Here is a 57545-nt window from a genome sequence, read left to right as displayed (position 1 = left end):
CGCCCTATACTAATATGAATCTGGATTTTTTGTATGAGGAGTATAATTACATAAAGGTGTTGACGCCATTTAAATTTATAAATAACAATATTGCTTCATGGGCTAGTGAAGAACAGAATGATAAGGAGGTTAAATGGAGTATTGTATATGAATATAATACAGAGGGAATGCCTACAAAAAAAACGGTGTTCGATGCCAATGATAAGGCTAAAATTTTAAGTATTCAAGATTTTAGCTATAAAACTATACGTATAAAAGCGAAGAATTTAGTGCCTTATTACAATGGAGATTTCTAATGTTAATACTTTTTGTTACTTAAGAATTCAATGCAGGTTTTTATTTGTAAGTGTTTATTTATAAGTTAGATATGTTTAATGCTTTTTGTTTGAAGAAGGGATGAAAAAGAGATTTTAGTAGGACAGAATCGACCGATATATGCAAGTGTTTATCTGAGAGATGTTAATTTTTATATAAACACTTGCATATTAAAATTATTATTAGAAAACTTTGTACCAACCCCTAAGGGTATACACAAGTGATGAAGAAAACAGTATTACATACTACTTTTAAAACGTACAGCATAGCTTCTGCTTCTGCTTCTGTTTTCTTGTTATCTACTTCGCGGGCATCGCGGTCGCGGGCTTAATTTTTTAAGCTTTCTTTTTCTTTGGGTATATTTTTACTCAATTCAATAAATCTATCAAATTTTAATGTATTTCAACGGGGTTGAAAGGGAAAATTCATATGTTTTTACCTGTTTTTCCATAGACTTAGTTGAATTCTAACTATCTGTTTTTGAGATGAATTCAAATCAGTTTATTGTAATGCCAGCGAATGAAACACACGTTGGTTATGCTGCGCAAATTTGTGATGAAATGGCACTTTCTGCTCAAGCTCGTGGTACAGGAATTGCTAAAAGAAAACCAGAATATGTAGCCAATAAAATGCTCGAAGGTAAGGCTGTTATTGCGTTGCATCGAGACGGCACTTGGGCTGGTTTTTGCTATATAGAAACGTGGAGCCATGGTGAATATGTAGCCAATTCAGGTTTGATAGTCAATCCAGTATTCAGAAATGAAGGCTTGGCAAAAGCAATTAAAAAACGAATTTTTGAACTCTCGAGAACACAATATCCTCAAGCGAAAATTTTTGGTTTAACAACGGGATTAGCGGTCATGAAAATCAATTCCGATTTAGGCTATGAGCCCGTTCCCTATTCTGAACTTACACAAGATGAATCGTTTTGGAAAGGCTGTGAAAGCTGTATTAATTTTTCAATTTTGCAAAGTAAAGAACGCAAAAACTGTTTATGCACGTCCATGCTTTGGGATCCCATCGAAAAAGAAAAAGAACTTCGAAATAAAATAGATCAAAAAACAAAAGCGAAAGAACGATTAAAAGAAATGCAAAAGAAATATTCTTTACTGAAAAGATTACAAATGAAAATCAAACAAACCGTAAAGAAAACGCATCTATTTTAAATTTAAACATGAACAAGATGAACAAAAAAGTAGTTTTAGCCTTTAGTGGTGGATTAGATACTAGTTTCTGTGTAATTTACCTCAAAGAGGAATTAGGATATGAAGTACATAGTGTAGTTGTAAATACAGGTGGTTTTTCCAAAGAAGAACTAAAAGATATTGAAAAAAAAGCATATCAATTGGGGGTTGCTTCACATACAACCTTAGATGAAACAACAAAGTATTATACGGATTGTGTCAAGTATTTGATTTTTGGCAATGTATTAAAAAATGCTACATATCCATTATCTGTAAGTGCAGAGCGCGTATGTCAAGCGACAGCTATTGCGAACTATGCAAAAAAAATCGGATCAACCGCAGTTGCACATGGAAGTACAGGAGCTGGAAATGACCAAGTGCGTTTTGATATGATTTTCAATATCCTAATTCCCAATATTGACATCATTACGCCAATTAGAGATTTACAATTAAGTCGAGAAGAAGAGATTGCTTATTTGCAACAGCATGGGGTTGAAATCAATGCTGAAAAAGCAAAATACTCAATTAATAAAGGTTTGTGGGGCACTTCAGTAGGAGGAAAGGAAACGTTAACTTCTAATCTATATTTACCTGAAGACGCCTGGCCAACTCCCTGTACTAAAACAACGCCAGAAATCATTGAAATAACTTTTGAACATGGCGAACCCGTTGCATTAAATGGTACAGGAATGGAGCCTACTGAAGTAATCCAACAACTACAAGCATTAGCACAACCCTTTGGTATCGGCAGAGATATCCATGTAGGCGATACAATTATTGGGATTAAAGGAAGAGTTGGTTTTGAAGCAGCTGCGCCACTTATTTTGGTAAAGGCTCATCATATACTTGAAAAACATACGCTTACGAAATGGCAATTGAGTTGGAAAGAACAGTTAGGGGCTTTCTATGGCAATTATCTGCATGAAGGCCAATTCCATGATCCAGTTATGCGAGATTTAGAAGCTTTTTTATCAAGTACACAAAAAACAGTAAGCGGTAAAGTTTTTGTAGAACTATATCCACATCGTTTTGTCATTCAAGGTATTGACTCAGATTTTGATTTAATGTCCAATGCATTCGGTAGTTATGGAGAAATGAACAAAGCGTGGACGGGAGATGATGTCAAAGGGTTTTCTAAAATTTTTGGCAACCAAGTGATGATTTGGCATAAAGTAAATAAACAAAAGGATTAGGTATGCAAAAGATTAAAGTTGGAATTGTTGGTGGTGCTGGGTATACAGGAGGTGAATTAATTCGTCTTTTGTTAGTTCATCCTGGGGTAGAACTTGTTTTTATTCACTCGAATAGCAACGCAAATAACCCCGTTTACAGTGTGCATACGGATTTATTTGGTGATACAGATCTAGTGTTCACTTCAAGTTTGGAAGACGTAATTGATGTAGTTTTTCTGTGTTTAGGGCATGGAGATTCTACCGTTTTTTTACAGAAAAATTCCTTCGGTAAGGAAGTGAAAATTATCGATTTAAGTCAAGATTTTAGATTAAAAACAACACAAAATCCCTTTGTATATGGATTGCCTGAATTAAATAGAGCGCAAATTAAACAGGCTAATTTTATTGCAAATCCAGGTTGTTTTGCAACAGCCATACAATTAGCTTTATTGCCTTTAGCTACAGAGCATTTGTTGCCTAAATCGATGTATATTAATGCAATAACAGGGTCAACAGGAGCAGGACAAGGTTTATCCGCTACGTCACATTTTAGTTGGAGAACCAATAATCTGTCTATTTACAAGGCTTTTACCCATCAACATTTAGGCGAAATTGGACAAAGCTTGTCGCAATTACAACCGAATGAAGAACCTAAAATTAAATTAATTCCAGAAAGAGGAGATTTTGCCAGAGGAATTTTTACTAGTGTCCTTTTTGAATCAACCATAAGTAAAAAAGAGCTGCAAAATTTATATTATCAGTTTTATGAAACGCATCCTTTTACGCATTTTAGCGAAAAGGGCATTCATTTAAAACAAGTAATAAACACCAATAAGTGCATATTATCAATTGAAAAACACCAGGATGATGTAGTTATAACAAGTGTGATTGATAACCTAGTAAAAGGAGCTTCAGGACAAGCGGTTCAAAACATGAATCTGATGTTTGGATTAGATGAAAAAACAGGCTTAAATCTGAAAGCATCTGCTTTTTAAAACCGATAAAATTATGATGAAATTATATGATGTATATCCTTTAAACCCGATTGAAATCGTAAAAGGACAGGGGAGTTATGTTTGGGATAAAAATGGACAATCGTATTTAGATTTCTATGGAGGACATGCTGTTATTTCGATAGGGCACACACATCCGCACTATGTTAAGCGTCTAAAGGAACAGCTCGATCAGATTGGTTTTTATTCGAATTCAATTGAAATTCCCTTACAACAACAAGTAGCTACTTTATTGGGAGAAGTATCAGGATTACAGGATTATCAACTGTTTTTGTGCAATTCAGGAGCTGAAGCCAATGAAAATGCCCTAAAAATAGCTTCTTTTCACAATGGAAGAAAAAAGATTATCGCTTTTTCTAAGGCCTTCCACGGAAGAACATCCTTAGCTGTTGCTGCAACGGATAATCCCAAAATTAGTGCACCAATAAATGAAATTAATCACCTTGTTTTTTTGCCTTTTAATGATGAAGAAGCTTTAGAACAAGCCTTTTTAGCGTATGGCAATGAAGTTGCCGCAGTGATTATCGAAGGTATTCAAGGCGTGGGGGGGATCCAAGTTGCAACAACATCCTTTTTACAAAAAATAAGAAAGTTGACAACAACCTATGGTGCTATTTTTATTGCAGATGAAATACAATGTGGATATGGTAGAACAGGCTCTTTCTATGCCGTAAATGACGCAGGAGTTGAAGCAGATATCTATACGATGGCCAAAGGGATGGGAAATGGTTTTCCTTTAGGTGCAATTGCCCTTTCACCCGTGTTTATACCTTGGCATGGACAGTTGGGAACCACATTCGGCGGAAATCACTTGGCATGTGCGGCTGCATTAGCCGTTTTAGAAATTATCCAACAAGATCAATTGTTGCTACAGGCAAAAGAAATTGGAAATTATTTATTGACAGAATTGAGTAAATTAAATCCTATTCAAGAAGTTAGAGGAAAAGGATTGATGATTGGCATTGATCTTGCTCCTGAGTTAAAAGAATTGCGTTCGGATCTGTTATTTAAGGATCACATCTTTACGGGTAATGCAAATCCGAATGTAATTCGTTTATTACCTGCTTTGACAATTACCAAACAAGAGGCGGATTTGTTTCTAGAAAAATTCACAAAAAGACTCCACCAATATTAAAATAAGTACCAATGAAACAGTTTTTTTCAGTACATGACCTACCCTCTCTATCTGAAGCTGTAAAAGCAGCTTTGGCTTGTAAGGCAAATCCCTTTCAAAATGAAGATTTAGGGAAATATAAAGTACTTGGCTTGGTTTTTTTGAATCCAAGCTTAAGAACAAGAATGAGTACCCAAAAGGCGGCAATGCAGTTGGGAATGCAAGTGATGATTATGAATATGACCTCAGATGGATGGGCATTGGAAACAAAAGATGGAGTAGTGATGGATGGACATACCGCAGAGCATATCAAAGAAGCGGCGGCTGTAATGGGAGAATATTGCGATATCTTAGGATTGCGTTGTTTTCCTGGCTTGAAGGATGCCACAGAAGATTATAGTGAAGAACTCTTTCATAAGTTTTCCCAATATTGTGGAAAACCAGTTGTTAGTTTAGAAAGCGCAACAAGACATCCTTTACAAAGTTTTACCGATTTAATTACAATTATAGAACACGGTGATTTTCAATATGATGAAGATAAAAAACAGTATGTGCCCCAAACTAAAAAACCCAAAGTGGTTTTAACTTGGGCGCCTCATGTAAAGGCTTTACCACAAGCGGTACCTAATTCTTTCGCAGAATGGATGATTCAAGCCGAGAAAGAGGGGTTACTTGATTTTGTTATTACACATCCAGAAGGCTATGCTTTAAAAGAAGAATTTACAACGGGCGCGTCTATAACGATGAATCAAGAGGAAGCATTGGCAGCGGCGGATTTTGTGTATGTAAAGAATTGGTCGAGCTATGAAGAGTATGGACAAATCACTTGTACTGATGCTTCATGGATGTTGACTTTGGATAAATTGAAGATTACCAATCAGGCAAAAGTAATGCACTGTTTACCTGTACGACGCGATTTAGTACTTGCTTCGGAAGTTTTAGATAGTCAACAGGCTATTGTAATTGAAGAAGCAGGAAATAGAGTTTGGGCCGCACAAGTTGTATTAGAAGAAATGCTAAAAAATAAGTAGAAATGCAAAAATTAACCTTAGTAAAAATTGGTGGTACTATTGTAGATGATGCTATAGCGTTGAAGGAATTTTTAGCGCTATACACTCAATTGGCATCGCCTAAAATCTTAGTGCATGGCGGAGGTAAAATAGCGACCGAATTGGCAAAAGACCTGGCAATTCCCACTGAAATGATACAAGGAAGACGAATTACTTCATCAGCGATGTTACCCGTTACAGTAATGGTTTATGCAGGGTTAATTAATAAACAAATTGTCGCTCAATTGCAACAGAAGAATTGTGATGCTATCGGGTTATCTGGTGCGGACGCCCAGCTTATTGTGAGCCATAAACGTCCCGTTCAAAATATCGATTATGGTTTTGTAGGTGATTTTGAACCCAAAGATGTGAATACAACTCGTTTAAGACAACTCATAGATTTAGGGCTATGTCCAGTGCTCTCTGCAATTACTGCAGATAATGAAGGACAATTATTGAATACAAATGCTGATACAATTGCTTCAAATCTAGCGGTTGCACTAGCTTCATTATATCAAGTAGAGTTAGTGTATTGTTTTGAAAAAAAGGGTGTTTTATATGATGTAAAGGATGAAAACACGGTGATTCCCACAATTAACCCAACCAATTTTAAAGCATTAAAAAAAGAGGGCGTTATTGCAGCGGGTATGTTGCCTAAAATTGAAAATGCATTAGCAGCGGTTGAACAGGAGGTAAGTAAAGTTTGTATCAAGCAAGCTGAAAGTCTTTTGGATGAAACGGCAGGAACAGTCATTCGTCTATAGAACTAAAACCATAAAAATGAAAAAAGAAGTAACAACACAGGCTATACGACTACTGGAAACATTAATTGCTACTCCTTCTTTTAGTAAAGAAGAGGATAAAACGGCAGATATAATAGCCCGTTTTTTAGTTCAACAGGGTGTTTCCATTCACCGAGAATTAAATAATGTTTGGGCTTTTAATAAACATTACAACCCAGATAAACCGACGATCTTGTTGAACTCTCATCATGATACCGTTCGTCCGAATAAAGATTATACGAGGGATCCTTTTTTACCAGAAATAATAGAGGGAAAACTTTATGGGTTAGGAAGCAATGATGCAGGAGGATGTTTAGTGTCTTTGATTGCAACCTTTTTATATTTTTATGAGCAAAAGTATTTAAAGTATAATTTCTGCATGGCTGCTACTGCTGAAGAAGAAATTTCTGGAACAGATGGGTTGGAGTATGTGATCCCTAAATTAGGGGATTTAGCCTTTGCTATTGTTGGTGAACCCACACAAATGCAATTGGCGATAGCAGAACGCGGCTTAATGGTGGTAGATTGCGTTGCTAAAGGTCGTTCCGGACATGCCGCACGTGAGGAGGGGGATAATGCTATTTTAAATGCAATTCCAGCTATTGAGTGGTTTACAACTTATAAATTTCCAAAGGTTTCAGAAGAATTTGGCCCCATCAAGATGAATGTTACAATGATTCAGGCAGGAACCCAACATAATGTTGTGCCTGCTACGTGTGAATTTGTTGTAGATATTCGTGTGACGGATGCCTATACCAATGAGGAAGTTTTGGAAATCATACAGCAACAAGTTGCTTGTGAAGTAAAACCACGTTCAACTCGTTTAAAACCTTCTTCTATTGCAAAAGAACATCCTATTGTTCAAGCAGGTATACTTTTAGGACGTACCACCTATGGATCTCCAACTACGAGCGACCAAGCCTTGCTAGATATCCCATCTTTAAAATGTGGCCCTGGTGATTCTGCTCGATCTCATTCAGCGGATGAATTCGTATATGTAAATGAAATAGAAGAAGGAATAGCCCTTTATATTGAAATGTTAAACCAAATCGTGAAGTAAAATGAAGTTATGGCAAAAAAATACAACAGTAAATCAGGAGGTAGATACTTTTACGGTTGGTCAAGATAGAGTACTAGATCTACATTTAGCTCCTTTTGATGTGTTAGGTTCCTTGGCGCATACACAAATGTTACAACAGATTGGTTTATTGACGCAAGATGAGCTAACAATAATTCAAAAAGAACTCAAAGTAATCTATCATGAAATAGTAAATGGAACGTTTTCTATTGAAGAAGGTGTAGAAGATATTCATTCCCAAGTAGAATTACTTCTAACACAAAGAATTGGAGAAGCAGGAAAAAAAATTCATGCTGGACGTTCAAGAAACGATCAGGTATTGGTCGATTTAAAACTGTATTTCCGTTATGAAATTGAAGAAATTGTTCATAAAGTGAAAACTGTTTTTGCAACATTTCAAAAATTAAGCAATCAACATAAGGAAGTATTGATGCCTGGTTACACACACTTACAGGTGGCGATGCCTTCTTCTTTTGGACTTTGGTTTGGGGCGTATGCAGAGAGTTTGGTAGATGATATGGAACTCTTGCTGGCAGCATGGAAAGTAGTGAATAAAAATCCACTAGGTTCTGCCGCTGGGTACGGATCGTCTTTTCCCTTAAATAGACAAATGACCACAGATCTATTAGGTTTTCAAAGCATGAATTACAATGTGGTTTATGCCCAAATGGGAAGAGGAAAAACAGAACGTATCTTAGCACAAGGATTGAGTGCAATTGCTGCAACTTTAGCAAAATGGGCTATGGATTGCTGTCTCTATATGAATCAAAATTATAGTTTTATTGCATTCCCAGCTCATTTAACTACAGGCTCAAGTATTATGCCTCATAAAAAAAATCCAGATGTGTTGGAGTTGGTCCGCTCCCGTTGTAATAAAATACAAGCTTTACCCAATGAAATTGCTATGATGACTACCAATTTACCGTCAGGCTATCATAGAGATTTGCAGTTACTCAAAGAAAATCTCTTTCCCGCTTTTACTTCATTGAAAGAGTGTTTAGATTTAACCCAACTGATGTTGGATAACATTCAGATTAATTCAGCAATCTTAAATGACTCAAAATATGATTATTTATTTAGTGTTGAGGTTGTTAATAAGCAGGTTTTAGAGGGAATTCCTTTTAGAGAGGCCTATAAAAACATTGGATTAGCTATTGAAGAAGGAACCTATCAACCGAGTAAAGAGGTGCTTCATTCCCATCAAGGAAGTCTTGGAAATTTAATGAACGAAGAAATAAAATTAGAATTTGAAGGGATTTATCAGTCTTTCAAATTTGATCAAATAAAGGATAAACTAGTACGTTTAGTGTTGTGATTGATTGTAAAAGGCTTATAATTTTTTTTATAAGCTTTTTTTGTTTAAATTTATGTTAAATATCGTAACGTATGAAAAATTTAAATTTAATTATAGCTGTCTTCTTAGGACTACTAACCCTTTCTTGTTCAAGTGATGAGGGAGGGATAAAAGGTGATCCCATTTTTTCAGCAGAGTATATCCCATTAAAGGATCTATCAGATTTGGGTAAAGGAACTTATTTTTATGCAGGTTTCAAGGCAGAAGGTAGGAAAGTAAGTTTATTAGCAGAGAATACAGATTCTTGCCAGAAAGATGATATTTTTGCTCCTGTTTTTAACGCAAATGGAGATTTAATATTTTTCCAATTTCACAGAAGTAATTCTGGATGTATAGGAGGATATACAGTTATTCTATTGACGAATAATCAATTGTTGGATACGGGCATTATGGAAACAAGCTTATATTCAGGAGGATCATATTCAGGAGAGGAAGAAAAACCCGGATTAGAAGAGGAAGAAAAACCCAGTTTTGAAAGGATAGTGAAATCTACGTTGGATGTGGTTAAATCACGGGAACGTTATGATGGTCCACTCGAGATAGGTTTTCAAGGTGGATATCTTCGTATTGAGGATCGCATGTCACATTATTCTCGTCCGAAACAAACGGATAAGGTATATTTGTATTTTAAAAGCAAAGAAAAGTAGTTTATGAACGAATATCTTGATTAAAAAAGTTTTAGTATAGTTGAGTAGTAATTAAAGCGATTAAGCACTTTTTTTAATTAGATTTGTTTAAAATTTTAATTAATGCAATGAAAAAATTAGTTGTAATAGTACTGTTTTTAATAAGTAGTTTGCTAGGTGCTTGTTCAAAAAGTGATTATGCAATGGATATTGCCCCGGTTTTCTCATTAACATACCTTCCTTTGAAAAGTTTAACAGATTTGGGAGTTGAACCTTATATTTATGCAGGGTTTATAGTAGAAGGAAGAAAGTCGAGTATGTTACCGCCTACTTCTACATCATGCAATAGAAATGATTTGATGAAATTAATTTTTGAAGCTAATGAGCTTGTCGGTATTCACTAATATAGAATGAATAGAGCCTGTGCTGGATTAGATATTGTTTCATTGAAGAAAAATACCTTAGTCAAAGAAGGGTATTGCGAACTAATTTATTAGGTTCAAATGATAGTCTAGACAAACTAAAAGTGGATGAAGAAGGTCGGATTAATCTGGAAATCGGCTTTCAAGGAGATTATTTGCGTATCGAAGACAGAATGTCTAACTATTCGCGCCATAAATATGATGAAAAAGTATATTTATATTTTACGAGACGAGATATTTAATAAAAAGGTAGAGGTTAGATGCTATTGAGAAATGCCCCAATAAGTAATCTAACTTATTGGGGCATTTTTTATTAAATATCATCGTAATCGATGTGAATTTCATCTGAGGTGACAATTGCTTGGCACGATAAAATTAAACCTTCAGCAATTTCATCCTCCGTTAAAATGCTATTGCGTTTCATTGTTGCAGAACCTTTGGTCACTCTGCACATACAAGAACTACAAATTCCACCTTGGCACGAATACGGTGCATCTATACCCGCTTCTAAAACACCATTTAGGAGTACTTCACTTCTTGACATCTCGAAAGTTGTTTTGTCATTGTCAACAACTACAGTGACTTTAGTACTTCCTCCTAGGGGTGCTACAGCTTCATTTCCCTCTGTACTAGGGGTAAATATTTCAAATAAAATTTGCTCTTTTTTTACTCCTTTTGATTGAAGTGTCTCGCTTACTATATCAATCATGGCTTCAGGGCCACATAAAAAATAGGTTGAAAAGATTTTATCTTGATGTTTATTGTTAACTACAAAATTTATGGCCGCTTTGTCAATACGTCCAAAGATAGAATCTTCTTCTTTCATTCTTGAATAAACAAAGTGAACATACAATTGTTCTGGATATTGCTCTTGAAGTTGATGTAACTGGGTGTGAAAAATAGTTTCTTCCCTTGTTTTATTTCCATAAACAAGAACAAACTTACTTTGAGGTTCTACTTCTAAAACCGTTTTTAAAATAGACATTACAGGTGTAATACCACTACCCGCAGCAAAAGCAGCATAGGTATTTGTTGCTTTAGGATTTGGTGTAAACATAAAACGTCCTTCAGGAGCTTCTACATTTAATTGATCCCCCACTTTCAACGTGTCATTGGCATACGTCGAGAATACACCTTGTTCTGCTTTTTTGACAACAATGCGAATTTCTCCACTTTGAGGGGTAGAACAGATAGAATAAGCACGTCTTATTTCTTTGCCTTTATGTTCATGACTAATATTGAGATATTGCCCAGCAACAAAGGTATAATCTTGTTGTAATGCAGCAGGAATATCAAATACGATCGATACGGCATTCGGAGTTTCTCTTCGAATCTCTTTGACCGTTAATGTGTTGAATCTTGACATCGTTTAGTTCTGTTTATTTTCGCAAAAATACAAAACCCATTGAGTAAAAGGAAGTTTTAAATCTCGGATTAACGAAAATTATCATACCTATAATTCATAGGTATCAAAAAAAGAGTATATTTGTATACCTAGGATTCTTATATATGGCAAAACAACAACAATTATACAAAGGAAGTCTCAATACAATTATTATGAAGCTATTGGCTGAAAATGATCGGATGTATGGCTATGAGATTACGCAAAAAGTAAAAGAAATAACAGCGGGAGAGATGAGCTTAACAGAAGGGGCTTTATATCCAGCGTTGCACAAATTAGAAGCGGATGGCTTTTTAGATGTCGAGATGGAACGTGTAGATGGTCGAGTGAGGAAATATTATAAATTGACAGAAAGTGGAGTAAAAGAAACTACGAACAAATTGGAGGAACTAGAAAGTTTTATTCGAAATATGCAAAATATTGTCAATTTGAAATTGACTTAAATGCCTTTTGTTGTCAACCTAAGCTGAAAGATGATGCACAAATTAACGCTAGAACAAATTCAAGACATAGAAAAGCGATTGCTGATTAAGTATGATTTAAAATATGAAGCGATGCGCAATGAGCTTTTAGATCATATCGCTTGTGAAATTGAAAATCGAATGGATGAAGAAGAAACGGATGAAGAAGCGACCATACTCGTATTTAGAAGATGGAATATAAAACTACTATCAAATAAAAAAGGCTTTTATAAAGGAATCCCTCATTTTATTGTCAATCAATTAAATGCAACATACCGAAAAGTTGAGTTCAAATCACTATGTCTATCGATTATTCTTGGTTTTGCTTTGATTCTAGGAGGTATGTATTTGAATATTGATAAAGCATTGTTATTGTTTTGTTTATTTATGCTCAATGGCGTTGGAATTGGATTAATGTTTTGGGAATTACGAGGTTTAAAAGACTACCGCTTGGACTTTTTTAAAAGCAAGGGATTAGTAGTCTTGCTTAAAGCAGGCATAGCTTTAGTGGGGGTATTTTTGTTTCATATTCTATGGGGCAAGGATACCAATACGTTTAGTCTAGATTTTTTAATCGTGTTTTATTTTTTAGTCAATACCCATTTGTTGTATCAATTTAGGAACTATAGTAAGTATCAGCAGTTTAGAATTACACAAGAATTGAAGGAGTAAGAGAATTGCATTTAAAAAAGAAAAAATGAATAGAATAACCACGAGCCAATTACGAGCGATAGAAAATTTATTGATAACGCAATATGATTTGCATTTTGACGGATTTCGCAATGAAAGTGTAGATCATATTGCTTGTGAAATAGAAGAAAGCATGAATAGGGGAATGGCTTATGAGGAGGCTTTGAAAAGTAGTATAGGGAATTGGCATTTTGAATTAAAACCTATCTTAGGAGAAAAAGGAATACCCACATTGGTTGTAAAACGACTGTATAAAAAAGATGGGATTACTTACTTCTTTTTGATTCTGTTGTTTTTTGTGAGCTGGTTTGGAGATAGATATAGCTTAATCGAAAGTGTACTTAATCCTTGGTTTAGCTTGGTTATCATTCTACTGGGTTTTCTTTTATCTGTGGGCATCCAGAAGCGATTTTTTAAACAAAAATGCTATGAAATGATGTTTTATATGCAAGGATTAAAGCATTTGATGCTTGTGAATATCATCACCCTGACTTTAGCTATGTTAAATCTAAAAGCAGAATTTGGAACATTTTTTTTCTTATCTCCCTATCACATTTTTATTTTGACATTGAATGTTTTAGTCTGGAATATCTTGTTTACCAGTAAAATAATCCAAAAATACAAGCTATCTAAGACGCAAGTAATTTAAAAGAAATAATGAATACGCTAACTAACCAACATATAGAAGACATCAAGTATTTTTTAACTTCACAATATCATATGGAGAGAGATGAAAATGTACGTGATGAGGTGCTAGATCATATCGCTTGTGAAATTGAAGAGAAAATGAATCAAGGAGTTTCTTATTCAGTAGCATTTAAACTGATACTTAGTAAATGGCACAAAAATTTACAGCCTTCTTCTTTTAATGGATATCAAAAAATACCGCGTTTTATTGCAAAACGCTTGATTCAAACAGATCTGCGCTTTCAAGTTGCGATAATTGTAGGGTTAATGGTCTTACTGTCAGTTGTTGGAGAATGGAGTATACTAGTAAAAACCAGTAGTTTCTTTCTTTTAATTGCTTCATGGAGTTTGAGTAGGTGGTATTTACATCAAGTAAAAGACCAGGGGAGTTATGCTGTTGTCTATTATAGAACGCAAATACAATATTTAGGATATTTAAATGGAGGTGCAATGCTATTAATACCCCTGCTCTTTGGTTGGCTGTGGAATACCCCTGCTTTGATTTATGGAGCAACCACTATATGGTTTTCTTCTTGTCTTTTGTTTGCATATAATACTTATTTCTCTTACCGATTATATCAGTTTAAAGAAACCATACAATCTAATTAAGTGATGAATAAACTAACAAAACATCAACTTCAACATATCGAACAATTCTTAATTGAACACTACCGCTTATTCTATATTGACATTCGCGCAGAAGTGTTAGATCATATTGCAGCTGATATAGAAGCAGAGCTGCTCAATTCTAAAGCGTATGAGGAGGCCTTTGTTTCAGTCATTGCAAAATGGGATCCGTTGTTAAAACCAGCTAAATCCATTTTTAGAGGCATACCCCATTTTATTGCCAAACAATGGATGAAAGAACGCTTCAATCGCGGAGGAAAGGCTTGTCTGTTTGGAATATTAACGACCCTATTATCTGCTAGCCTATTTCATCGCTTTGTGGATTTAGACGAAAATTTTTTAATCGGGTTGGGAATCTTAGGAATCATATTTATCAGTTGTGGAATCGTGTATTTACGTAATTACAGCTTAGTAAAAAAGGCACCTTTGTATACGGCAACAGGCACCTTTTTGCGTATCGAGTTTAAAAGACTTGTACTCGTACAAAGTACTTTTGTTGTCATGACATTACTCTCTCAACTGAAGATAATTCCAAATGAAGATTGGGTTTTTTATACTTATGTACTCCTGGGATGCGTGACGTTGTTTTATATGATTCATTGGCGAATGGACTACCAAAAAGAAAAACTATATCAAATAAAATGGAAAGCCGTTTAAGACGAGATACGATGGAACGAAAGATTATACCAGAAGAAATAGAACAATTACATTTATTTGTTCGCAAACATTATGTAGAATTTTACGATGTAGAACTCGAATTAGTAGATCATTTAGCGAATGATATTGAAGAACAATGGAGAGAAGATAGGCAGTTAACTTTTGAATTTGCTTTGAACAAAGCCTTCAAAAAATTTGGAATATTCGGTTTTAGTGATGTCGTAGAACAAAAGGTAAATAAGCTGAGTAATGCCTATTATAAGGAAAGTTTTAAGCGGATGAAATCTTTTTTTACCCCTCCAAAACTTGTGGTGTCCCTAGCTTTGTTTTTGGTTTTGTTTGTTGGGTTTAAGCAGGTAAAAGTAATAGCTCTCGCGCTCTCGGGAGATAATCTAAAACTTGTTGGCTTTTTATTTTTGATCTATCAATTTATTCAATTGTATATAAATAAGATCAAACAAAATAAATCCGGAGAGAAAAAATGGTTGTTGGATCGTGTTTTGTTTAATCTGGAGATATGGCCCTATTACCTACTGACTCTCTTTGTTCTAGGTTGGCTCATGCCCCGTTATTCCGTTAATCAAGCAAGAGCAGTATCAACCTTTCTTGCCGTATTATCTGCGTTATGGTTAACGTTGACAATCTTGTACGTGTATGTGTTAAAGGCAATTGTTGTACCCCATATTAAGCGTGAGTTACAAGAACAAAAAAATAGAATTTTAGCTATTTAATATGAAATAAAAGTGACTGGATCCAGTCATTTTTTTTATGCAATTGCATGAAAATTAACACCAATTTTTAAGAAGTTGTAACAGAAGCAAAAGATGAGCGTCTTATTCTATATCAACCAAAAAAATAGAGTATGAAATTAGTATTCACCTTGTTTCTGTTCTTTATATCGCTATTTGCTTTTGCACAAGTAAAGGGGACAATTAAAGATAAAGAAGGAAAACCAATTAGCTATGCAACAGTAATTTTAGAACAAACCCAACAAGGAGTCATCAGCAATGACAGGGGCGAGTATGAAATTAAACCAAGAGCTGAAGGTAGTTATACCGTGGCATTTCAATTTCTAGGCTATAAAACCGAGAGAAAAACAATTCAATATCAAGGAACACCAATGAATCTCACTATCGTTTTAGTGGAGGAAGAATTTCAATTGGATGATATTGTGATTAAAGTGGGTAAAAATCCAGCGGATGATATTATCCGTAGAGCTATCGCAAATAAAGAACAAAACACCAAAGGGATGGCTTCTTTTACTGCGGACTTCTATTCGAAGGGAATGATAAAAAGCTTAAAAATACCCAAGTTTGCAAAAGATAAAGTACTTGTTAACGGTGATAAAGTAGCCGGATTGGATTCTTTAGGACAAGGAATTCTTTACTTATCCGAAACCGTTTCTGAATTAAAGTACCAAAAACCGAATCAACTAAAAGAACATATTGTTGCCTCTAAAATAAGTGGTAACAATAACGGATATAGCTTTAATACGGCGGATGAATCGTTTTACGATTTTTACGAAAACTACCTAACGATGGCGGATTTCGGCATGCAACTCGTTTCTCCTATTGCACAACAGGCCTTTGCTTTTTATAAATTTAGTTTAGAAGCTACGTTTAAAGATAATGGAGTAGTAATTAATAAAATTAAAGTAACACCCAAGGTAAAGAATCAACCGGTTTTTTATGGAGATATTTATATTGTGGATCAAACAGCTGCAATTTATGGGGTTGATTTAACAGTTACGGGTGTAAGTTTACAACAACCCTTTCTTGAATCGATCACAATTAGTCAGAATTTCTTTTATAACGAAACCAATCAAACTTGGGTAAAGCGTTCTCAAACCTTGGATATGTTGATTAGTTTGCTTGGATTTAAAGGACAAGGAACCTTCTTAAGCGTATTTAATAACTATGATTTTATACCCAATTTTACCCGAGCAGATTTTGGAAAAGAGGTTTTGTCCTTTGCCAAAGATGTCAATAAGAAAGAAGAGGCGTATTGGAATAATCACCGATTATATCCTTTAACTGTAGAAGAACTAAAAGATTACCACGTCAAAGATAGTATCCGAGAAGTTAAAGATTCTCCACACTATAAAGATAGTATTCGCATGGTACATAATCGCTTTACATGGTTATCTCCAGTAACGGGGTATGCGTATAAAAACCCAAGTGAGCGCTTTACTTTTACGTATAATGGACTTATCGAGCTCGATAAAATAGGGTTCAATACCGTTCAAGGTTTTTTTATGGGCTCAAGCCTTTCGAGTACTTTTTATAGTAAAGATAAAAAATCATATACGCGCGCAAAGGCTGATTTTAATTACGGATTTGCTTCGGAGCGATTTAGAGCGTATGGAAGTCTAAGCCATCAGTTTAAAGATGCAAATAAATCGTTCCTTTATGTAAAAGGGGGGACTAAAATAGAGCAGTTCCACAAAGAGAATATTAGTGAGGTATTCAATTCATTGTTCTCGTTGCTTTTTAGAAAGAATTTTGCCAAATATTACAATCAAGAAGAAGCGTATATAGGATATAAAGGAAAATTTGTTGAAGAGGCGATTGCATTGACTACAGAATTGGGCTATGAACAGAGAAAACCCTTGTTTAACAACGCCAATGGGTCTTTTTATACAGGAAGCAGAGCCTATACCTCAAATGACCCTACGGATCCTCTAAATACGTTAAGCGCACCCCTTGAATTACACCATCTGTATAAATTCCGTATAGGAGCAAATATTCGTTTAGGGATGAAGTATATTTCCTATCCCGAAGAGCGTTATTATATGCAGAATTACAAATATCCAAAGCTTAGTATCGGATATGAAAAAGCATTTAGTGGAAATTTAAACCGTTATAATTATGATTTAATCACGGCAGGTATTGCTCAAGATATTTCGCTGAGTAATAAAGGCGAGTTTTCTTATAACATTAAAGGGGGACATTTCTTTAATGCGGAAGGCATTTCTTATGTAGACCGTAAACACTTTACAGGAAATCAAACCCATTTGAATATAGACAATGATCGCATGAGTTCATTTAACTTATTGCCTTATTATAGCTTAAGTACGAATAAATCGTATGTAGAAACCCATTTAGAATATAATTTTAAAGGATTTATCATGAATCGGTTGCCTTTGCTGAAATGGACGGGATGGAATGTTGTAGCAGGCTATCACAATGCGGCAACTTCGAATAACAAAGTGTATCACGAATTTACGGCGGGACTAACCAATATAGGAATTGGGAGCATGAAAGGATTCCGTGTAGATTATGTACGCGCTTATCAAGGAAGTACATTCTTTAAAGACGGAATTATGATTGGATTGAAAAAAGAGTTTTAGGATTCGTTTGATAGTAGGATTGGAAAGAGTTTAGTTTATTGTACAATCCGAAAAAAAAGCCCGATACACACTGTATCGGGCTTTTGTATAGCTAAAATGTTTAGAAACTTGATTTAAATTGCTCTAAGAAACGAACATCGTTTTCATAGAACATACGAATATCACTAATCTGATATAATAACATCGCGATACGCTCTATTCCCATACCAAAAGCAAATCCACTGTATTCATTTGCATCGATGTTACAGTTAGTAAGTACATTTGGATCAACCATACCACATCCCATAATTTCTAACCAACCGGTTCCCTTTGTAATTCTATAATCTATTTCTGTTTTTAATCCCCAGTAGATATCTACTTCTGCACTCGGTTCAGTGAATGGAAAATAAGACGGTCTTAGACGAATTTTAGATTTGCCAAACATCTCTTTCGTAAAATACAATAAGGTTTGTTTTAAATCTGCAAAAGACACATCTTTATCAATGTATAACCCTTCTACTTGGTGGAAAATACAGTGTGAACGAGAAGAAATATCCTCATTTCTGAATACACGACCTGGTGAAATAGTACGTAAAGGAGGTTTGTGGTCTTCCATATAGCGCGTTTGCACAGACGAAGTATGTGTACGCAATAAATGTTGTGGATTAGATTGAACAAAGAATGAATCCTGCATATCACGTGCTGGGTGATAGTCTGGGAAGTTCAATGCTGAAAAATTATGCCAATCGTCCTCAATTTCGGGGCCTTCAGAAATAGTAAAACCAATGCTGTTAAAAATATCAACAATCTGATTTTTTACAATAGAGATAGGATGTCTTGAGCCAAGAAGCGTAGGATAACCTGGACGCGTTAAATCGCCATACAGTCCTTGTACATTCTTAGATTCTATTTCATCCTGAATCGTTTTTACTTTAGTTTCAATGGCGCTTTTTAGCGTATTAATTGCCTGACCAAATTCCTTTTTTTGCTCGTTAGGAACGGTTTTAAAGTAGGCAAATAATTCATTTAAAATTCCCTTTTTAGAAAGGAATTTAATTCTAAAAGCTTCGAGTTGTTCTTTGTTATCGGTTTGGAAGTGTTCTGCTTCGCCGATGTATTCTTTTATTTTATCTATCATTTTAAGTAAAGTAAAAGGCAAATTTACTGCTTTTCATTTAGACATGAAATTTAAAGCAGGCTAAATTTTTATTTATACGTGATTAATCAATGTATTTTTTCTCTAAGAAATAGCTAACGATTGCTTCTTTCATTAAAACACTTTGTTCCCCTGCTCGTAAAGCCGGTAATTGTTCTTTGGTGTTGTAGTGCGGCCACCCATCATTGTCATAGTGGTCAAATTCATAATATCCGTAAGGTTCAAGAAGGCGACATATCGCAATATGCATTAAATTAACTTTATCGTCTTTTTTATATCGTTTTTTAATTTTACCTAATTCTTGAACACCAATAAGATAGATGATTGCTTCTAGATCAAGTACTTCGCCATCACCAAAGCGGGTAGATATTTTTTGGACGACATCTTCCCATCTTTTTTTTAATTGTTCATCTCTTGCCATATTGTTGTTTGTTTAATCAAACAAAGATACAATTTAGTTATGAGGGAGATTTAGAGAAAAAAATAATAATTTAGTGGATTATAAATGAGGAGGAAATGGTATTAGATATTTTAGCGTTAGGTGCGTTAGTTTTTGGAGTATTTCAAGGCTTAAAAAAAGGCTTTTTTGTTTCTGTAGTTTCTTTTCTGTCTCTATTAATTGGGACTATGGGCGCTTTGAAATTTTCGAATGTTGTAAAGGATTTTTTACAACATAAATGGGGTTGGGAATCTAGTTTTTTACCTACGCTCTCTTTTGTAATTGCTTTTGTATTGGCCATTTTAGCAGTGCGATTAGCAGCGCAACTTGCCACAAAGATTTTTGAAGCTGCTTTTTTGGGCTTCTTTAATCGCTTGTTAGGAGCCTTATTTCAGGTGTTAGTTATCGTCTTGGTCATGAGTCTGATGTATGCCTTATTCGATCAAGTAAATAGCCGAATTACGTTTGTAAGCCCAGAAACCTTAAATGCATCTAAAAGTTACGGTCTGTATGTATTCGTCTCAGAACATATTTTCCCTAGTTTATTTGAAATGGTACGTTATTTATTTGAAAAAAGCGTAGATGTTATGCAAACACCTACGCCAGAATCTATTTAGATTTCTTGAATTGCGTCTTTGTTGATCCAACCTACTTCTTGATTTTCTAAGCGAATTTTAATCCATAACGCATTTCTTTCCAAGATAAATACTTTCGTACCCTTGTGCAGTTCTCTTAGTGTGGTTGAGGTGCTTTTTGCTTCTTCTTTCACTTCGGTTTTCGCAGCAAAAACGATTCCCATTTCTGTATTTTTAGTATAGTTGCTTTCAAACGAAGCCGCATAAATACAACCGATACCAAGTAAGGAACTTAGAAGCATTCCTACAAATAAAAGGCGTTTAAAAGTGCTGTTGTGACTGATATAGTATACCATGAAGCAAATTAATAGGGCCACACTCGAAATAGTTGCTAAAATCGCCCACTGATCCGCTGACAACTTACCCAAACTTTGATGGGCAATATCGGCCTTATCATATTCTTGAATAAGGGTAATATCATCTTCTAGGTGCTCTTTCGCAAAATTTAAATTGGTTTTAGCTTCTTGCAGTGTAGGAGCTAACTTTAATGCTTTTTCATAGTAGTAAACTGCATTTATGTATTCTCCAGTCTTGTAATAAGCATTCGCCAAATTAAAATAAAGCTCAGGCGAATTATCATAGAGTTTGGCTAGGGCTAAATAACCATCAATAGCTTCTTTGAAATGTTCCTTTTGAAAAGTTTCATTCACTTTGTCAAAAGTCTTTTGCCAAGCTGTAGGTTGTGCATAAATACATACACTAAACAAGACAAAAACAAGATAAAAGGGTAGTTTTTTCATTAGGATTTAAATTGTTTTTCCAATTGATCTATCACATCAATTGCTGTTTCGTAATCTTTGACAATATTCACCTGATCAGTAGGTGTATAGCGAGCCCATTCACAAGCGTTTTTAAGACTCATAAAAGAATCGATTGCTTCTGGTGTAATGGTTTTTTCTTGCAAAATTTCTGTAATGTTATCATTGCTCATTTCACTAGTTTCTATCTGTAATTTTGCCTTTAAGAAGTTGTGTAAACAACGTTCTAAAGCCTCATAGAATACTGCTTTGTTATGCATGTGCTTTTTAGCTTCACTGAGGTATCTTTTCGCTAAGCGATTGTTTCTTCTCAATCGGTTTCCTTCAATGTCATTCGTGCGATTCGCTCTTAGTCGAGTTAGCAGCGCAAATAGGGGCATCGTTAGAAGAGGAACAACAAGTAAAATATAGAAAAGAGAGGTATTCCAATACATAGGCTTTTGACTTTCTACAAAAGTCAAGGTTGCCTTGTTTTTTTGGAAAAGTTCTTGATCATCCATCGCGTCTGTTCCCGCTAGTTCTTTGTTTGTAGGTAAGGTTGGTCCCTCTAAAACATTGATTTTTATTGTATCTGTAACAATCGTTTTATATTGTTTAGTGGCTAAATCAAAATACGAAAATTCCATAGGATCAATCGCATACTCCCCTTTGTATTGTGGGATAATAGTGTATTTATTAGTTCTATTTCCTTGTAATCCAAAGGCGGATGGATTTACTTTTTCTGAATATTGTGGATCGTAAACCTCTAAAGCAGAATGCGCTACGGGCGTAGGAAGGGTAACGAGGTTTAAATTTCCTTTTCCGGATACACTCACCGTTAAATAAAGCGGTTCACCTGCTTTTAACTCTTGGATAGAAGGGGTTACTTTAAATATAAATTCACCCACTCCTCCTGAAAAACTAGTAGGTCTGTCCTTTTGAGGTAAATCTTGGGCATCAATTGATAGGGCTTGAGAGCTATATTCTTTTTCAACTACGCCATATTCTGGAAAACCAAAAAAGTCTCTGCGTCCCGTTGGAACTTCGACCTGAACAGCTAAAGATAAAGGCTTAATCAGGTGTTTACCAACTTCTTGAGCCATGACAACATCTTGTTTCAAGACAATGTAATTGTACATCTCTCCCTTGAACTTGCCTTGTTTTAGCTCTGGACGTTGAGGCATATCTACATTATAAGTCCAAAATTTATCATAGGTAGGAATTTGATTTCCTCTATAACCCATAACCGTAGCATTGAAATACAATTTATATACAATGGTAACAGGCTCATTAATAAAAGGCTTCGTTTTAGAAATTTCTGCAACGAGGTGCACTTTATCTAAAGATCCTCGTTGAACTTGATTCATTTGCTGACGTGGATCTTGTCTTTCAACAGCATCTGTAACCGTAATTGTTATAGGACTCGTCGTATACGTTTCTCCTTCAATTTGAATAGCTGCTTTGCCAATGGTTATTTTTCCTTTTCGCTTCGGTTGAAGTAAATAAGAAAACGATTTCTTAAATGATTTTTTGCCATTCATCCAAGCATAGCTAACTGAGCTATTTGGGCCTCCAACAACCGTAAATCCCTCAAAAGTTGGCGGACGGAAATTGTCTCCATCGCTATTCATCGTAAATTCGATTTGAATAACGTCATTTAAAGGTGTTTGTTCTTTGTTCACACTAGCTTCAAAGGTCGTTTGTGCGACTAAAACTTGGGTGAAGAGAACACAAACAAATACAATATACAGGTGTAATGTTTTCATAGTTTACAGACTTTACCAGTCTTTTTTACGTTGTGTAGAACCTTGGGCTTCCCCTTTTTTATCTCCTGCTTTATTTTTATTGATCAAGCGTTGTTGTACGGCTTGCTCATCGCGATTAACAGCATCTAAGATACGTTCCATCTGCTCTTTACTCTGTTGCTGTTTTTGCTGTTCTGGACTAGGTGGTTGTTTGTTCTCCGAATTTTGATCCTTGTTGTCTTTCGAATCTCCTTGGTCTTTTTTGTCTCCCTTCGGATCACCTCCTTTATTGTCTTTATCTTGACCTTTATCCTGGTTCGGATCTTTGTTATCCTTATTATCTTTATCCTTATTATCTTGATCCTTATTATCTTGATCCTTGTTGTCTTGATCTTTATTATCTTGGTTCTGATCGTCTTGTGGATTTTCTTCGTTTAATTTTTTGGCAACCGCATAATTATAGCGCGTTTCATTGTCTTTCGGATTGTTTTTCAACGCATTTTTATACGCTTGTTCAGCCGCTTTATAATTCTTTTCAGCCATATAAGCATTCCCTAAATTGTGATAAGCGCTGTGCTTTGTTTCTTTGGTTGTAGCTTCATTAACCGCTCGAGTATACGCTGAGATAGCTTCTTTATTTTGCTTTTGACGAAATAATGAATTCCCCAAATTATACGTTGCTATTTCTTTTTTCTCATTTTTTGAAGAAGCAATGCGATAGGCGGCTTCCGATTGACTAAATTGTTTATGATCATAGGTTTCATTGCCTATGGTTAAAGCACGACCTGCTGATTGACCAAAAGAAGTCAAGGAAGCACAAAAGCACAAAAGAAAGAGTAGATATATATTTTTCATTTTTTTACAAACTATAAGCATTATTCTTTTTCATTGAAGAGATTTAACTTCTTCATCCAACTCGTTTTGCGTTCAAGAATGAATAAATCAATACAAATTAGCAAAAAGGAAAACCCTAAAAACCATTGAAATTGCGACTGGAATTCAGCGATTTGCTGGGATTCAAAATCCGTCTTTTCAATTTTATTCAACTCATGAGTGATGAGGTCTACAATTTCTTGTGTATTTGAACCATAAAAATATTTTCCTCCTGTTGCATCTGCAATGTGTTTTAACGTAGATGGATCAAGTTTTGTAATAACAATTTCATTGTCCCAATCTCTTTTGTATTCAATCCCTTTGGCTGTTCGAATCGGAATAGGACCTCCTTTTTCTGTACCAACTCCAATGGTGATGATTTTAATGTTTTTGTCTTTGGCAATTTGTATGGCTGAATCAATTGCTTCCCCGTGATCTTCCCCATCTGAAATGAGAATCATAACTTTACTCGTTCGCGGGTTATCAAAGTAATTGCTTGCCACGTGTATGGCATCTTCTAAGGCCGTACCTTGAGAGGAAACCATATCCGTATTCATCGATTGCAAATACATTTTGGCGGCATAATGATCCGTTGTAATTGGCAGCATAGGAAATGCACTCCCTGCATATCCAATAATTCCAAGACGATCAGGCCCTAGGTTGTTTATAATTTGAGAGGTTAATTGCTTCATTTTTGCCAAACGATCAGGAACCATATCCTGAGCGAGCATACTTTTAGAAACATCCAAAGTAAATACAATATCGACACCTTGTCTTTTAACTGTAACAATTCGAGTGCCAATCTTTGGATTGACAAGACCAATTACAATGCCAATTAGCGCTAAAAAATACAAACAAGCCTTGATAATAGGTTTATTAGCAGATCTATTCGGAGCTAATGCTTGTAGTGCTTTGGCAGTTGCAAATGTTCGTTGCACCTTCTTTTTCCACAGTATTTCCCATACAATTAGCAACGCAATTACGGCGATTGTAATTAGTAATAGAAAATATCTTTTGTCATCTAATTCCCACATAATGCTGTTAAATAAATCCTCTAAAAAGTGTTTTACTTAGAATAAAATCGAAGGCTAATAAGATAAAAGCAAGAAGAGCAAATAACCTGAATTTTTCTTCTGTATTGACGTACTTCTGTTCATCTATTTTTGTCTTTTCTAGCTGATTGATTTCGTCATATATATTTTTAAGACTTTGTGTGTTGGTTGCTCTAAAATATTGACCTCCTGTTTCTTTGGCAATTGTTTTCATTAACTCTTCATCCAATTCAACGGGAATCTTATCATAGACGATTTCTCCGTTAGGTTGTATGCCTACAGGAGATTCTGCAAGCCCATTAGTTCCAATTCCAATGGTATAAATCTTAATTTTATATTCTTTTGCAATTTGTGTGGCCATCAAAGGGTCAATCGTACCCGTGTTATTCACACCATCCGTCAGTAAAATGATAATTTTACTTTTTGCGGGACTATTTTTAATGCGATTAATAGCCGTAGTTAAACCAACGCCAATTGCTGTTCCATCTCGTAAATCATCGGAATACTTGATGTCGCGCAATGAATTTAATAAGAGGGTTTTATCACTGGTAACAGGAGTTTTAGTATACGCTTCAGCAGCATAGATTACAATTCCGATGCGATCGGCTACGCGTTGACTCACAAAATCTCCCGCTACGTTTTTTAAGGCCTCTAAGCGATTGGGCTTTAGATCTCGGGCTAACATACTCCCTGAAATATCCATGGCCATCACAATGTCAATACCATGTGTAGAATGTATTTGGTGATCTACACTGATAACTTGTGGTCGTGCCAAAGCAAGAATTAGCGCACTTAAGGCGATCACTTTCAGAATTATTGATAAAGGCAGTAAGCGTACTAGAAAAGAAGGTTGCCCTATAAAAGCATCCACTGAACTGAATTTAATAGTTGCCTTTTGTTTTTTTCTGTTTCTATACCAAATGAAAATTACAAGAGGTAGTAACAGAAACAACCAAAAGAATTCTGGATATAAAAAAGTTGCGTTTCTCATAGTTACTTATCTTGTTTATATTGCATAGAATCGAATACTTTTTCAGTAATCGTATCTGCATATTCATCTTCGGCATGATGGAAAATCCATACTTGGTTTAAGAGGCTTTTACTTTCATGGCTCAACACGCATTCAAACGCTATTTTCTGCTTTTTCTCTTTATCTTCATGTGGTTTTAAAACAAAAGTACCTTTTACTTTTAATCCAGTTAACCCCGAAGCATTTTCAAATTTTTCATGTGTTATTTCAATCCCATCTACCGCATAGGTTTTGATAATTAGTTTCAAGGAATGATCTAAAATCTCTTCATCGCTATATTTAAAATCTTTTCCCGTTTGTATTGTACTTAAGGTAATGTAGATAGGGTCTCCTAATTCACCACTTTGAAATTGCTGAATATTTTCAATCCCATCTATCCCACTATCACCTACGGTTGGATCATTTTTTCTAATTAAAACCTCTGGCGTAAGAACCGTTAAACCAACCCCACTTCCATAGGTGCTGTTAATCCATTCTTGATTTAATAAACGCTTGGTTGAGTTAAAAGTAAATACATTCAAGTTTTGATCTGAATTCGTATTGACAATATAAAGTATACCAATGCACAAGATTAAAGCGCCTGACACAATAGAAGGAATTCCAAGGCGCATTCTTTTTCTCTTTCTTTTGCGTTCCTCTCTCAATCGAATTCGCTCAGTTTGTGTAGCGGCCGAAATAGGATAGGCGGTATTAATTTCATTGATAATATTCTGAGTTTTAGAAGTATCAGCGGTAATTTCATTATCTTCTGGTTGTGATTTAGCAAATTTAACTAAGTCAGCCGTATCTAAAACGCGTTTAAATTCTTTGATAATTTTAGGGTCAATTTTGACTTCCTTATCACGCAAGGTATTTTTCAAAATTGAAATCGTTTCAAATGTTGTTAATTCACGAGCAGAAATACCAAAAGTGTCTTCAATAAAGGCACGGGCAATATCGGTCATTTCAGAATAGTAGGGTTTTGCATCGCCACGCGTCCAGTTTTGTTTTTCCTCTAATTGCTTTAGTTTAGTAACTGCTTTTTCAAAAGGCGTACTATATTTATCATCTTCAGTAAGATTCTTATCTTGCAATCTTTTGATAAATAGATAGATACCAACTCCAATAAGAATTGCTAAAAGGAGAAAAGCCAAGTAGTACCATCCCGTAGAAGGTGATGCGCCCACCGTAGAAATAGGTTTAATATCGTATAAAGGTGTTTTAAGCGTGTCAACCACTACGTTTTGAACGTGTATGCGAATTGAATCTGTTTTGAATAACTTGGAATCAATGATTACAGGCAATTCAGGTATAGTAAAGTTTCCTTCATCAAATTGAGTCAAGTCGTATTTTTTGATCAATTCAATCAAGTTATCTTTTTTAACGGTGTCTACAGGATACGAACCCAAGACCTCTAAAGAGCCCATGGTTTCAGATTCTGGAAACAATACTTTGCTGTCTTTTGACGTTATAGCACGAATCGTATATTGAATAGATTCTCCTATTTTGATTGTTGTTGTATCTACTTTAGTCTCAATAGGTAACTGAGCTAACATCAACTGAGATGATAACAAAAGAATCAGTACGCTTAAAAGATTGTATTTTGTTCTATTCAGTGTCATTTTATCTAGCTTTGAAATACCCTAATAATTTTTTTACATAACTCTCATCCACACGCATATTAATAACGCCAGCCCCACATTTTTGAAAGGTTTTCTTGAATTGGTCTTCATGCTTTAAAAAATGAGAGGTGTATTGATTTCTAACTTCCTTACTTCCAGAGTTGATGATTTGTTCTTCTTGCGTTTCAGCATCATATATTGTGATTAGCCCTACATTCGGAAGTTCTTTTTCTCGTTCATCATAAAGGCGTATTCCCGTAATATCGTGTTTTTTTGCCGCTATTTTTAAGGTGCTTTCATACGCTGGAGAAATAAAATCCGATAAGATAAAAACAATAGACTTTTTCTTAATGACCTTAGTCAAATACGTCAAGGCATGAGCGACATCTGTTTTTTTGCTTTTTGCTTTGAAGTCTATTAGCTCTCGAATAATTCTCAGTACATGGGTTTTTCCCTTTTTTGGAGGAACAAATAACTCAATCTGATCTGAAAATAAAATAAGTCCAATTTTATCGTTGTTTTGCGTAGCTGAAAAAGCTAAGGTAGCTGCAATTTCTGTAAGGATATCTCGCTTGAATTCATCGGTTGAACCAAAATTTTCAGAAGCACTGATATCTACTAAAAGCATGAGGGTTAGTTCTCTTTCTTCTTCAAAAACTTTGATATAAGGTTCATTATATCTAGCGGTTACATTCCAATCAATGGCGCGAATATCATCGCCAAATTGGTATTGTCGCACTTCAGAAAAGGTCATACCTCGTCCCTTAAAGGAAGTGTGGTACTCCCCAGAAAAAATATGATCACTTAAACGCTTGGTTTTGATCTCAATTTTTTTGACCTTTTTTAAAATATCTTTCGTTTCCATTGTAAATGAATTATTCCAAATAATTACTCCTTAATTGGAGGAATAATCGTTAAATAAATAGAGGTAATCCGCCGTTTTATACAGACTATGGAACCTCTATTTCGTTTACAATTTGATTGATGATATCTACAGAAGTTATGTTTTCTGCTTCTGCTTCGTAAGTAATTCCAATACGGTGGCGCAATACATCAATAACAACGGCACGAACATCTTCCGGAATTACATATCCTCTTCGTTTGATAAAGGCATAACATTTTGCAGCTATTGCCAAGTTGATACTACCACGTGGTGAAGCACCAAAACTGATGAGCGGTTTTAATTTTTCAAGTTTAAACTGCTCAGGATATCTTGTAGCAAAGATAATATCTAAGATATATTTTTCGATTTTCTCATCCATATACACTTTTTTCACGGCATCTTGGGCACGTTGGATTTGATCCAGTGTAATTACAGGATTGATTGTTTGCTTTTCTCCTGCTAAATTTTGACGAATAACTAAGCGTTCTTCTTCTAGTTTAGGGTAGTCAATAACCGTTTTCAACATAAAACGGTCCATTTGAGCTTCAGGTAGTGGATACGTTCCTTCTTGTTCTACCGGGTTTTGGGTTGCCATAACTAAAAAGGGCTTACCCAACGGATAGGTTGTGTCACTAATGGTCACTTGTTTCTCTTGCATGGCCTCTAAAAGCGCAGACTGTACTTTGGCAGGAGCACGGTTAATTTCATCCGCTAATATAAAGTTGGCAAAAATAGGGCCTTTGCGAATTGAAAAATCATTTTCCTTTACGTTGTAAATCATGGTACCAATAACATCAGCAGGAAGTAAATCCGGTGTAAACTGAATTCTATTAAACGTTCCATGTACGGCTTTTGATAAGGTATTAATGGCGAGTGTCTTTGCTAATCCAGGTACACCTTCAAGTAGAATGTGGCCCTGTCCTAGTAACCCAATTAATAATCGATCAATCATGTGCTTCTGACCTACAATAACCTTGTTCATTTCCATGGTCAAGATGTCAATAAAAGCACTTTCTCTTTCAATAAGTTCATTTAATTCTCGAATATCGTAATTTGATCCGGGTGTTTCCATAATAAAAATTTTGTCTGAAAATAACGCTCATTTAATTATTCATGCAAATTCAAAAAATATTCTCTATTAAGTTGTTAATAGATGGTTAAATCTAAAGTAGGCAATCAATATTTGGGCATGATTTATGGGTTTCTTTTTATAAATTTAAGAACAAAAAATAATTTGCTATGATAAATAAGCGATTACTTATTAAAAATCTATTGGCCCAATACGATGAGAATAGTTTCTATGATAAGAAACGGCAGCTAAATTTACACAGCAAATCGGGGAAAGCAAAATTTTTAAAGCATATTTGTGCCTTATCTAATTCAAATCCTGAAAATAACTCTTTTATCCTCGTTGGAGTGGATGATACAAACAATGAATTGGTAGGGGTTGATTTTTATGACGACAGCAAGATTCAGAACTTAGTGAACGCCTATTTTGCAAACCCTCCAAGTATTACCTATGACAATGTGACTTTTACGGATTTAGCTGAAGACAAGGTAATTGGATTGGTTACAATCGCTCCAAATTCGCAGTTGACAACGTTTAAACGAACCATAGGGGAAATTGTAGAAGGCACCTATTTTTCAAGAGTTGGAAGTACTTCTATTCCCAATGGAGTATTAATTCATAATGGAAATAAAAATCAGGTTGAAAGCATTGAAAAAAGTTCACAAAATAATTTAAATCACTTGCTTGATAGTGTTGTGCGTTATATGACACAATCGGGCAAACAATCGGGCAAACAAGCAACCAAAGATTTTCATGCGAATTACAGTGTATTTAGAGAACAATTTGTTATCTGTTGGATTGGAAAAAAAATGAATATTCGCGGTATTCCTTTCTATTCGCGGATGGATATTGAATTTGTCAATGAGCAGATTAAACTTTTCTATTCTTCCTTAGATGTAGTTACGCTATTTTATGATGCGGAATCCTTTGTATTAACGGAGTATTTGAACCTAGGGTTAAACGATGGAACGAGTTATTATCCTTTTGAAGAAGTGCGTTTGGACTTTTACGACAATGGCAGTTACAAGATAGAAAGTAAGATGTTGTTTGAACCGCCCAAATACAATGAAAATATATTGGAACACATTTATAGAAACAGTGTAAAAGTAATTTTTAAATTAAAACAAGGCGAACGACTAACTAATAAAGAAGAGCGTGTTTTAAATAAATTATGTTACAATATGATGCTTTGTTACCTCAATGGTTTTGAACAAGCAAAGGAGGAATTGATTGAGGTTAAAGATTATTTAAAATTTGCCAATGACCCTCAGTTGTTTATAGGCTTTAAGCAAGTTATGCGTATCTTGCGCAAGCTTAAATACGAAACAGATAGTTATGAGTAGAACATTGGTTATTGGCGATATTCATGGAGGATATAAAGGTTTAATACAACTTTTTGAAAGAGCCAAAGTAACACAAGAAGACCGATTGATTTTTTTAGGAGATTATGTTGATGGATGGAGTGAACCTCATAAAGTAGTTGATTTTTTATTAGATTTAGAACAAAGGTATTCCTGTGTGTTTTTAAGAGGAAACCACGAAAGCCTTTTGACCAATTGGATGCTAACTAGACAGGACAATCTTCAGTGGTTTAAAAATGGAGGAGATTCATCCGTAGCGGCTTATAGCAGTTTATCCGAAGAGAAAATTGCGCAGCATCTTGCTTTTTTTCAACGTTTGCAGAAGTATTATATAGATTCAACCAACAGATTGTTTGTTCATGCTGGATTTACGAATCCGCGCGGAATCGAGGCTGAATTTTTTGAAGAATATTTGTATTGGGATAGAACGCTTTGGGAAACAGCGATGGCAATGGATGTTACTTTGGATGAAACGAGTCATTTATATCCGCGAAGACTGAAATTGCACCCAGAGATTTTTATTGGACATACACCCGTAACCCATTTTGGTTTTGATGTACCAGTGAATTTTGCCAATGTTTGGAATATAGATACGGGTGCAGCGTTCTTAGGTAAAATTAGTTTGATGGATGTAGATACTAAAGAATATTGGCAAAGTGATTCTCTGGCTCATTTATATGCAACAGAAAAGGGAAGAAATCATCCTTAATTATAAAAAAGTATATCTTTGTATTTAAAGATAACGTCAAATGAAAAAAATAATTGCAGCTGCATTTTTACTAGGTGGAATATTGGGTGTTAAAGCTCAAGCAGTAAATGAAATTAAGATTAATATTCTTAATACAATTGTCGTGCCTTCCATAGAACTGGGTTATGAGCATTTTATTGACCATAATCAATCCATTGGAGCCGATTTATTTTTTATGGATCGCTTTTCGTATTACCATACAACCAAGAGCAAAGACCAGAAATTTAACACAACGAGTGTTGCCTTAAATTACAAGTATTATTTTGGAGATGACAGTAATGCGAATGGAAGTGGTTATAGCGTATCTCCTTTTATTAAGTACCGTTTTGGTAATTTTAAAGAAGATATTTCTGTGGGAGAAGGACTTGATCCGGTTCGTGTAAAAACAGATATGAATAGCTTTATCGTAGGTATTGGTGTTGGTCGCAAATGGACCATGGGCGATTCTTTTGCTATTGAGCCTTTTGTTAATATAGCAAGAAATTTTAGTAGCGAAGTAAACGATCGTTTCTCTGCTATTGAATTTAATGCAGGTGTTTCGATTGGATATCGTTTCTAATTAGAAATAATAACATATAAAAAAAGACGTCTGTGAAGACGTCTTTTTTTATGGGTTTATGTTTTGATTAAAAATCAAATTTAATACCTTGTGCTAATGGAAGTTGGCTTCCGTAGTTGATGGTATTCGTTTGTCTTCTCATGTAAGCTTTCCAAGCATCAGATCCAGACTCACGTCCACCACCTGTTTCTTTTTCACCTCCAAATGCGCCACCAATTTCAGCACCTGAAGTACCGATATTAACGTTCGCAATTCCACAATCAGATCCTGCTTGAGAAAGGAATAACTCCATTTCGCGCATGCTGTTTGTGAAAATTGAAGAAGATAAGCCTTGAGGAACACCATTTTGTAAATCAATAGCTTCTTCAATCGTAGTGTATTTCATTACATATAAAATAGGTGCAAATGTTTCTGCTTGAACAATTTCGAAGTCATTTTTAGCTTCGATGATACAAGGTTTAACATAACAACCACTTTCATAACCAGCTCCTTCAAGAACGCCACCTTCAACGATGATTTTTCCACCTTCTTGTTTCGCTTTCTCAATTGCGTTTAAATAATCTTGAACAGCTCCTTTATCGATAAGTGGTCCAACGTGATTCGCAGAATCTAATGGATTTCCTATTTGTAATTGTGCATAAGCACTTTGTAATACTTGGATTGTTTTATCATATACGCTTTCGTGAATAATTAAACGACGCGTAGAGGTACAACGCTGTCCTGCTGTTCCAACTGCTCCAAATACCGCTCCAACTAATACCATACTGATATCTGCATGTTCAGAAACGATAATTGCATTGTTTCCTCCTAGCTCTAGAATTGTATTTCCAAAACGCTCAGCAACTGTTTTTGATACGTGACGTCCAATACGAGTTGATCCAGTGAAAGATACTAATGGAATTCGGTGATCATTATTCATTAAATCACCACATTCGTTGCCAATTACTAAGTTACAAACTCCTTCTTGAATGTCGTTTGCTTTGAAAACTTTAGCAATAATATTTTGACAAGCTACGGCACATAATGGTGTTTTTGAACTTGGTTTCCAAATACAAACATCTCCAGATACCCAGGCAAGCATTGTATTCCAGCTCCATACAGCCACAGGGAAGTTGAAAGCAGAAATAACACCTACAATTCCAATTGGGTGCCATTGCTCATACATTCTGTGCATTGGTCTTTCAGAATGCATGGTTAAACCATATAACTGACGAGATAATCCTACTGCAAAATCACAGATGTCGATCATTTCTTGAACTTCACCTAAACCTTCTTGTAAGCTTTTTCCCATTTCATAAGAAACAAGTTTTCCAAGGTGTTCTTTATTTGCGCGTAATTCTTCTCCGATTTGGCGAACAAGCTCTCCTCTTTTTGGTGCAGGAACAAGTTTCCATGATTTGAAAGCTTCTTTTGCTGTTTGCATTACTTTTTCGTAATCTTCAGCAGTTGTTGCTTTTACTTTACCTATTAATTCACCGTTTACAGGTGAGTATGATTCGATAATTCTTCCGTTAGAAAATGAGTTTAAACCCGTTGAAGTTCCATTGTTTACTTCAGCAAGTCCTAAATGCTTCATCGCATCCAAAATTCCAAATTGGTCATTTGTTGTTGCCATTATTCTTCTTTTATAGTTTATAAGATAGTTCTTTGCTAAGATATAAAAATAATTTTAGCTAAGTCGTGTTGTGAAAAATACGGCATTAGGCTATATTATTAAGTTGTTGATAAGAATTTGAAATAAAAGTAGCTTTTATTGTGTTCTAAGTGTGAAAATCTAGTTAGGTTCTTAGTTCGAATATAAAGATTACTCAAAGTGAAAACTTTTTTTAATCACTTTGAGTTAAATCGTCCGATTAGGGGATATTTTGCATTACACAAGCACAAGTAGCACAAGTTCTCAATTCTTCTGAGCTGTAAAAATGCTTGAAGTGAGGAAAGAAATCAGTTTCTATGTCTGTTAATTCAAAATATACTTCATGTAATTTCTCATTGCAATTCTCACAATACCAGATTAATCCATCTTTTGCATGAGGATTTTTTCGCTTGGTTTCAATAACTAAGCCAACTGAATTTTCTGTTCGAATAGGAGAATGAGGCATTTTCGCTGGTAAAAGATAAATATCTCCTGGGTTTAAGGTGATTCGCTTTCTTTCTCCTTCTTCTTGTATATCGATGTAAATAGTTCCTTCGAGTTGAAAGAAAAATTCTTCATTTTCATTATAGTGAAAGTCCTTGCGGTTATTTGGCCCACCAACAACCATAATGATGTAATCTTTGGAATCAACAAATAGGCTTTTATTGGATACGGGTGGTTTCAGAAGGTCTTTGTTATCATTGACCCACTGTAAAAGGTTGAAAGATATGGCATTACTCATAAGGTAAAAATGCGTTTAGTTACTTTTACTCAACCAATTTTGAGGGTTATCAATATTGGAGTTGTGTGAAAGTAAGAATTTTAAAACTGTTTTTCCGGTGCTGTTGGTGTTAATGGTACCAATCGTTTGTTTTAGGCTTACTTTATCGCCTTTTTGAACGGTAACATCACGTAAATTTTGGTATACGGTAATATAATCACCATGTTGAATTAATACGGCTTTATTTCCTCCTGATAAGACTTGAACTTGTAGTACTTCCCCTTCAAAAATAGCTCTTGCTTTTGCATTGCTTTCCGTTGCTATTTCTACACCACTGTTGTGGATAGTCAAGTGGGTTTGTACGGGGTGTGGTTGATCGCCATAGCCTAAGGAAATATAACCCTTCTCAACTGGCCAAGGTAGTTTTCCGCGATTCGCTTTAAAATTATCAGCCACTAATTTCCCTTCTGGAGTTAACTCAAAAGTAGCGGCAGCACTTGAAGTAGCTGTTGATTTGGTTGTTGTTTTACCTGCTTTGGCAGCGGCTTCTCGGGCTTTTCTATTTGCCTCTTCAATCGCTTCGCGAATTAATTGTTGTATTTTTCTGTCGATGGCTTTGGTTTCATCTTGTTTTTTCTTGATCTGCTCATTGAACTTTTTCTGATCTTTTTTAACTAAAGAAACTAAGCCTTGTTGCTCTGTTAAATCTTGTTTTAAAACCTTTTCATTATTTTCTTGCTCCACAAGAAGCTTGCGTTGCTTTTCTTTTTCCACTTCTAAACGAGCTAAAACATCTTTCAATAAAACTGTTTTTTCTTTCAGTTCTTCTCCTTGCTGTTTTCTAAAATCAGCGTATTGCTTTAAATATTGCATGCGTTTATAAGCCTGAAAGAAGTTTTCAGAAGATAAAATGAACATCATCTTACTTTGATTCGATCGACTTTTGTACGCTTTGACAATTGTTTTAGCGTAATCTTGCTTTAAATTATCCAGTTCTTTTGCTAAAGTATTGGCTTCTTTCTGGTTTTTTGCAATCGTGTTGTTTGTGATGTTAATCTGCTTGCGCACATTGTTTATCAACTGTTTATTTAAGGTAACCTTGCGGTTAATTTCTTCTATTTCAGAAAGGATATTGCGCTCTTTAGTTTGTTCTCTATGAAGTAATTGTTGAACCGATTTTATCTCAATAACAATCTGCTGTTTTCTGCGCTCTAACTGTTCTTGCGTCTCTTTTTGTTGGGCATAAAAAGGCAATGCCATTAAAATGAACCATATAGAGCAGTATTTTTTTTTCATAGTGATTTACTTCTTAAGCAAGACAAAATTAATGTTTTTTACAGATTAATCATTTTATATCCCTTGGGAACACTATAATTAATTTGTAAATCTTCGTTAAATGAAACTTTTCTGTAACGAATATTCAAATTTATGGTTTTTTCTTCTTCTGCCAGTATATTTATTTCAGTTGGTACAATAAAGTTTTGTACTTTTTGATACCCCGGATATGAGATTGTTACTTTGCGATTTGAATCGCGCTCTGTAATTGCTTCTTTTTTTAAGAGTGTATTTTGATCTTCAAAAAAATAGGTAGACTGTAGCTCCTCTTGTTCGGATGAGCTAAGTTTGTGTAAACCATCTTCAATACTCGCTGCAAATTCCTGATCTTCACGACTGTCTAATACTTGGCCTAATAATAAATTCTGAAAGCGGTTGTAATTAACATCCGCACCGATGAATTGCGTTAATATAGCATAGCTGCCTTGAAAAGCATTTTCATTGAATTTCTCATAATATTGAATTCCTTCAGGCGTTATTAGCGCTTTTGCAACGGGTATATCGGCATAACGGATATTGAGCAAGATTTGTTTATCTTTCTCAATCATTACATCAATTCCTACTTTATTGGTTGAATTATCCTTGGTAAATTGTGCTGTTCCTCTGAGTATAGCCGTTTTAAAATTCTGTGCGTTTTTAGCATGATCATTTAAAATTACTAAAGCTGTTTTCGAGTTTTTTGCATCTGCTTCGCGTACGAGAAAACCTTCACTTCCCTTTTTACATCCAATGAATACTAAACTAGTAAGGAATAAGCAAGCAATTTTTTTCATAATTATTTGAGCTAAATGGATTTGTTTATCGAATATAGATAAAAAAAATCCGTTTTAAAGAAATTTAAAACGGATTTAATATATTTTAGTCTAGGACGGAATAGTCGCCAATACTTATATTGGTGTGATTTCCGTTGTATTTTGCGTGATTTCCAATCATAGCATTGTCCAGATTTGCATGCCCAATATAGGCGTTCGTTTGGATTAAGCTATTTTTAATTGTTGCGTTTTCAACTACCGAATTGTTTCCTAAAGACACATTTGGACCAATAGTTGCATGGCGTAAAACAACGTTGTCTCCAATATAACAAGGGGGAATGATTGTACTATTTTCCATTTGAATGGAAGTAGACACATAATTGCGGTTTTCTGCTTCTAAGAAATTCAGCATTCGGTTATTGGTATCAACGGTCACGTCTTTGTTTCCACAATCCATCCATTCATCTACCTGACCAGGAACAAAGCGCATGCCTTTTTGCTTCATATTTTCTAAAGCATCCGTTAATTGGTATTCACCGCCTTTGATTACGTTATTGTCTAATAAGAATTCTAATTCTTTGCGCAGGGTTTCTCCGCTTTTGAAGTAATAAATTCCAATAATCGCTAGATCTGAAACAAACGCAGTTGGTTTTTCAACAAAGTCAGTAATTTCATTTTGGTCATTCAATTGAACAACACCAAATGCACTAGGATCTTCTACTTGTTTCACCCAAATTACACTGTCAGCTGTTTTGTCCAAATTAAAATCAGCACGGAATAAGGTATCTGCATAAGCCACAACAAGAGGACCTGTCATACTCTCTTTGGCACATAAAATAGCATGAGCCGTACCTAAAGCTTCATTCTGATAGGAAATGGTTCCTTTTGCACCCAATTTTTCTGCAATAGCAATCAGGTCTTTTTCCGTTTGTTTTCCGAAACTTTCATGAATAATAAAAGCAATTTCTTCAATAGGATCCTTTAAAACTTTTGCAATATCCTCAACCAAACGGTGAACAATTGGTTTTCCTGCAATAGGAATTAAGGGTTTAGGTATAGTAAGGGTATGGGGGCGTAAACGTGATCCACGTCCAGCCATCGGTACAATGATTCTCATTCTGTAGCTTATTTTTTATTTTTATTTTACTCCTGTGCTTCCAAATCCGCCAGCACCTCTTTCTGTTTCAGATAAGGCGGATGTATTTTCCCATTGAATTTGCTCGTATTTTGCAATAACCATCTGAGCGATTCGCTCTCCATTTTCAATTACAAAAGGCTCCTTAGATAAATTCACTAGAATCACGCCAATTTCTCCTCTGTAATCAGCATCAATGGTTCCTGGGGAATTTAATAAAGTAATTCCTTTTTTTGCTGCTAAGCCACTTCTAGGTCTTATTTGAGCTTCATATCCTTCAGGTAGTTCTATAAATAATCCAGTTGGCACAATCGCTCTTTCTAAACTAGTTAAAGTAATAGGTTCGGAAAGATTTGCTCTTAAATCCATTCCTGCAGATTGTGCAGTTTCATAATGAGGCAAGACGTGTTGTGATTTATTTATAATTTTTACTGATGTCATAAACAATACTTTTAAAAATGTGGATACAAAGATAAAGGTTTGTTCTGATAATTGAATAGGAGTGAATTAGTTTTCCTCAACTGATTTTAGGAGGGTTGTACAACTGAAAGGGGATTCGATTCGGGACAAGTTGAAAAAGAGTGTTTATCCGTTTCTTTTTACCTTTAAAAAAGAGAAGGTAACCTCTTGTTTTTTGGTGGCTTTCTTTGCTCTTCTTTCGATAGTTCTTCGAGTTTTCTTCGGTAAAACATCCTTTTACCGAAGAAGACTCGAAGGATTCCCGAACAAGTATCGAAGAAAGACTATCTCAACTAAGGCGAAAGTATACGTGAGGGATACAGCCTATCTTAAGCGTTAAAAACAAAAATACAAAAAAAGAGAGACTCGTTTAATTTTTGTACTTTAGTCGTTATTTCCTATGGTAGAAAACCGAAAAATATTTACGCTACAGACGATCTTAAATCGCGTTCAGCAAGTTTTTGACGAACTTATGCTGGGGAAGTACTTTTGGATTAAAGTAGAGGTTCTGAAAGTAAATAAAGATCGGAGAGGACATTATTATCTAGAATTAGTAGAACAAGTTGAGGATAAGGTTCTAGCTAGATGTCGAGCTACGATTTGGAGTAGAAATGTTGAGCGATGTTTGATTGATGGAGGAGAAGATTTGGATCAGGTGGTCAAAGAAGGCGCTGAGATTTTGTGTTATTGTGAAGCAATCTTCCATCCCGTTTACGGTTTTTCTTTGCATGTAATTCACGTTGATTATGCGTTTAGTTTGGGTGAAATTGAGCGAAAAAAACAAATGGCGATTGTGCAGTTACAGCAAAAGGGATTACTTCAACTCAACAAGGAAAAAACCTATCCTTTAGTTATCCAAAAAATAGCAGTTTTAGCTTCAATAGGCACTTCAGGCTACGAGGATTTTGTTCAACATTTGCAACAAAATCCCTATAACTTTTCATTTGCCTTGCATTGTTTTGACACCCCTGTACAAGGAGAGTTGGCTGTGTCCTCTATGTTGCAACAATTAGAAATAATCTCAAAATGCGAATATGATGTAGTCGTTATACTACGCGGGGGTGGATCTAAATTTGATTTAGATGTATTTAATGCGCTATCGATAGCAGAAAAAATAGCACAAATGCCAGGTGCTGTTTTTACAGGGATTGGACACGAAACGGATAATACAGTAGCCGACTATGTGGCACATACCTATTTTAAAACGCCAAGTGCAGTTGCGGCTTTTATTATAGAACGAGCCTTTCAGTTTGACGTATTTTTAAGGCAGGGCGAAAGAATAGTACAAGAGCAAGCCTTTAGACTATTAGATAAAAGGGAAATGAGGTTACAGCAACTAGAGGAAAGAATAGGGAATTTAAGTCAAGCTAGACTTCGTGCAAGTCAAGGGCATTTAGAAACTCAAACGACCACCTTGATGTATGTCGTTCAACAATTGACGCAAAGCGCGATTCACGATTTGCATTTTAAGCGCCAGGCTATCGAAACAGAAGCAAGCGCTTTGCTAAAAAGGAAAGAGAATACGTTGGGGGATAAGAGGACGAGATTGACCCTGTGGGGGGAACAGAGTTTAGCGCTAGAGCAACAAAAAGTAAATTTGCTACAGGAGATGCTTGTGGCGCGTGTACGACATAAATTGGCCAAAGAAAAAATACAGCTTACACAAACAGAAGAACTCGTCTCTCTCTACGATATAGAAGAGATATTGAGAAAGGGGTTTGCCGTAATCCGCTATAAAGGAAAGGTTTTAGATGCCCATACACTATTGCGTAAAGGGGATGAACTAGAGCTAACGTTATACAACAGAAAATATAGAATTAAGTTAGAAAGTATAGAAGAAATAGAGCAATGGAAAAACTTACATATGAACACGCAGCAGCTGAATTAGATCAAATACTCACTGCATTAAAAAACGATGAAGTTACGGTTGATGAATTGGCTGAAAAAGTGGAACGCGCTTCTCAGTTGATTGTCTTTTGTAAGAAGAAATTAGCTGCAACAGAAGAAAAAGTAGTGAAAATCATCAACAAATTAGAACAATAGTTGGCTGTGCGTTTAGCCTTATAGACTACGCTTGCGGATAACAGGACGGAGTGAGGTTTAAAAGATTCGTTATCCTCCTTTTGTAATTTACCGTGTTTTAGCAAGCTGTATTTTGTCTGCTATATGGAAAAAACAAAAAAGCTTCGGAAGAATTCTGAAGCTTTTTTTATTGGATTTTAATTGTTTTTAGGGGTATCGTAGCTATTGGCAATAAACTGTCTCACATCGTCAGAGGAAGGAAGTTCAAATACTTCTAAATGAAAATAGTCAATAGCTGCCAAGACGTGATCAAAAATATCAGCCATTACCGTTTCATAAAAAGCCCAAACGGTACTGTTGGTAAACATATATAATTCAATTGGTAAACCATGCTCTGTAGGCTGCAAGTGACGCACCATCAAGTGATACTCTTTGTGAATATTTTGATTTTGTTGGGCGTAGCGCAAAACATAGGCTCTAAATAGACCAATATTTGTCATTCGTCTACCGTTGATTGGCATCGATTGATCGGCATTTGTACTTATGTTATAGTCGTCGATTTCTTTTTGTCTTTCTTCAATATACGGTTTTAAAAGTTGAATCTTCTTTAGTTCATTAATTTCAGCAGGTTCTAAAAAGCGAATCGATGACATTTTAATATTGATACTTCGTTTAATTCTTCGCCCTCCCGAGTTTTGCATACCACGGTAGTTCTTGAAGGAATCACTAATAAGCAGATAGGTAGGGATTGTGGTAATTGTTTTGTCAAAATTCTGCACTTTTACGGTGCTTAAGTTTATCTCTAGTACCGTACCATCGGCCCCAAACTTGGCCATTTCAATCCAATCTCCAACGCGAACCATATCGTTTGTAGAAACTTGAATACTCGCAACAAACCCCATGATTGTATCTTTGAAGACTAACATTAAGATAGCGGATGCCGCTCCTAAGGATACAAGGAAGGTACCAGGGTCTTTACCTGTAATAATAGAAAAGATAATAATCACTGAGAAAAAGTATAAAATAATACTTGCTACTTGCGAATAACTATCAATTGGTTTGTCTGCTAAATTTGGTTTGGTTCTGGCGTAATCTCTCGTCGTTTTAATTAAAGAACGCACAAGCAGAGTAAGTACAACCAGAAATAGAATATTCGTTAAGGATAAGACAAAGTCAATGACTTTGGGAAAGCCCATAAAAAAAATAGGGAAAAGTATGCGTGCTAAGGCAACGGGAATTAAATGGGTAATGTTATGTAGTACTTTGTTGCGAATAACAATATCATCCAATTGTGTTTTGCTAGTAGTTGCATATTTTCTTGCAATAACAATGAATATATTTTTGAGCACATAATCTAGCGTAACCATTACGATTGAGAAGGCTAGAAGCAAAGCTACGGTTGTAACCACATGTGTTTCATGATCGTTGAGATGCAAAATACTCAGGTAATCAAAAAATGATTTATAGATGACATTTAATTCACTAAAATCAATAATATCGACTATATTTTTTTGATTCAGACTAAAAGGAAACATTTTTGGTTGTTTTTTGGTTATAAAGATGCAATTTAAGCAATAGGAAATGCTTTCTGTGTTAAGGAAATGGCAAAGTATAGATATGAATGAACGATAAAGAAAAAAGCCCTATACTACTATAGCGTATAAGGCTTTTGTGTATTCGTATTAAATTTGATTCAACATTTCGTTGATTTTATCTAAGTTTGGCGTAAGAATAACCTCGATACGCCTATTTTTTGCTTTACCTTCGTTTGTGCTATTGCTCAGTATAGGAGCATACTCACTGCGTCCAGCAGCCGTTAGGTTCTTTTTGTCAATCGAACTATTTTCGGTTAGAATTGAAACGATAGCCAACGCGCGTTTGGTAGATAAGTCCCAATTATTTTGAATTCCCTCACCTAAATTCCCCAATACTTTATCATTGTCTGTATGGCCTTCAATCAATACCGAAATATCGGGATTAGTTGCTAAAACTTTTCCTAATTCGATGACAGCTCTTCGACCTTCTTCATTGACAGACCAACTACCTGATTTGAATAATAGCTTATTTTCCATAGAAACATAAACCTTTCCATTCTTTTGTTCTATCGTTAGACCTCTACCTTCAAACGCGTTTAACGCTTGGGATAAATTGTCTTTTAGCGCTCTCATTTGTTTGTCATTGGCGGCCAAAATGCCTTCTAGTTCTTGCACGCGTTTTGATTTTAGATCCAATTCTGCTTTGGCTTTGGCTAAGCGTGCCGCTTCAGCTTGCAATGATTCTTCGCTGTGTTTCTCCAAATTGGTATACGAATTTTGTAAATCTTGCAATCTATTTTGAGCCGCAGAAATCTCTGCATTTAAATTCTGCCTTTCTTGTTGTAAATCCTTTAATTGTTGAGCAAGCTGTTTTTTGGCTTGTTCCAAATCAGTCATCGAACTGTTTAACGTAGTTAGGTCATCTGAAAGGCGCTGATTCTCATCAAGCACACTTTGATATTGCTGGTCAAGTTCATTGTATAACTTTCTTGTTACACAAGAAGATAATAAGGTTAAGGCTAGTAAACCAAAAGACAGTCTTTGTATCATACGAATCAAGTTTGTTTTTTGTTAAGATTTAATTTCTAATACAACAGGACAGTGATCGGAGTGTTTAACTTCTTGTAAAATAGAAGCATTTACGATACGATCTTTCATGGGTTCTGCCACCATATTGTAATCAATTCTCCATCCTTTGTTGTTATTTCTGGCATTCGCTCGGTAGGTCCACCAGCTATATTGATGAGGTTCAGTGTTAAACATACGGAAACTATCAATAAAACCATGCGCTACAAACTTATCCACCCAAGCTCTTTCCTCTGGTAAAAAGCCCGATACTTTCGCATTGCGAATAGGATCGTGAATGTCAATGGCTTTGTGGCAAATATTGTAATCACCACAGATAATTAAATTTGGAACTTCTTTTCTCAAGTTAGCAATATAAGCGAAAAAGGCATCCATATATTGGTATTTGAAATCTAGGCGAGCGATGTTTGAAGCTGAAGGTAGATACAAAGACATGACAGAGAAAGTATCGAAATCTACACGTAAATTTCTCCCTTCAAAATCCATATAATCAATACCCGTACCATAGGTGATGTGATTGGGCTTTTCTTTACAAAGAATAGCAACACCACTATATCCTGCTTTTTCTGCTGAAAAATAGTACTGATAGGGATATCCGGCTAATGTAATTTCATCGGTAGGGATTTGATCTTCTTTTGCTTTTGTTTCCTGTAAGCAAATGATGTCTGCATTTTCTTCCTGCATCCAATCGAGTAGTCCTTTTTTTATAGCAGCGCGAATTCCATTTACATTATAGGAGATGATTTTTTTCATTCTATCAGTTTTTTGTATGAAAATCAAAAATAGAAAAAATAAGCTTTACTAGAGGGCAAAAGAAAGGCAGAGGTGTTATTTTAATTTTTAATTAGCATTTTAAAAAAAGGATAAAAAATGGAAAGCTTTTTCATGATAAGAATAAATGATCTGAAGGGAAGTAGACCCATCGTGTATTCTACAGAAGAAATTAAAAATAGAAGTAAAGAATAGATGACAAAACATAGAATAAAAAAGGTTTTTTGCTTGAGATATTCTTTTTTTAATCAGTGAATTAGAATTTTAGTATCGATAATACATAGGATAGGAAGGTAAGGGTGATAAAATAAAATAGATTACCTAAAGATTTTAGTATATTTGTCTTACTTAAATTTTCAAATGAATGGGGTTAGTAACAGCTAAGGAAGTAGCGAAAGCGATTAACGTGGACAAGTATGGTATCTTGGGTACTTTTACGGGGTGGTTGCTTATGAAAACACTTAAAGTTACCACATTAAATAAGATTTATGATAGAAATAAACATTTAGAAGATTTAGAGTTTATAAATTCGATTTTGGAAGAATTCCAAATTGAATTTCAGATTGATCCTGATGAATTAAAAAGATTACCTAAAAAAGGACCCTATATTACAATTTCCAATCATCCATTAGGAGGAATTGATGGAATTTTGTTATTGAAATTAATGCTGGAGCACGATCCTAAATTTAAAATTGTAGCTAATTTTTTACTCCATCGAATAGAGCCCTTGAAGCCTTATATTATGCCTGTTAACCCCTTTGAAAATAACAAAGATGCTAAATCAAGCGTATTAGGACTCAAAGAAACCTTGAGACATTTAAGTGATGGAAAACCTTTGGGTATATTTCCTGCGGGAGAAGTTTCTACCTATAAAGATGATCGTTTGGTTGTTGATAAACCTTGGGAAGAAGGAGCTATAAAATTGATTAAAAAAGCAAATGTACCCGTAGTTCCGATTTATTTTCATGCAAAAAACAGTAAATTATTTTACTTTTTGTCCCAAATAAACCCGACGTTGCGTACAGCAAAACTGCCTTCGGAATTATTAACTCAAAAAGATCGTGTAATAAAAATACGAATTGGGCGACCAATATCAGTAGAGGAGCAAAATGAACACTATAATTTAAGCGATTATGGTAACTTTTTGCGTTTCAAAACGTATTTGTTATCTAATGTATACAAAGATGAGGATTCCCAAAAGTGGATCAAAGTCCCTTCTTTTAATTTTAAATTTCCAAAGATGGTAAAGGACATCGTCCCTCCACAACCTAAAGATAGAATAAACCAAGAGATTGAAGTTTTACGCGAAAAAGATTGTAGATTATTACAGAGTAAGAATTATGAGATTTATTTGTGTAAATCGGATCTTATACCAACTATATTGTTGGAGCTTGGTCGATTAAGAGAGATTACATTTCGTGAAGTAGGTGAAGGCACTAATAATGAACTAGATTTAGATCAATACGATAAGTATTATCACCATATGTTTTTATGGGACAGTGAAGCGGAGCAAATCTGTGGGGCGTATCGAATGGGATTAGGATCTGAAATCTATAAAAAGTATGGCATTAACGGATTCTATTTAAATGAATTGTTTCGATTTGAATCGGAGCTTTATCCGATGATGGCGCAATCCATTGAAATGGGACGTGCTTTTATTATCAAAGAATACCAGCAAAAACCGATGCCTTTGTTTCTATTATGGAAGGGAATCGTTCATACAACTTTGCGTTTTCCTGAACATAAATATTTGATTGGTGGAGTGAGTATTAGCAACCAATTTTCTGATTTCTCAAAGTCATTGATGATAGAATTTATGCGATCTCATTATTTCGATCCATTTATTGCCCAGTATGTTACACCTAAAATGGAATATAAGGTAAATCTAAAAGATGCAGATAAAGATTTAATCTTTAATGAAACGGAATCAGACTTGAATAAATTTGATAAGATTATCGAAGATGTAGAACCTGCTAAATTGAGGATACCTGTTTTAATTAAGAAGTATATCAAGCAAAATGCTAAAGTAATTGCTTTCAACGTTGACCCTTTATTTAATAATGCGATAGATGGTTTAATGTATATTAAGATTGCAGATTTACCAGAAAGCACGGTTAAGCCAGTTATGGAAGAGTTTGAAGCTGAGCTCGAGCGAAAAATACAAGAAGAAGCTAATAAATTTAATTAGATAAAAAAAAACCACTTGATTAAGTGGTTTTTTTTTATTTTTAAGAATAGCTTGACATTGTTTAATCTATTGATAAAATATATTTTATAGAATTTAAGAGTAATGTTATTTATATTTTTGATAATATTTGTTTTTTTTATAAAAATAAGTATTTTTGCTTATGTTAAATAAAAGTAAAAAACGATGTTAAAAAAAATTAAGTTAGTTTTGGTTTGTGCAGTTCTTGCAATGGGAGCTGTTGCTTGTAGCTCAGATGATAGTTCCAATTCTGGAGGAGGTTCAGGTGGAGGAAAAGAAGGAGGAGGTACTAGTGGAGAGTTTACTATTTCTGTTACAGTTAGTAGTGATGCGGAGCTTCAGCAAGTTGTTGCAATGATTAGTAACGGAACGGATACGAAAATGGATGTGAATGATGAACTGGGGGATAAAAAACAATGGTCAAAAACGTATAAAAAAGCTTCAAATGAAAAAGTTATTTTTTCAGCACAAGGCTTAGGTGACAAGGAAACATCTAAAATGAATATTAAAGTAACGAAAGGAAATACAGTTATCAAAGAAGCTTCTGCTCAAGGACAGATCTTACTTGCACAGGTTGTGTTTTAAATCGTAAAAATAAGATTTCAAGTATAAATAATCCCCAACTGGTATTAACCTTTTGGGGATTTTGTTTTAAAAGGTATAATTTCACTCCAATGCTTACTTTGATTGCTTTTCCTCGTTTTCTTTCCTAATGGAATTTGTTTATTCCTTCTTGGCTAATAAATTGTTAAGTTAATTTTTGGATAATACAAAAAAACACCTATTTTTGAGTTGTTAAATAAAACTAAAAACAATGTTCGGAAAAATTAAGTTTTTTATAGTTTGCGCGATGGTAACGATAGGTTTCTCTGCGTGTAGTTCAGATGATGGTATTACTTCAAAACCTAAGGTTACAAGTAAAGAATATCAGGTGTTAGTAACAATTTCAGACGATGTTGAGATGGGACAAATAACGACTTTGATTTTTAATGGGTCAACCGTTGTAACAGAAGTGCTAGTAGATAAAACACCTGTAGTTGTTGTAGAGGGACAAGAAGTAAAAAAAATACTGAAATGGGAGAAAACATATACGGTAAAAAGCAATGAGAATGTGAGTATCGTTGCTGATGCCGAAGGTATTGATTTGGGTTCAGAATTAAAGATTACTATATCAGATAAAGAGGGTCTTCCTTTGATTAAAAAAGAATCAAAAGGAAAGAAATTATTTGTTGAAGCAACTTTTTAAGTAAGAGATAGTATGTTTAAAAAAATTAAAACTTTCTTACTTTGTTCAGGTATTGTACTTGGAGCATCTGCTTGTAGTTCGGATAATAGTCCAGCTAATAAACAAGAAGAAGGAGAGGATTATGTTGTTACAGTGACCACTACAGATGGTGGTTTGATTGAGGCAACAATGGCTGTTATCTATGAAGGTAAGGATGAGAAAAAAGATATTGTGCAAGAGATTAGAACATCAGAATGGGTAAAGAAATATCGAATGACGGAAACTAAAAAATTGAGTTTTACAGCCCAAGGGATTGGAGCTGATATCTCATCTAAAATGAAAGTTGTTCTTACTAAAAATGGCGAAATACTAGAAGAAGGAGCTTCAAAAGGAACGGCTCTGTCTACAACCCTAGTTTATTCTCCAAAAAAAGAGAAACCAAAAGCAGGAAAATAAATTAAAAAAAGCAAACTGGATAGTTTGCTTTTTTTTTAGTATTTCGTCTTGAAAGCGATATATAAAGTTTTATTAAAAACGCTCCGTGTTTCGCTCTAAATACCCCTCTAGTTTTCGCTCAATATTACGCTATTTTTTTAGCGGAATTGCTTTTGAATTTTATCAACGATAGTTTGGGCTAATTTTTCTTTACTTTCATGGGTCCATCCTGCAATATGTGGAGAGAGCAGAACTTGTTTCGATTGAATTAAATACTGTAATGGTAGCGGTAAAGTCTCATCAGCAAACATATTTTCAAAAGAAGATTTTTCATATTCTAAGACATCTAAAGCGGCTCCTTTTATTTTTCCGTTTTTTAAGGCTTCAACTAAATCAGCCGTATTCACCGACTTGCCTCTTGCGGTATTAATCAACCAGAAAGGCTTGCGCATTTGTTGAATAAAGGCTTCGTTTATCAGATTTAAGGTTTCGGAGGTTTGGGGAATATGTAAACTTAGAATATCTGCTTTTTGTTGCAATTCTTCTAAAGAGACTTGCTTCGCATATTGATTCTCTAAGTTGTCAAGGATATCGTGAAATACTACCGTACAGTCGAACCCTTGCAAGCGCTTAGCAAACGCGTTTCCCATGTGTCCATATCCAAGGATGCCAATTGTTTTTCCAGCGATTTCGTAGCCTCTATTGTCTTCTCTAATCCAAATACCTTGTCGCACTTCTTGATCTACAAGGTTTAATTTATTGAAAAGAGTAAGTAACATACCTAAGGCATGTTCACCCACAGCAGTTTGATTGCCTTCTGGAGCTGCAATTAATGCGATACCTTTAGATGTCGCAAAGTCACAATCGATATTTTCTAAACCAGCACCAACACGGCCAATAAATTTTAAATTTGTTGCTTTTTCTAAAAAAGAGGCATCAATTTTAAACCTACTGCGAATAATAATACCCTCATACTCTTGAATAGTCTCCTCTATAATCTCTTTTGGAGCGGTGTAGTTTTCAATATTGGTATAGCCCATTTGAGCTAATTGTTCCATCATCAAAGGATGATTGCTATCGAGGTGTAGTATTTTTTTTGTTGTCATAATCGATTATTTTAAAAACCAAGAATCACTTTTGCAATGGAGAAGTAAATTAAGATACCAAAAATATCATTGCTCGTTGTAATAAAGGGACCTGTTGCCAATGCAGGATCAATTCCGTATTTATTTAAAAGAATCGGTACGAAGGTTCCGATTAAGCTAGCAATCAGAATTACGCTAATTAAAGCAATGGATACCGTTACACCAATAATGTAATCGACACCAAGTAATACATGACTTCCAATCATCAGTAGAATGGCCAGTAAAAAACCATTAAGTAAACTTAAGGATACTTCTTTGCCTAATCGTTTCCAGATAGAACCTGAAATGGTATTATTTGCAAGTCCTTGTACGATAATAGCGGAAGATTGTACTCCCACATTTCCAGCCATGGCAGCAATTAATGGGGTGAAAAAGAAAAGAACACCAAATTTTTCCATAGCATCCTCAAAGCTTCGGGATACATTTACCGCGACAAAACCTCCAATCATCGCTAGAATTAACCAAGGTAAACGCGCTTTGGTTAAGGTTAATATACTGTCATTTGTATCTACGTCTTGAGAGATACCAGCCGCTAATTGATAATCTTTATCCGCTTCTTCTTTAATAACATCAACAATATCATCAATCGTAACTCGACCTACTAAGCGACCCATTTCATCAACAACAGGAATCGCTTCTAAATCGTATTTTTGCATGATACGGGCTACTTCTGTATTTTCTGTATCTACCTTTACATAATCTACTTTTGGAATATAAACATCACTAATATGAGTAGCTGTAGATGAAGTAAGTAAGTCTTTAAGAGAAAGACGCCCTTTGAGTCGGCCTTCATCATCAACCACATAGATAGAATGTACACGAGATACATGTTCTGCTTGTTTGCGCATTTCTTTGACGCAAGTTAGAATTGACCAATTCTCATTGACAGATACAAATTCTTTAGCCATTAATCCCCCAGCCGTATCCTCATCATAACGCAATAATTCGACAATATCTTTGGCGTGCTCTAAATCTTCAAGCTCCAGAAGTACTTCTTCTTTTCTCTTTTCAGATAATTCAGCAATAATATCGGCGGCATCATCCGTATCAAGTTCATCAAGCTCTTCGGCAATCTCTTTTGAAGAAAGACTTTTTAAAATCTTTTCTCGTAAATCTTCATCTAAGTCAAGTAATATTTCTGCAGTAACTTCACTATCTAATATACCGAAGATATAAATGGCATTTTCGACGCGAAGCTCATTCATAATTTCTGCTATATCCACAGCATGGATATCCTTGAAGAGCTCTAATAGTTCAGCTTCTTTTCCGGTAGCAATAAGTTCTTCGATTTCTAGAATAGTTTCATTACTGATTTTGAATTCCATGTATTTCTATTTTTTTTGTAAGATCTATAAATTCTTCTACCCCTAATTGTTCGGGGCGTAAGTTGAAAATAACTTCTTCGCGTATTTCATCAGGTAAACCAAAAGCTTTTAAACTATTTCTCAACGTTTTTCTACGTTGGTTGAAAGCTGCTTTGACCACTGTAAAAAACAACTTTTCATTGCAGGGCAAGCTGAAATTTTCTTTTCTACGCATGCGCATTACCCCCGATTTTACTTTTGGAGGAGGATTGAAGACGTGTTCTGATACGGTGAATAAATATTCGGTGTCGTAAAAGGCTTGAGTCAATACAGAAAGAATACCATACGCTTTACTTCCCTTTTTTTCACAAATTCGCTCAGCTACTTCTTTCTGAAACATACCAGCGAATTCTGGAACGAAATCGCGAAGCTCTAAAACGCGAAATACAATTTGAGTTGAAATGTTATAAGGGAAATTGCCTATCACAGAAAATGGCTCTTGATTGAAAGCTTGTACAATATTAAATTTCAAGAAATCTTGTGCAAAGATATGGTTTTGTAACTTGGGATAATGTTTGTGTAAGTAATCAACGGATTCCGTATCAATTTCTACAACAAACGTTTCTATGGGTTTCTCCAATATATATTTCGTTAACACGCCCATACCAGGACCTATTTCTAATACCTTAGTATATCCTTCTAGGGTAAGGGTGTCAGCGATTTGTCTTGCCACATTTTCATCGGTTAAAAAGTGCTGTCCAAGATGCTTTTTTGCTCTAACTTTATCCATTAGTTGTTGATTTCGTGTTCACTGATAAGTTCAAGTTCTGTTTTAAAAGTAAGCATTAATTCGCCAAATTTTTTGCGTGCTTCGCTTTCAAAAAAGTCAGAATCTTCTTTGTAATATTGTTGTAATAATTCAGGCTGTGCTGTTTCAAATTGAATGGAGTAGGTAACTCCACCCATATCTTCCTCTACTAAAACTTTAATTATTCGGGCTCTGTCGAACTTTTTGGTTTTTAAAATACCAGGAATATAAAATTCTTTGGTCCAAGCCATCCATGCATCGTGTGCGCTTTCGTGGATGTTAATCGTTATATTATATATAATCATAGGTGCTGAATTGTATGCTGCAAAGATAAAAAAAGCACCAAATGTCTGTTTAGGATTTGGTGCTTTTCATATACTAGTAATTGTTGTGTAAAATTAATCAATACTATCAAATCCTGTGTACGGTCTTAAGACCTCAGGTATCACAATTCCATTTGGGGTTTGATAATTTTCAAGAATACCCGCTAAAACACGAGGTAAAGCTAATGAACTTCCATTTAGCGTATGTGCTAATTGGTTTTTTCCACTTTTATCTTTAAAACGCAATTTTAAGCGATTGGCTTGAAAGGTTTCAAAATTAGAAACTGAACTAATCTCTAACCATCTATCTTGAGCAGTAGAAAACACTTCAAAATCATAGGTTAAGGCTGAAGTGAAGCCCATATCTCCCCCACATAATCTCAAAATTCGGTAAGGTAATTTTAAATCGTGCAACAAGCCTTTTATGTGCTCTACCATACCATCAAGCGCTTGATACGAATTATCAGGATGCTCAATGCGTACAATTTCTACTTTGTCAAATTGATGCAAACGATTTAGCCCTCTTACGTGTGCACCATAAGATCCCGCTTCTCTACGGAAACAAGGCGTATAACCTGTACAAAGGATAGGAAGTTCACTTTCTTGCAAAAGAACATCTCTAAACATATTGGTAATAGGTACCTCTGCTGTTGGAATTAAATATAAATCGTCAACGCCTACATGATACATTTGTCCTTCTTTATCCGGAAGCTGACCTGTTCCATAGCCTGAAATTTCATTGATAAGATGAGGAACTTGATATTCCTTATAGCCTGCACCTGTATTTTTATCTAGAAAGTACGAAATTAAGGCACGTTGTAAACGAGCTCCTTTTCCTTTATAAACAGGAAATCCAGCGCCCGTTATTTTATTTCCTAATTCAAAATCAATTAAATCGTATTTTTTAGCTAATTCCCAATGCGGCAAAGCTCCTTCGTGTAAAGTTGGGATTTCGCCATGTTCATGTACAGTAAGGTTGTCATCCGCATCTTTTCCTGCTGGAACAAGGTCCGTAGGAATGTTGGGAATGGTATATAATTTTTCAGTAAGCGCTGCAGAAAGATTATTTAACTGCTCTGTTAATTCCTTGCTTTGCTCACGTAAATTGGATGTTTTTCCTTTGATAAGTTCTGCTTTAGCCTTTTCACCATTTTTCATGAACTCACCAATACTTTTGGATAGCTTGTTGGATTCTGCTAAGACATTGTCTAATTCAACTTGGGTTGCTCTTCTTTGTTCGTCTAAAGCAAGCACCTCATTTAGCACTTCTGTAACATCAAGATTTCTTTTTGCCAAGCCTTTAATCACTTGTTCTTGATTCTCTCTAATAAAAGCTATCTGTAACATATATTAAATAATGGTTTAAGATAACAAAGTTAGAAAATACTTTTCTAATATTTGTTTTTTTGTTGTTTTTCATAGTCATTCTTGTTTGTAAAGGACACTAAATTAGGGTGAAAATCGTTTTTTTAGAGAATATCTGTACCTAGGCCTCCTCCGATACATCGATTTCTTTAGTTGTATCAGGGAGAAAAATAAATACGAAGTCTAAAAATCAGGTCTTATTGTTAGGAGAACTAGGTGGAAATAGAACGCGATTTAGGAAAAAATAATAGTTTGATAAAAAAATAGCTAATAGTTAAACTAATATTTTATTTTTGCTTCTTATTCAGATTAGAAACGAAATTATTGAAATGGAAATATTAATTAAAATTTCTCAATTTTTATTGAGCTTATCGTTCTTGATTATTCTTCACGAGCTAGGACATTTTATTCCAGCAAAATTATTTAAAACACGAGTAGAGAAGTTTTATCTTTTTTTTGATGTTAAGTTTTCTTTATTCAAAAAGAAAATTGGGGATACAGTTTATGGAATTGGATGGCTGCCATTAGGAGGCTATGTAAAAATTTCAGGAATGGTTGATGAAAGTATGGATACAGAACAATTGAAGCGTGAACCACAACCTTGGGAATTTCGTTCAAAACCAGCTTGGCAACGTTTAATTATTATGTTAGGAGGAGTTACTGTAAACTTTATCTTAGCTTTCGTAATTTATATCGGGATGACCTACGCATACGGGGATTTATATATTTCTAATAAAAATATGGATCATGGTGTTTGGGTACAATCTCCTATTTTGAAAGAAGCAGGTATGCAGAGTGGCGATAAGATTGTTGCGGTAGACGGGAAAGAAATTGAGCGTTTTAATGATGTGGGATATGAAATTATGATGGGGCATCAAGTGGAAGTAGAACGCAATGGAGTTAAAGAAAACATTGATTTACCCGTTAATCTACTTGGCCAATTAAGCGAAGGAACTAAAGCAGGTGGATTAATTTCGCTGCGTATTCCTTTTGTTGTTGTTGGTTTTGCAGAAGAGGGTGATCAAACGAATGCCACAGTATTACAAGTTAAAGATCAAGTGAAAAGCATCAATGGAATAGATACCCCTTTTGTGGATCAAGTACAAGGTGTTTTGGCAGAAAATAAAGGAAAGGTTGTTCCAGTAGTGGTTGAAAGAGAGGGGAAAGAAGTAACCGTTGATGCGAAAATTGATGAAGAAGGAAAATTGAATTTGTTTTATGCTCCAGCATTATCTATCGAAACCATTCAAAAAATGGGATTGTATGAAATTAGCCAAGTAAAGTATTCGTTAGGAGAATCGTTTTCGGTTGGTATTACAAAAGGTGCAGAAAAAGTAGGAGGCTATTTTCAGCAATTGAAAAAGATTATAAAACCTGAAACAGGAGCTTATAAAGGGGTAGGTGGCTTTAAAGCAATCTACGATATTTTTCCTTCGGTTTGGAGCTGGGAGTATTTTTGGAATATAACAGCTTTATTGTCTATTATGCTAGGGGTGATGAATTTATTGCCTATTCCTGCTTTAGACGGGGGCCATGTGATGTTTCTATTATATGAAATGATTTCTGGTAGAAAACCAAGTGATAAGTTTCTAGAAAATGCACAAATGGTTGGTTTCTTTATACTTATTGGTTTGTTGTTATTTGCCAATGGAAATGACATATACAAAGCGATATTCAAGTAAATAAAAAATAAAGCTAATGTTTTGCAAAAGTAAAAAATCATAGTATATTTGCACAGCATTTAAGGTAAGATACCTTCCTCCTTAGCTCAGTTGGTTAGAGCATCTGACTGTTAATCAGAGGGTCCTTGGTTCGAGCCCAAGAGGGGGAGCAAAAAAAGCCTGACAAGTAATTGTCAGGCTTTTTTGTTTGAAATTATTCGAACTACTTTAGGTGTAAACGAATTAAAAAAAGAGGCTGTCTAAAAAGGTAGTCGAACGGTCTGAGATTTGAATACCCTCCCTGTGGGGGGATACAAAAACAAAACAGAAGAGGGTGACCTTTTGGGACACCCTCTTCTGTTTTATTGGTTGTCCTTTAGGGGGACTTTATTTTTATTAACGAACTACTTGGTAGCTCATGTTTGTATTTGATTTTGCTACAGCTACGTTTAGTACTGCTCCAGCCATATCCGTAACAACTACTACGATTTTTGTATTGTCTAAGTTAGCGGCTTTATGTGTAAGGTAAATATTTGTGTTAGTGAATTCTCCACCTTTTACTGCCACAGATGAACCAATTTCAGTTCCTCTAAATCCATTTACCATACCAACTAAGGTATTGTTGTGTTCAAAATTTAGAGAGTAACCACCTTGTTTAGGTAGGTCTTGATAGTATTGTGTTGAATTTGCTTGTTTGTAGATTAAATGATCTTCTAGCATAAATACAGCATATTTTACTCCTGCTGTATAATTCTCTCCGAATTTAATTCCAATTTTTACAACACCATCAGTTGCATACATTTCAGATTCGATTTTAATTCCGATAGAAGAAAATTCTTTGTGAAGTTCAATTACTTTATTCGGATTATCTCTGAAATTAAGTTGTCTATTAATCGTTGCGAATGGATAACCATTTACACCTACTTCTCTTTCATATGCATTTCTGTCACGTTTAAAGAAATCGAATGGATCTTCATTGTGAATTGCGATAGCTTGAATTTTTTCACCGTGGTTTTTTTCCAATTGTTCAATGTCATAAGCAACTAAGGGACACCATTGGCACCAAGCACCAGTAAAATCTTCTACAAGAACTCTATGTGCAAATTTTGTAGCATTATTAATTTCATCATCATTTTTGAAAACAGAAATTTTTAGGGAATTACTCTTCTCACCTGATGATTTTTTTGCAGTTACGGTATATTCTCCTACCTCAGTAAAGGTATATTTATCTGCTTCAATTTCCTGATCGTTGATAGAAAACTTAATATCTTTTGTTGTTTCGTTGCCCCATTTAGCTAAAAAGCTAACCTCTTCATTTATTTTGATAGATGTTTTACTTGCCGAGATAATTAGTTCTGTTTTTCCTGGAGGAGGTGGATCATTGTCATCATTTGAACTATTATCACTTGATGAACAAGAAGCATTAAATAATCCTATTCCTAATGTTAGCATTAGAAGAAGGAAGTAATTTTTTGTTGTCTTCATAAAATAATTTGTTAAAGTTGTTTTCGTAAAAATATGTATAAATTTCGGTTAATAAAAAGTTAAATATATGTTTTTTTTCCTATTTTTGAACTTTACAACTAAAACTTAATATTATGAAAGTGTTTTATGCATTTATTTTATTGTTTGTGATCTCCAATGTTTCTGCACAACAAAAAGATTTACCCGCTGTTACCCTTATGGACTTAGATGGAAAGAAAGTAGATTTTGCTTCTTTTGCTAATGAGGAAAAGCCAATTATTGTTAGCTTTTGGGCTACTTGGTGTGGCCCTTGTTTAAAGGAATTGGCTGCAATTAATGATGTTTATAGTGATTGGCAAAAAGAAACAGGAGTGAAATTGATTGCTGTTTCTATAGATGATGCTAAATCTGTGAAACGCGTAAAACCATTAGTTAATGGAAAGGGATGGGATTATACGGTATTGTTAGATACGAACCATGATCTAAAAAGGGCAATGAATGTTGTTAATGTACCTTTTACTGCAGTTGTCTATAAAGGTAAAATTGTATTTAAACATACAAGTTATACACCAGGAGCTGAAAAAGAGTTGATTAAACAAGTGAAAGCATTAATTAAATAAAGGTAATGAAGAAAATATTTTTTACAGTTTGTGGATTGTTGCTATTTGTGGGTGCTAAAGCTCAGGTACGCGTTGGTTTTGAAAATAACTCACAATGGTATATTGATGATAAAAAGATCAAAATTGATACAAAAGAAGCGGACGATAGATTTAGAACAAATTCATATCTAAAAGTTGATTATGATTGGAAGAATTGGAGCTTTGGGGCTCAGGTAGAGGGGTATGAACCGAAAGCGTTATTAAATTATTCGCCAGATTATGAAGGTTTTGATATAGGAACGCTTTATGCTAGGTATAATAATAGAGAGTTAGGATTGGATGTTACAGCGGGGCATTTCTACGATCAATTTGGTAGTGGATTATTGTTTCGTTCTTGGGAAGATAGACAATTAGGTGTTAATAATGCTATTTTAGGATTGAACGTGAAATACGCACTATTAGATCATATTGACCTTACTGTATTGGGAGGAAAACAACGAGTAGGGATGGGCTTTGACTTGGCAAATTCTTTTATTGTTGGAGGAGATGTAAAGGTAGATATTGCTGGTTTAGCGGAGAATGATGCATTTGATTGGTCTGCGGGTTTTAGTTATTTAGGAAGAATTGAAAATTCTCGCGATTACAATAAAGACTTAGATAAATTGACCAATGGTTATAGTGCAAGAATGAATTTTGGAAAAGGTGGATTCTATATTGGTGCAGAGTATGTTTATAAAGACAAGGATGTATTGTATGAATTACAGCGCTTTGATCATAAGGTAAGTCAAGCAGGAAATGCCTTGTTAATTAATACGGGATATTCTCAAAAAGGAATGGCAATTGATGTCAACTTGCGTAGAATGGAAAACATGAGTTTTTATTCAGAAAGGACTTTTTTAGGGAATGAATATTTTAAAGGAACTTTAAATTATATTCCTGGATTAACGAAACAGTATGATTATTCGTTACAAAATATTTATGTATATCAAGCACAACCTAATTTTGATATGAATTTATTTGGTAAATTAGGAGAAATCGGAGGGCAATTTGATTTTTACTATGAATTTGCTAAAGGAACTACACTAGGTGGAGATTATGGAACGAATGTTGTTGTAAATGGATCATATTGGGCAGGTGTTAAAAACACAAAGAAAAAAGATGGAACAGGTACTAATGGAGAGTTTTTAGGATTTGATGATAAAGCGTATTCAGACTTAGGAATTGAAGTTCGAAAAAGATGGTCAAAAAATTGGTCATCCATTTTTATGTTCTTGAATCAATATTATAACCCGAAATCTTTAGAAGATAAAACAGGATTAGATAGCTATAAGATTAATATTGCTTCTTTCGAGACCACCTATGAGTTCTTGGAAAATAAATCAGTTCGTCTAGAAGCACAACATTTATGGACAAAAGAAGACAAAAAGAATTGGGTAGGAGGGACTTTAGAGTTTGCCTATAATTCTAACTGGGCTATTTTTGTGAGTGATATTTATAATTATGGAAATGATGATAAAGAACAACGTATTCATTATTATAATGCAGGAGCTAGTTTTACAAAAGGAACTACTCGTGTTTCTGCTAGCTATGGTAGACAACGTGGAGGATTATTATGTGTAGGTGGTGTTTGTCGTATTGTTTCAGAAGCAGCTGGATTAACAGTAGGTATCACAACCTCGTTTTAAGATTTTAGAATTATTATTTTGTTATTG

Annotated in this window: 57 protein-coding genes and 1 tRNA gene (1 of these 58 running past the window's edge); 32 read left to right on the top strand and 26 right to left on the bottom strand. The window is 34.9% G+C overall.

What is annotated here, in order from left to right; genetic code table 11:
• From ACMHJ2_RS15345 to ACMHJ2_RS15295, 11 genes are all read left to right on the top strand, one after another.
• Positions 1–296, top strand: partial view of a hypothetical protein gene (locus tag ACMHJ2_RS15345; RefSeq protein WP_413513753.1) — the 3' end only. It extends 592 nt beyond the left edge of the window; the window shows 296 of its 888 coding nt (coding positions 593–888); its start codon lies off the left edge, out of view; its stop codon occupies positions 294–296.
• A 504-nt stretch (positions 297–800) separates the two neighbouring features.
• On the top strand, positions 801–1481 hold the full coding sequence (locus ACMHJ2_RS15340) for a GNAT family N-acetyltransferase (RefSeq protein ID WP_413513752.1): 681 nt from the start codon (positions 801–803) through the stop codon (positions 1479–1481).
• A gap of 17 nt (positions 1482–1498) precedes the next feature.
• Positions 1499–2692, top strand: a complete 1194-nt coding sequence (argG, locus tag ACMHJ2_RS15335; RefSeq protein WP_413513751.1) for an argininosuccinate synthase — start codon at positions 1499–1501, stop codon at positions 2690–2692.
• A 2-nt stretch (positions 2693–2694) separates the two neighbouring features.
• The gene (argC, locus tag ACMHJ2_RS15330; RefSeq protein WP_413513750.1) at positions 2695–3666 is read left to right on the top strand and encodes an N-acetyl-gamma-glutamyl-phosphate reductase; all 972 of its coding nucleotides are present in this window, start codon (positions 2695–2697) and stop codon (positions 3664–3666) included.
• Positions 3667–3679: 13 nt separating this feature from the next.
• Complete coding sequence (locus tag ACMHJ2_RS15325) at positions 3680–4819, top strand: aspartate aminotransferase family protein (protein WP_413513749.1); 1140 nt, start codon at positions 3680–3682, stop codon at positions 4817–4819.
• 11 nt (positions 4820–4830) lie between these two features.
• Positions 4831–5829 carry an acetylornithine carbamoyltransferase gene (locus ACMHJ2_RS15320; RefSeq protein WP_413513748.1) on the top strand — a complete coding sequence of 333 codons (999 nt, stop codon included), beginning with the start codon at positions 4831–4833 and terminating at the stop codon, positions 5827–5829.
• A gap of 2 nt (positions 5830–5831) precedes the next feature.
• Complete coding sequence (argB, locus tag ACMHJ2_RS15315; protein ID WP_413513747.1) at positions 5832–6611, top strand: acetylglutamate kinase; 780 nt, start codon at positions 5832–5834, stop codon at positions 6609–6611.
• A 16-nt stretch (positions 6612–6627) separates the two neighbouring features.
• Complete coding sequence (locus ACMHJ2_RS15310) at positions 6628–7689, top strand: M20 family metallo-hydrolase (protein WP_413513746.1); 1062 nt, start codon at positions 6628–6630, stop codon at positions 7687–7689.
• Position 7690: 1 nt separating this feature from the next.
• The gene (gene argH, locus ACMHJ2_RS15305) at positions 7691–9022 is read left to right on the top strand and encodes an argininosuccinate lyase (RefSeq protein WP_413513745.1); all 1332 of its coding nucleotides are present in this window, start codon (positions 7691–7693) and stop codon (positions 9020–9022) included.
• Between the two features lie 71 nt (positions 9023–9093).
• Positions 9094–9708 (top strand): hypothetical protein, encoded by a 615-nt coding sequence (locus tag ACMHJ2_RS15300; protein ID WP_413513744.1) that lies wholly within the window; start codon positions 9094–9096, stop codon positions 9706–9708.
• 107 nt (positions 9709–9815) lie between these two features.
• Positions 9816–10091 (top strand): hypothetical protein, encoded by a 276-nt coding sequence (locus tag ACMHJ2_RS15295; protein ID WP_413513743.1) that lies wholly within the window; start codon positions 9816–9818, stop codon positions 10089–10091.
• A gap of 331 nt (positions 10092–10422) precedes the next feature.
• Here the strand turns inward: ACMHJ2_RS15295 and ACMHJ2_RS15290 are convergent, their stop codons facing one another.
• Positions 10423–11475 (bottom strand): FAD-binding oxidoreductase, encoded by a 1053-nt coding sequence (locus tag ACMHJ2_RS15290; RefSeq protein WP_413513742.1) that lies wholly within the window; start codon positions 11473–11475, stop codon positions 10423–10425.
• A 143-nt stretch (positions 11476–11618) separates the two neighbouring features.
• Here ACMHJ2_RS15290 and ACMHJ2_RS15285 point away from each other — a divergent pair, with 143 nt between their 5' ends.
• The 7 genes from ACMHJ2_RS15285 to ACMHJ2_RS15255 all read left to right on the top strand — a co-directional run bounded on the left by ACMHJ2_RS15285 (position 11619) and on the right by ACMHJ2_RS15255 (position 17982).
• The gene (locus ACMHJ2_RS15285; protein WP_413513741.1) at positions 11619–11954 is read left to right on the top strand and encodes a PadR family transcriptional regulator; all 336 of its coding nucleotides are present in this window, start codon (positions 11619–11621) and stop codon (positions 11952–11954) included.
• 30 nt (positions 11955–11984) lie between these two features.
• The gene (locus ACMHJ2_RS15280; RefSeq protein ID WP_413513740.1) at positions 11985–12644 is read left to right on the top strand and encodes a hypothetical protein; all 660 of its coding nucleotides are present in this window, start codon (positions 11985–11987) and stop codon (positions 12642–12644) included.
• A gap of 25 nt (positions 12645–12669) precedes the next feature.
• Positions 12670–13311: a hypothetical protein gene (locus ACMHJ2_RS15275; protein WP_413513739.1), complete on the top strand. Its 642-nt coding sequence runs from the start codon at positions 12670–12672 to the stop codon at positions 13309–13311.
• 8 nt (positions 13312–13319) lie between these two features.
• Entirely contained in the window at positions 13320–13958 is a 639-nt protein-coding gene (locus tag ACMHJ2_RS15270; protein ID WP_413513738.1) for a hypothetical protein, read from the top strand.
• Positions 13959–13961: 3 nt separating this feature from the next.
• The gene (locus ACMHJ2_RS15265; protein ID WP_413513737.1) at positions 13962–14633 is read left to right on the top strand and encodes a hypothetical protein; all 672 of its coding nucleotides are present in this window, start codon (positions 13962–13964) and stop codon (positions 14631–14633) included.
• Between the two features lie 11 nt (positions 14634–14644).
• Positions 14645–15364, top strand: a complete 720-nt coding sequence (locus ACMHJ2_RS15260; protein ID WP_413513736.1) for a hypothetical protein — start codon at positions 14645–14647, stop codon at positions 15362–15364.
• A gap of 131 nt (positions 15365–15495) precedes the next feature.
• Entirely contained in the window at positions 15496–17982 is a 2487-nt protein-coding gene (locus ACMHJ2_RS15255; protein WP_413513735.1) for a DUF5686 and carboxypeptidase regulatory-like domain-containing protein, read from the top strand.
• Between the two features lie 100 nt (positions 17983–18082).
• Here ACMHJ2_RS15255 and pheS read toward each other — a convergent pair whose 3' ends face one another.
• Positions 18083–19099, bottom strand: a complete 1017-nt coding sequence (pheS, locus tag ACMHJ2_RS15250; protein WP_413513734.1) for a phenylalanine--tRNA ligase subunit alpha — start codon at positions 19097–19099, stop codon at positions 18083–18085.
• Positions 19100–19181: 82 nt separating this feature from the next.
• Entirely contained in the window at positions 19182–19538 is a 357-nt protein-coding gene (locus tag ACMHJ2_RS15245) for a hypothetical protein (protein ID WP_413513733.1), read from the bottom strand.
• 95 nt (positions 19539–19633) lie between these two features.
• Here ACMHJ2_RS15245 and ACMHJ2_RS15240 point away from each other — a divergent pair, with 95 nt between their 5' ends.
• Positions 19634–20173, top strand: a complete 540-nt coding sequence (locus ACMHJ2_RS15240; protein ID WP_413513732.1) for a CvpA family protein — start codon at positions 19634–19636, stop codon at positions 20171–20173.
• Here the strand turns inward: ACMHJ2_RS15240 and ACMHJ2_RS15235 are convergent.
• The 8 genes from ACMHJ2_RS15235 to ACMHJ2_RS15200 form a co-directional block, all read right to left on the bottom strand.
• Positions 20170–20931 carry a tetratricopeptide repeat protein gene (locus ACMHJ2_RS15235; protein WP_413513731.1) on the bottom strand — a complete coding sequence of 254 codons (762 nt, stop codon included), beginning with the start codon at positions 20929–20931 and terminating at the stop codon, positions 20170–20172. The genes ACMHJ2_RS15240 and ACMHJ2_RS15235 overlap by 4 nt on opposite strands.
• Positions 20931–22694, bottom strand: a complete 1764-nt coding sequence (locus tag ACMHJ2_RS15230) for a BatD family protein (RefSeq protein ID WP_413513730.1) — start codon at positions 22692–22694, stop codon at positions 20931–20933. Before ACMHJ2_RS15230 ends, ACMHJ2_RS15235 begins: the two co-directional genes overlap by 1 nt.
• 12 nt (positions 22695–22706) lie before the next feature.
• Positions 22707–23528, bottom strand: a complete 822-nt coding sequence (locus tag ACMHJ2_RS15225; protein WP_413513729.1) for a tetratricopeptide repeat protein — start codon at positions 23526–23528, stop codon at positions 22707–22709.
• Between the two features lie 20 nt (positions 23529–23548).
• On the bottom strand, positions 23549–24580 hold the full coding sequence (locus ACMHJ2_RS15220; RefSeq protein ID WP_413513728.1) for a VWA domain-containing protein: 1032 nt from the start codon (positions 24578–24580) through the stop codon (positions 23549–23551).
• A 7-nt stretch (positions 24581–24587) separates the two neighbouring features.
• Positions 24588–25589, bottom strand: coding sequence for a VWA domain-containing protein (locus ACMHJ2_RS15215; protein ID WP_413513727.1), 1002 nt, complete (start codon positions 25587–25589; stop codon positions 24588–24590).
• A gap of 2 nt (positions 25590–25591) precedes the next feature.
• On the bottom strand, positions 25592–27229 hold the full coding sequence (locus ACMHJ2_RS15210; RefSeq protein WP_413513726.1) for a BatD family protein: 1638 nt from the start codon (positions 27227–27229) through the stop codon (positions 25592–25594).
• Between the two features lies 1 nt (position 27230).
• Positions 27231–28094, bottom strand: a complete 864-nt coding sequence (locus tag ACMHJ2_RS15205) for a DUF58 domain-containing protein (protein ID WP_413513725.1) — start codon at positions 28092–28094, stop codon at positions 27231–27233.
• Between the two features lie 85 nt (positions 28095–28179).
• Positions 28180–29184, bottom strand: a complete 1005-nt coding sequence (locus tag ACMHJ2_RS15200; RefSeq protein WP_413513724.1) for an AAA family ATPase — start codon at positions 29182–29184, stop codon at positions 28180–28182.
• A gap of 167 nt (positions 29185–29351) precedes the next feature.
• On the opposite strand from ACMHJ2_RS15200, the gene ACMHJ2_RS15195 reads away from it, so the two are divergent.
• Genes ACMHJ2_RS15195 through ACMHJ2_RS15185 form a run of 3 tightly spaced genes read left to right on the top strand, consistent with a single transcriptional unit; the run spans position 29352 to position 31849 of the window.
• The gene (locus ACMHJ2_RS15195) at positions 29352–30524 is read left to right on the top strand and encodes a DUF5929 domain-containing protein (protein ID WP_413513723.1); all 1173 of its coding nucleotides are present in this window, start codon (positions 29352–29354) and stop codon (positions 30522–30524) included.
• Positions 30517–31251: a metallophosphoesterase family protein gene (locus ACMHJ2_RS15190; protein WP_413513722.1), complete on the top strand. Its 735-nt coding sequence runs from the start codon at positions 30517–30519 to the stop codon at positions 31249–31251. The genes ACMHJ2_RS15195 and ACMHJ2_RS15190 overlap by 8 nt, the downstream gene beginning before the upstream one ends.
• A 40-nt stretch (positions 31252–31291) precedes the next feature.
• Positions 31292–31849 (top strand): DUF3575 domain-containing protein, encoded by a 558-nt coding sequence (locus ACMHJ2_RS15185; RefSeq protein ID WP_413513721.1) that lies wholly within the window; start codon positions 31292–31294, stop codon positions 31847–31849.
• A 67-nt stretch (positions 31850–31916) separates the two neighbouring features.
• Here ACMHJ2_RS15185 and ACMHJ2_RS15180 read toward each other — a convergent pair whose 3' ends face one another.
• From ACMHJ2_RS15180 to dut, 6 genes are all read right to left on the bottom strand, one after another.
• Positions 31917–33464, bottom strand: coding sequence for an aldehyde dehydrogenase family protein (locus tag ACMHJ2_RS15180; RefSeq protein ID WP_413513720.1), 1548 nt, complete (start codon positions 33462–33464; stop codon positions 31917–31919).
• A gap of 238 nt (positions 33465–33702) precedes the next feature.
• Positions 33703–34224: a 3-hydroxyanthranilate 3,4-dioxygenase gene (locus tag ACMHJ2_RS15175; protein WP_413513719.1), complete on the bottom strand. Its 522-nt coding sequence runs from the start codon at positions 34222–34224 to the stop codon at positions 33703–33705.
• A 15-nt stretch (positions 34225–34239) separates the two neighbouring features.
• Positions 34240–35499, bottom strand: a complete 1260-nt coding sequence (locus tag ACMHJ2_RS15170; RefSeq protein ID WP_413513718.1) for a murein hydrolase activator EnvC family protein — start codon at positions 35497–35499, stop codon at positions 34240–34242.
• Between the two features lie 38 nt (positions 35500–35537).
• Positions 35538–36311, bottom strand: a complete 774-nt coding sequence (locus ACMHJ2_RS15165; RefSeq protein ID WP_413513717.1) for a DUF4292 domain-containing protein — start codon at positions 36309–36311, stop codon at positions 35538–35540.
• A gap of 85 nt (positions 36312–36396) precedes the next feature.
• Positions 36397–37407, bottom strand: a complete 1011-nt coding sequence (locus ACMHJ2_RS15160; RefSeq protein WP_413513716.1) for a sugar phosphate nucleotidyltransferase — start codon at positions 37405–37407, stop codon at positions 36397–36399.
• Between the two features lie 21 nt (positions 37408–37428).
• Positions 37429–37866 carry a dUTP diphosphatase gene (gene dut / locus ACMHJ2_RS15155; protein ID WP_413513715.1) on the bottom strand — a complete coding sequence of 146 codons (438 nt, stop codon included), beginning with the start codon at positions 37864–37866 and terminating at the stop codon, positions 37429–37431.
• A gap of 418 nt (positions 37867–38284) precedes the next feature.
• Here dut and xseA point away from each other — a divergent pair, with 418 nt between their 5' ends.
• Positions 38285–39772, top strand: a complete 1488-nt coding sequence (xseA, locus tag ACMHJ2_RS15150) for an exodeoxyribonuclease VII large subunit (protein WP_413513714.1) — start codon at positions 38285–38287, stop codon at positions 39770–39772.
• Positions 39733–39927 (top strand): exodeoxyribonuclease VII small subunit, encoded by a 195-nt coding sequence (xseB, locus tag ACMHJ2_RS15145; protein ID WP_413513713.1) that lies wholly within the window; start codon positions 39733–39735, stop codon positions 39925–39927. Before xseA ends, xseB begins: the two co-directional genes overlap by 40 nt.
• A gap of 176 nt (positions 39928–40103) precedes the next feature.
• On the opposite strand, the gene ACMHJ2_RS15140 is transcribed toward xseB, so the two are convergent.
• The 3 genes from ACMHJ2_RS15140 to ACMHJ2_RS15130 form a co-directional block, all read right to left on the bottom strand.
• On the bottom strand, positions 40104–41441 hold the full coding sequence (locus ACMHJ2_RS15140; protein ID WP_413513712.1) for a mechanosensitive ion channel family protein: 1338 nt from the start codon (positions 41439–41441) through the stop codon (positions 40104–40106).
• A 147-nt stretch (positions 41442–41588) separates the two neighbouring features.
• On the bottom strand, positions 41589–42491 hold the full coding sequence (locus ACMHJ2_RS15135) for an OmpA family protein (RefSeq protein WP_413513711.1): 903 nt from the start codon (positions 42489–42491) through the stop codon (positions 41589–41591).
• Positions 42492–42512: 21 nt separating this feature from the next.
• Entirely contained in the window at positions 42513–43280 is a 768-nt protein-coding gene (locus ACMHJ2_RS15130; RefSeq protein WP_413513710.1) for an exodeoxyribonuclease III, read from the bottom strand.
• 382 nt (positions 43281–43662) lie between these two features.
• Here ACMHJ2_RS15130 and ACMHJ2_RS15125 point away from each other — a divergent pair, with 382 nt between their 5' ends.
• The 4 genes from ACMHJ2_RS15125 (at position 43663) to ACMHJ2_RS15110 (ending at position 47185) form a co-directional block, all read left to right on the top strand.
• Positions 43663–45486, top strand: coding sequence for a GNAT family N-acyltransferase (locus tag ACMHJ2_RS15125; protein WP_413513709.1), 1824 nt, complete (start codon positions 43663–43665; stop codon positions 45484–45486).
• A 183-nt stretch (positions 45487–45669) separates the two neighbouring features.
• Positions 45670–46089, top strand: coding sequence for a hypothetical protein (locus ACMHJ2_RS15120; RefSeq protein WP_413513708.1), 420 nt, complete (start codon positions 45670–45672; stop codon positions 46087–46089).
• Positions 46090–46354: 265 nt separating this feature from the next.
• Entirely contained in the window at positions 46355–46750 is a 396-nt protein-coding gene (locus ACMHJ2_RS15115) for a hypothetical protein (protein WP_413513707.1), read from the top strand.
• A gap of 12 nt (positions 46751–46762) precedes the next feature.
• Entirely contained in the window at positions 46763–47185 is a 423-nt protein-coding gene (locus tag ACMHJ2_RS15110; protein WP_413513706.1) for a hypothetical protein, read from the top strand.
• Positions 47186–47322: 137 nt separating this feature from the next.
• Here the strand turns inward: ACMHJ2_RS15110 and ACMHJ2_RS15105 are convergent, their stop codons facing one another.
• The 5 genes from ACMHJ2_RS15105 to serS form a co-directional block, all read right to left on the bottom strand.
• Entirely contained in the window at positions 47323–48270 is a 948-nt protein-coding gene (locus tag ACMHJ2_RS15105; RefSeq protein ID WP_413513705.1) for a 2-hydroxyacid dehydrogenase, read from the bottom strand.
• An 11-nt stretch (positions 48271–48281) separates the two neighbouring features.
• A complete protein-coding gene (mgtE, locus tag ACMHJ2_RS15100) occupies positions 48282–49634 on the bottom strand; it encodes a magnesium transporter (RefSeq protein WP_413513704.1) in 1353 nt (450 codons plus the stop codon).
• Positions 49615–50403 carry a 16S rRNA (adenine(1518)-N(6)/adenine(1519)-N(6))-dimethyltransferase RsmA gene (gene rsmA, locus ACMHJ2_RS15095; protein WP_413513703.1) on the bottom strand — a complete coding sequence of 263 codons (789 nt, stop codon included), beginning with the start codon at positions 50401–50403 and terminating at the stop codon, positions 49615–49617. Before rsmA ends, mgtE begins: the two co-directional genes overlap by 20 nt.
• A complete protein-coding gene (locus ACMHJ2_RS15090; protein ID WP_413513702.1) occupies positions 50403–50726 on the bottom strand; it encodes a DUF4286 family protein in 324 nt (107 codons plus the stop codon). Before ACMHJ2_RS15090 ends, rsmA begins: the two co-directional genes overlap by 1 nt.
• Before the next feature lie 93 nt (positions 50727–50819).
• Entirely contained in the window at positions 50820–52091 is a 1272-nt protein-coding gene (serS, locus tag ACMHJ2_RS15085; RefSeq protein WP_413513701.1) for a serine--tRNA ligase, read from the bottom strand.
• A 347-nt stretch (positions 52092–52438) separates the two neighbouring features.
• On the opposite strand from serS, the gene rseP reads away from it, so the two are divergent.
• Positions 52439–53791 (top strand): RIP metalloprotease RseP, encoded by a 1353-nt coding sequence (gene rseP, locus ACMHJ2_RS15080; protein WP_413513700.1) that lies wholly within the window; start codon positions 52439–52441, stop codon positions 53789–53791.
• Positions 53792–53866: 75 nt separating this feature from the next.
• A tRNA-Asn gene (locus ACMHJ2_RS15075) sits at positions 53867–53940 on the top strand.
• A gap of 226 nt (positions 53941–54166) precedes the next feature.
• Here the strand turns inward: ACMHJ2_RS15075 and ACMHJ2_RS15070 are convergent.
• Positions 54167–55255, bottom strand: coding sequence for an Omp28-related outer membrane protein (locus ACMHJ2_RS15070; protein WP_413513699.1), 1089 nt, complete (start codon positions 55253–55255; stop codon positions 54167–54169).
• A 113-nt stretch (positions 55256–55368) separates the two neighbouring features.
• Between ACMHJ2_RS15070 and ACMHJ2_RS15065 the strand changes: the two genes are divergently transcribed.
• On the top strand, positions 55369–55854 hold the full coding sequence (locus ACMHJ2_RS15065) for a TlpA family protein disulfide reductase (RefSeq protein ID WP_413513698.1): 486 nt from the start codon (positions 55369–55371) through the stop codon (positions 55852–55854).
• A 5-nt stretch (positions 55855–55859) separates the two neighbouring features.
• A complete protein-coding gene (locus tag ACMHJ2_RS15060) occupies positions 55860–57518 on the top strand; it encodes a DUF6029 family protein (RefSeq protein ID WP_413513697.1) in 1659 nt (552 codons plus the stop codon).
• The last annotated feature ends 27 nt before the right edge of the window (positions 57519–57545 follow it).

This window comes from Myroides odoratus, assembly GCF_965118575.1.
In the GTDB taxonomy this organism is placed as follows: Bacteria; Bacteroidota; Bacteroidia; order Flavobacteriales; family Flavobacteriaceae; genus Flavobacterium; species Flavobacterium odoratum_B.
Note: the sequence above shows the minus strand (reverse complement) of the source record. Positions and strands in the feature narration are given on the sequence as shown.

What these genes read in the sequence shown, in the direction of transcription:
- ACMHJ2_RS15205 (WP_413513725.1), bottom strand. Translation starts at nt 28,094, where the DNA reads ATGGAAACGAAAGATATTTTAAAAAAGGTCAAAAAAATTGAGATCAAA.
- ACMHJ2_RS15220 (WP_413513728.1), bottom strand. Translation starts at nt 24,580, where the DNA reads ATGTGGGAATTAGATGACAAAAGATATTTTCTATTACTAATTACAATC.
- ACMHJ2_RS15270 (WP_413513738.1), top strand. Translation starts at nt 13,320, where the DNA reads ATGAATACGCTAACTAACCAACATATAGAAGACATCAAGTATTTTTTA.
- ACMHJ2_RS15130 (WP_413513710.1), bottom strand. Translation starts at nt 43,280, where the DNA reads ATGAAAAAAATCATCTCCTATAATGTAAATGGAATTCGCGCTGCTATA.
- ACMHJ2_RS15275 (WP_413513739.1), top strand. Translation starts at nt 12,670, where the DNA reads ATGAATAGAATAACCACGAGCCAATTACGAGCGATAGAAAATTTATTG.
- ACMHJ2_RS15245 (WP_413513733.1), bottom strand. Translation starts at nt 19,538, where the DNA reads ATGGCAAGAGATGAACAATTAAAAAAAAGATGGGAAGATGTCGTCCAA.
- rsmA (WP_413513703.1), bottom strand. Translation starts at nt 50,403, where the DNA reads ATGGATAAAGTTAGAGCAAAAAAGCATCTTGGACAGCACTTTTTAACC.
- ACMHJ2_RS15285 (WP_413513741.1), top strand. Translation starts at nt 11,619, where the DNA reads ATGGCAAAACAACAACAATTATACAAAGGAAGTCTCAATACAATTATT.
- dut (WP_413513715.1), bottom strand. Translation starts at nt 37,866, where the DNA reads ATGACATCAGTAAAAATTATAAATAAATCACAACACGTCTTGCCTCAT.
- ACMHJ2_RS15165 (WP_413513717.1), bottom strand. Translation starts at nt 36,311, where the DNA reads ATGAAAAAAATTGCTTGCTTATTCCTTACTAGTTTAGTATTCATTGGA.
- ACMHJ2_RS15320 (WP_413513748.1), top strand. Translation starts at nt 4,831, where the DNA reads ATGAAACAGTTTTTTTCAGTACATGACCTACCCTCTCTATCTGAAGCT.
- ACMHJ2_RS15265 (WP_413513737.1), top strand. Translation starts at nt 13,962, where the DNA reads ATGAATAAACTAACAAAACATCAACTTCAACATATCGAACAATTCTTA.
- argC (WP_413513750.1), top strand. Translation starts at nt 2,695, where the DNA reads ATGCAAAAGATTAAAGTTGGAATTGTTGGTGGTGCTGGGTATACAGGA.
- ACMHJ2_RS15340 (WP_413513752.1), top strand. Translation starts at nt 801, where the DNA reads ATGAATTCAAATCAGTTTATTGTAATGCCAGCGAATGAAACACACGTT.
- ACMHJ2_RS15125 (WP_413513709.1), top strand. Translation starts at nt 43,663, where the DNA reads ATGGGGTTAGTAACAGCTAAGGAAGTAGCGAAAGCGATTAACGTGGAC.
- ACMHJ2_RS15160 (WP_413513716.1), bottom strand. Translation starts at nt 37,407, where the DNA reads ATGAGAATCATTGTACCGATGGCTGGACGTGGATCACGTTTACGCCCC.
- serS (WP_413513701.1), bottom strand. Translation starts at nt 52,091, where the DNA reads ATGTTACAGATAGCTTTTATTAGAGAGAATCAAGAACAAGTGATTAAA.
- ACMHJ2_RS15280 (WP_413513740.1), top strand. Translation starts at nt 11,985, where the DNA reads ATGATGCACAAATTAACGCTAGAACAAATTCAAGACATAGAAAAGCGA.
- ACMHJ2_RS15210 (WP_413513726.1), bottom strand. Translation starts at nt 27,229, where the DNA reads ATGACACTGAATAGAACAAAATACAATCTTTTAAGCGTACTGATTCTT.
- ACMHJ2_RS15120 (WP_413513708.1), top strand. Translation starts at nt 45,670, where the DNA reads ATGTTAAAAAAAATTAAGTTAGTTTTGGTTTGTGCAGTTCTTGCAATG.
- argB (WP_413513747.1), top strand. Translation starts at nt 5,832, where the DNA reads ATGCAAAAATTAACCTTAGTAAAAATTGGTGGTACTATTGTAGATGAT.
- ACMHJ2_RS15140 (WP_413513712.1), bottom strand. Translation starts at nt 41,441, where the DNA reads ATGTTTCCTTTTAGTCTGAATCAAAAAAATATAGTCGATATTATTGAT.
- ACMHJ2_RS15065 (WP_413513698.1), top strand. Translation starts at nt 55,369, where the DNA reads ATGAAAGTGTTTTATGCATTTATTTTATTGTTTGTGATCTCCAATGTT.
- ACMHJ2_RS15060 (WP_413513697.1), top strand. Translation starts at nt 55,860, where the DNA reads ATGAAGAAAATATTTTTTACAGTTTGTGGATTGTTGCTATTTGTGGGT.
- ACMHJ2_RS15290 (WP_413513742.1), bottom strand. Translation starts at nt 11,475, where the DNA reads ATGTCAAGATTCAACACATTAACGGTCAAAGAGATTCGAAGAGAAACT.
- ACMHJ2_RS15255 (WP_413513735.1), top strand. Translation starts at nt 15,496, where the DNA reads ATGAAATTAGTATTCACCTTGTTTCTGTTCTTTATATCGCTATTTGCT.
- ACMHJ2_RS15235 (WP_413513731.1), bottom strand. Translation starts at nt 20,931, where the DNA reads ATGAAAAAACTACCCTTTTATCTTGTTTTTGTCTTGTTTAGTGTATGT.
- ACMHJ2_RS15115 (WP_413513707.1), top strand. Translation starts at nt 46,355, where the DNA reads ATGGTAACGATAGGTTTCTCTGCGTGTAGTTCAGATGATGGTATTACT.
- ACMHJ2_RS15170 (WP_413513718.1), bottom strand. Translation starts at nt 35,499, where the DNA reads ATGAAAAAAAAATACTGCTCTATATGGTTCATTTTAATGGCATTGCCT.
- argG (WP_413513751.1), top strand. Translation starts at nt 1,499, where the DNA reads ATGAACAAAAAAGTAGTTTTAGCCTTTAGTGGTGGATTAGATACTAGT.
- ACMHJ2_RS15295 (WP_413513743.1), top strand. Translation starts at nt 9,816, where the DNA reads ATGAAAAAATTAGTTGTAATAGTACTGTTTTTAATAAGTAGTTTGCTA.
- ACMHJ2_RS15300 (WP_413513744.1), top strand. Translation starts at nt 9,094, where the DNA reads ATGAAAAATTTAAATTTAATTATAGCTGTCTTCTTAGGACTACTAACC.
- pheS (WP_413513734.1), bottom strand. Translation starts at nt 19,099, where the DNA reads ATGATAGATAAAATAAAAGAATACATCGGCGAAGCAGAACACTTCCAA.
- ACMHJ2_RS15110 (WP_413513706.1), top strand. Translation starts at nt 46,763, where the DNA reads ATGTTTAAAAAAATTAAAACTTTCTTACTTTGTTCAGGTATTGTACTT.
- argH (WP_413513745.1), top strand. Translation starts at nt 7,691, where the DNA reads ATGAAGTTATGGCAAAAAAATACAACAGTAAATCAGGAGGTAGATACT.
- ACMHJ2_RS15260 (WP_413513736.1), top strand. Translation starts at nt 14,645, where the DNA reads ATGGAACGAAAGATTATACCAGAAGAAATAGAACAATTACATTTATTT.
- ACMHJ2_RS15190 (WP_413513722.1), top strand. Translation starts at nt 30,517, where the DNA reads ATGAGTAGAACATTGGTTATTGGCGATATTCATGGAGGATATAAAGGT.
- ACMHJ2_RS15105 (WP_413513705.1), bottom strand. Translation starts at nt 48,270, where the DNA reads ATGACAACAAAAAAAATACTACACCTCGATAGCAATCATCCTTTGATG.
- ACMHJ2_RS15240 (WP_413513732.1), top strand. Translation starts at nt 19,634, where the DNA reads ATGGTATTAGATATTTTAGCGTTAGGTGCGTTAGTTTTTGGAGTATTT.
- mgtE (WP_413513704.1), bottom strand. Translation starts at nt 49,634, where the DNA reads ATGGAATTCAAAATCAGTAATGAAACTATTCTAGAAATCGAAGAACTT.
- rseP (WP_413513700.1), top strand. Translation starts at nt 52,439, where the DNA reads ATGGAAATATTAATTAAAATTTCTCAATTTTTATTGAGCTTATCGTTC.
- ACMHJ2_RS15070 (WP_413513699.1), bottom strand. Translation starts at nt 55,255, where the DNA reads ATGAAGACAACAAAAAATTACTTCCTTCTTCTAATGCTAACATTAGGA.
- ACMHJ2_RS15230 (WP_413513730.1), bottom strand. Translation starts at nt 22,694, where the DNA reads ATGAAAACATTACACCTGTATATTGTATTTGTTTGTGTTCTCTTCACC.
- ACMHJ2_RS15215 (WP_413513727.1), bottom strand. Translation starts at nt 25,589, where the DNA reads ATGAGAAACGCAACTTTTTTATATCCAGAATTCTTTTGGTTGTTTCTG.
- ACMHJ2_RS15325 (WP_413513749.1), top strand. Translation starts at nt 3,680, where the DNA reads ATGATGAAATTATATGATGTATATCCTTTAAACCCGATTGAAATCGTA.
- ACMHJ2_RS15135 (WP_413513711.1), bottom strand. Translation starts at nt 42,491, where the DNA reads ATGATACAAAGACTGTCTTTTGGTTTACTAGCCTTAACCTTATTATCT.
- xseA (WP_413513714.1), top strand. Translation starts at nt 38,285, where the DNA reads ATGGTAGAAAACCGAAAAATATTTACGCTACAGACGATCTTAAATCGC.
- ACMHJ2_RS15090 (WP_413513702.1), bottom strand. Translation starts at nt 50,726, where the DNA reads ATGATTATATATAATATAACGATTAACATCCACGAAAGCGCACACGAT.
- ACMHJ2_RS15195 (WP_413513723.1), top strand. Translation starts at nt 29,352, where the DNA reads ATGATAAATAAGCGATTACTTATTAAAAATCTATTGGCCCAATACGAT.
- ACMHJ2_RS15200 (WP_413513724.1), bottom strand. Translation starts at nt 29,184, where the DNA reads ATGGAAACACCCGGATCAAATTACGATATTCGAGAATTAAATGAACTT.
- ACMHJ2_RS15310 (WP_413513746.1), top strand. Translation starts at nt 6,628, where the DNA reads ATGAAAAAAGAAGTAACAACACAGGCTATACGACTACTGGAAACATTA.
- ACMHJ2_RS15185 (WP_413513721.1), top strand. Translation starts at nt 31,292, where the DNA reads ATGAAAAAAATAATTGCAGCTGCATTTTTACTAGGTGGAATATTGGGT.
- ACMHJ2_RS15225 (WP_413513729.1), bottom strand. Translation starts at nt 23,528, where the DNA reads ATGAAAAATATATATCTACTCTTTCTTTTGTGCTTTTGTGCTTCCTTG.
- ACMHJ2_RS15175 (WP_413513719.1), bottom strand. Translation starts at nt 34,224, where the DNA reads ATGAGTAATGCCATATCTTTCAACCTTTTACAGTGGGTCAATGATAAC.
- ACMHJ2_RS15180 (WP_413513720.1), bottom strand. Translation starts at nt 33,464, where the DNA reads ATGGCAACAACAAATGACCAATTTGGAATTTTGGATGCGATGAAGCAT.
- xseB (WP_413513713.1), top strand. Translation starts at nt 39,733, where the DNA reads ATGGAAAAACTTACATATGAACACGCAGCAGCTGAATTAGATCAAATA.